This window comes from Actinomycetota bacterium (assembly GCA_019347575.1).
Taxonomy (GTDB): domain Bacteria; phylum Actinomycetota; class Nitriliruptoria; order Nitriliruptorales; family Nitriliruptoraceae; genus JAHWKY01.
Window position 1 is genome coordinate 57672 of sequence record JAHWKY010000016.1, and the last position, 44996, is coordinate 102667.

Below are 44996 nucleotides of genomic sequence, written 5' to 3' on the forward strand. Positions count from 1 at the left end.
GGGGCTGGTTGCCTGGCGGGGTGCTGGGCATGACGACGCGGTCCCCCGGCGCCATGACGTCCGGATGCCACAGACCGAGCCGGTCGCCCTCGAAGTGGTAGTGGCCGTCGGCGTCTGGTCCGGAGGCGGTGCTGTTGTCGTACGGCAGGCCAAGAGACGAGAAGTCGGCCCGGGCAGGGAGGTTGCTTGTCGCGCCGACCGCGATGGCCCACGGGGAGAGGGCGTGCGTTGAGAGGGTCATCTCAGCGCCGAAGTTGCCGGCGGCGAAGACCACGGCAACCCCTGCATCGTGCAGGGCGCGGTGGGCGATGGTGAAGGGCGAACCAGGGTCGAACCCGTACCCGATCCTGCCGAAGGAGTTGTTCACGACCCGGATGTTGTACTGCTCATGCGTGGCCAGGATGTCGTCGTACGCCACGATGATCTCGCTGCTGAACACGAACACGACCGCACTCCCGAGCCCGTACGAGACGAGATCCGCGCCGGGAGCCACGCCGAGAAGCTCCGGGTGGGCCGACCCGTCGGCGACGGCGGTGCCGGCAACACCCGTCCCGTGCCCGTTACTGTCGGTCGTGTCGTGGGGCAGCGCGTCAACCGCCACCAGGAACGCAGGCTCCTCCGTCGCCGGTGCCGGCGAGACGACCTTGACGTTGCGCACGACCCGGTCGTCGAGATCCGGGTGGGCGCCGTCGACACCGGTGTCCACAACGGCGACACCGATCCCCTCACCGGTGAAGCCGAGGTCGTGGGCGGCGAACCCTCCCATCGCGCCGACGGAATCGGCCGACTGGAGCGCGTGGGTCCTGTCCGGGTACACGTCCTCGACCAGCCCCTGTGCGACGGCTCGCACGTAGTCCGGGACGGTGCCCTCGGCGATCGCCAGCGGCAGTTGCTTCATGGGCTGAGCTGCGACGCCGACCGCGCTCAGCGCGGCGACGTCATCCGCGGTGGGGATCGCCTGGAACCGCAGGATCGCGCGCACGGGTTCCTGAGACTCCCCGGCCGCGGCGAGCAGCGCCGGCAATCCTTGCCGTGGTGCGGCCGGGTGCTGCCCGTTCCCGGGCGCAGCGGCTGCGCTGCCCCAGCCGAGCGCGGCAACGAGCATCAGAACCGCCAGGAGCGGGCGGGCTATGGGTCTCATGACTGGCCCCCTCATTGCAGAGAACTCTTGAGCCTCACGAGAGAAGTCTCTGCTCGAACTCTCCTCTGAACATCCCCCAAGTTGGTGATGTTCTCGGCAGCTGTCCGTCCACGATGGGGGATGTGCTCGCCGAACAGTCGTTCTGGGGCTGCTCTAGCTGAGTGGTCGTGACCCTCAGTCGGCGGTCGAGGCCCCGAGCCGTGCCAGCAGCGCGGCGCTGCGATCCCACCGCTCGAGCACCGCGACGTGATCGGTCGCCGGGAAGCGCATCGGCCGCAGCGGTATCCCCAAGCTGTCGGCCTCGTGCTCGACGATCGCGAACGCCAGACCCAGCATCCCGTCGTGCTCGAGCAGCTCCACCACCTCGAGCTTCAGCTCGTGCGCGGTCGTGCCCTCCACCGCGATCAGTCCGGCACGTCGATCGCGACGCAGGTTGCGCCCCGTCGTCACGGCGGCGACAGCCGCGAGCAGCCGCGCTCCCGCGCCGTCGACATCGAGCTCCGCGCGGGACAGCAGCGCCACGTGCGGGAACCCCGCGGCGTCGACCGTGAGCAGGGGGAAGACCTGCTCGTCGCCGCCGACCTGAGGCTGGCCGCGGACGAGCTCCGCCACGGCCTCGGGCACGATCACGCGCCGCTCCACCGCTGGAACAGCTCGTGGCTGATCGCGAACTGGTCGAGCACCTTCCCGCAGGTGTGCAACAGCAGATCCTCGATGGTCTCGGGGCGGTGGTAGAAACCCGGGACCGGAGGCAGGATGGTCCCGCCCGCCAGGGTGACCGTCTCCATGTTGCGGATGTGGATCAGGTTCAACGGCGTCTCTCTCGTGACGAGCACGAGGCGGCGACGCTCCTTCAGCGTCACATCGGCTGCACGCGTGAGCAGGTTCGCGGTGTTGCCGTTCGCCACCGCCGCGAGCGTTCGCATCGAACACGGGATGACGACCATGCCAGCGGTCAGGAACGAGCCCGACGAGATCGCTGCTCCGAGATCGCGGGGGTCGTACACGACGTCGCCGAGCGCCTCGATCTCGGCGGGGTCGATCCCCATCTCCAGCTCGATGCTGGCGCGCGCGCCGTTGGACAGCACGAGGTGGGTCTGCACCACGTCGATGTCGCGCAGCACGCGCAGCAGGGTCGCGCCGAAGTGGGGGGCGCTCGACCCCGCCATGCCCACGACCAGACGCATGGGGTCTGCCACGTGCTCCCCTCCTGTCGTGCGCCAGCGTGCCGCGGCGGGTACGCTGGCCGTAGACATCCTACCATTCGGCTCGATTAGTCGGGGTGGACGTGAGCGCAGCGACGGACGCCGGCGTGCCGGGTCGCAGCTCCGCCCGACTGTCGGCCCTGGTCGTGGACCAGTTCCTGACGCTCGTCGCGGACGGCAACCTCGAGCCGGGGCAACGGCTGCCTCCCGAGCGCGCGCTCGCCGAGCGCTTCGAGGTCGGCCGCAACTCGGTTCGTGAAGCGCTGCGGGTGCTCGAGCTGCTCGGGATCGTCGAGAGCCGCCAGGGCGACGGCACCTACGTCCGCGAGCCCACCGCGACCGCGCTCATGGCGCCGTTCCGGCTCGCGCTGGGCCTGTCCGGTGCGGACGCGGCGCTGGAGGAGGTGTTGGCCTTCCGACGCATCCTGGAGCCGGGTTCGGCCGCGCTCGCGGCCCGTAACCTCGACGAGGAGGGCCGGGAACGGCTGGAGAGCAGCCTGCGCACGTTCGACCGCGCCCTCGCGGAGGATGCCGACGCCCCGCCCGGCCTCGCCGCCGACACCGACTTCCACCTCGCGATCGCGGTCGCGAGCGGGAACCCGCTCGTGATCGGCGTCCAACGGGCCCTACTCGACGTGCTGACGCGCTTCCGCGCGCAGCTGGCCCCGTCGAGCTACGACCCCGCCCCGCAACGCATCACGCGTGGGCACCACGCGGTGTTCGGCGCGATCGTGGCGCGTGACCCGGACGCGGCGCACGACGCGATGGCCCGCCACCTCGACGACGTGGCCGCGGCCCTGCCCGCGTCGCCTTGACGAGCGGACCACCAGATTGGTAGGACGTATCCGAGCGATCGATCCAGTGACCGACGAGGGCGACCGTGACGGGTGAGGCAGCAGCTGGCGGCGTCGGTGCCCGCGTGCGCCGCAACGAGGACCGCCGCCACCTGCGCGGTGAAGGCGAGTTCGTCGCGGACATCAAGCTGCCCCGCATGCGCGACGTCGCGTTCGTGCGCAGCCCCATCGCCCACGGTCGCATCCGTGGCATCGACCCGCCCCCCGGGGCCCCCGTCGGCAGCATCTGGACCGCTGCCGACCTGCGAGGGCTCACCTCGCCCATCGTCGCGGTCTCGGGCCGACCCGGGTTCCGGCCGTCGGAGTACCCGATCCTGTCGGGCGACAAGGTCCGGTTCGTCGGCGAGACCGTCGCCCTCGCCATCGCCGACGACCGTGCCGCCGCCGAGGATCTCGCCGAGCAGGTCTTCGTCGACCTCGAGGAGCTCCCCGCGGTCGTCGACTGGCGCACCGCCCTGGCCGACGGCGCCCCGCGACTGCACGAGGACTGGCCCGACAACCGCTTCATCGCGTACGAGGTCGACCTCGGGGACATCGAGTCGGCACGTCGTGACGCGCACGTGACGATCACGCGCGAGTACTCGATGGGACGCATGTCGGGGGTGCCGCTGGAGTGCCGGGGCGTGGTCGCCTACCACGACACGCGTGCCGACCAGCTCGTGGTGTACAGCTCGACCCAGTGGCCTCACGTGCTGCGCACCAAGCTCGCCGAGTTGCTCGGGATCGAGGAACGTCGTCTGCGCGTGATCGCGCCCGACGTCGGCGGCGGCTTCGGGATCAAGAACAACGTCTACCCCGAGGAGGTCGCGCTGGGCGCGTTGGCGTTGCGGCTGGGTCACCCCGTTCGCTGGATCGAGGACCGCTGGGAGCACCTGGTCGGCAGCGCGCAGGCACGCGACCACCACTACGTCATCACGGCACACGCGGCCGCCGACGGCACGCTGCTGGGGCTCGAGGCGGCGATCACCGTGAACGCCGGTGCGTACTCGGTGTGGCCATGGACCGCCGCGATGGAGGCTGGCATGGCGTCGGGGATCATCCCCGGGCCCTACCAGCTGCGCAACTACCGCTTCAGCGCCACCACGGTCGCGACCAACACCACCCCCCTCGGGCCGTACCGGGGCGTCGCCCGGCCGGGCGCGTGCTTCGCGATCGAGCGCACCATCGACGAGGTCGCCCACGAGCTCGGGCTCGAGCCCCGCGACGTCCGTCTGCGCAACGTCGTCCCCCCCGACCGGTTCCCGTACGAGTCGGTCACCGGGATGATCTACGACAGCGGCGACTACCCCGGCATGGTCACCGCCGCGGCTGCCGCCATCGATCACGACCGTGTGCGCGAGGAGCAGCGCAGCGCGGCCGTCACCACGCGCCGCATCGGCCTGGGCTACGCGTCCTACACGGAGCAGACCGCCCACGGCGTCGAGGAGTGGGACAAGCGCGGGCTGCCGGTCGTGTTCGGCTTCGAGGCAGCACGCGTCGCGCTCGACCCCAGCGGCAGCCTCACGGTCGACGTGGGCATCCAGTCCCACGGCCAGGGCCTCGAGACCACGCTGGCGCAGGTGGCCAACGAGGTGCTCGGGATCCCACCCCAGCAGGTCACCGTCCGCCACGGCGACACGGCCGTCTCGCCCTACGGCATGGGCACGTTCGCGTCCCGCTCGATGGTCATGGCGGGCGGCGCCACCTACCGGGCGTGCGAACAGCTCGCGAGCAAGATCGCCACGATCGGGGCGGCGCTGCTCGGGTGCGACCCCACCGACGTCCGCTTCGCCGATGGCCAGGTCACCGGCCCCGATGGCGCCGTGACCCTCGCCGAGATCGCCGACGCCGCGTACCTACACGTCGGCCGCATCCCGCCCGAGATCGAGCCCGGCCTCGAGGTGACCTACCGCTACCGCCCCGAGGTCGGCACCGGCACCTTCTCCAGCTCCACCCACGTCGCCAAGGTGGAGGTCGACACCGAGACCGGCGACATCCGCATCCTCGACTACCTCGTCGTCGAGGACTGCGGCAAGGTCGTCAACCCGATGATCGTCGACGGGCAGGTCCACGGAGGCGTCGCTCAGGGCATCGGCCAGGCGCTGTACGAGGAGTCGCGCTACGACCCCGAGGGGCAACCGCGCTGCACGACGTTCATGGACTACCTGCTGCCGGGCAGCACCGAGGTGCCTGACATCCGCATCGAGCACCGCGAGACGCTGTCGCCTTTCACCGTCCTCGGCATGAAGGGCATGGGCGAGGGCGGGGCGATCGCGCCCCCCGCCGCGATCGCCAACGCCGTCACCGACGCACTGCGCCCACTCGGTGTGTCGATCGGGTGGACACCCATCACGCCGGCCTCCGTCTGGCTGGCCATCCAGGACGCGGCCGAAGCGTCCGAGACCGTGGAGGGCCGTGGGTGAAGCCGCCACCGTTCGAGTACCTACGCCCCGACAGCGAGGACGAGGCCGTGGCGGCGCTCGCCGAGCACGGGGACGCGGCGAAGATCCTCGGTGGCGGACAGAGTCTCGTCCCGTTGCTGAACCTGCGCCTGACCTACCCCGAGGTACTCATCGACGTGGGCGCCGTGGCATCGCTACGCGCGAGCAGTGATGACGGCGGCCCCGTCCGTCTCGGTGCGACGACCACGCACGCCACCATCGAGGACCGCGCCATCCCGGACCCGACCGACGGCCTGCTGGGTCGCGTCGCCCGCGGCATCGGCTACCGCGCCATCCGCACGCGCGGCACGCTCGCCGGCAGCCTCGTGCACGCCGACCCGTCGGCGGAGTGGCCCGTGGTGATGGCGGCGCTCGGCGCCAGCGTCGAGGTGCGTTCCGCCAGAGGCCGCCGGTCGGTGCCCGTGAGGGAGCTGTACGCGGGCTACTTCGTCACGACCCTCGAGGCCGACGAGCTCGTGATCGGCGTCGACATCCCGCGGCTCGAGCCGGGTACGCGCTGGGGGTTCCGCAAGCAGGCGCGCAAGTTCGGCGAGTTCGCGGATGCGCTCGCGGTTGTGCTCGTGGACGTCGATCCCGATGGGGGCGTTCGGGGCGCGCGGCTGTGGCTCGGGGCGGCGGCCGAGGTGCCCCTCCACGTCGACGCCGCCGGGGACGCGTTGGTGGGGGCCGCCTGGGACGAGGACACGCGGGGCGCGCTGTACGCAGCCGTGCTCGATGTCCTCGGTCCACCGGACGACCGTGAACAGCGTTACGAACGCCACCTGCACGCTGTGACCGCGTGCCGGGCCGTCGACGACGCCATGGGAGCTGCCGCTTGAACACCGTGACCATCGACCTGCAGGTGAACGGGACCGTCCACCAGATCACCGTCGCCGCGCGCACGACCCTGGCCGACCTCGTGCGCGACCACCTCGACCTGACCGGCACCCACCTCGGGTGCGAGCACGGGGTCTGCGGGGCCTGCACCGTGCTCGTCGATGGCGCCCCGACGCGTGCGTGCATCACCCTCGCCGCGTCCGTCGACGGTGGCGAGGTCACCACCGTCGAGGGACTCGACGGCCCGGTGATCGATGCGCTGCGCGACGCGTTCTCCGCCGAGCACGGTCTGCAGTGCGGCTTCTGCACACCCGGGATGCTGGTGTCGTGCTGCGACATCGTGCGGCGCCGCCCCGGTGCATCACGCCAGGACATCCGCGAGGAGCTCGCGGGCAACATCTGCCGCTGCACTGGGTACGTCGGCATCGTCGACGCCGTGCAGCGGGCCATGGCCGAACTCGACCAGGAGGTGGCGCGGTGACAGCGCAGCGAGGCGGCATCGTGGGCGGCGCGGCGGTACCGCACGCCCCGCAGTTCTTCACCCTCCCCGACACGGAGGACCACGACCAGGTGGCGCGGGTCGAGGAGGTGATGGGCCGCATCGGGGCGGGCCTGCGCGACCTCGCGCCGGACGTTGTGGTCATCGTCGCCAACGACCACCTCGAGAACTTCGCGCTGTCCGCGGTGCCCTCGTTCACCGTCCACGTGGGACCGCAGGTGACGGGATCGTTCGCCGGACGTGACTTCGCCTGGCCCGTCGCGAGCGACCTTGGTGCGGCGGTCGTGCGTGAGCTGCAGGACCAAAGGTTCGATCCCGCGTTCACGCTCAACGCCTCGATCGGCTACGAGTTCGGCATCCCCCTGACGTTCTGCGGCTTCGACGCCGACACGTTGCTGCTGCCGGTCTACGTCAACACCTACGTCGCTCCGCAACCCCGGGCAGAGCGCTGCTACGCCTTCGGTCAGGCCCTGCACCGCGCCCTACTCGCCACCGCCACCACCGGCGTCATCATCGCCAGTGGCGGGCTGTCCCACTTCCCGGGAACGCCCCGCTACAGCCAGCCCGACGTCGACACCGACCGGAGCCTGTTCGACCAGCTCGCGGCCGGCAACCTCAGGCAGCTGCTCGCCTTCGACCAGGAACGGATGGACCACACCGGCAACGTCGAGGTCCGATCGTGGCAGATCCTGGCGGGGGCGCTGGGTGAACGGCGCCCCGACCTCACCGCCTTCGAACCGTCCTGGCACCACACGTACGCCGTCCTGGGCTGGACCTCCCCTGACGAGCAACCCCCGACCGATCTGCATTACCCGCCGATCCGTGCCGACCTGCTGCCGCTGACCGAGGCGCTCTACGGGCTGCGCATGCGGGCCGACGTCCGCGCCGCGTTCCTCGAGGACGCGGACGGGTACGCGGACGGCTTCGACCTACCCGCGCCCCAGCGCGACGCCCTCGTCGCCCTCGACGAGGACACCCTCCGTGAGATCGGCGTGCACCCCCTGCTCGCCTTCCTGGCGCGGCTGCAGGTCGACCTCGAACGACGACACGCTCAGAGCTGAGGAGACGTGATGCGCACGCTCGCGGACACCGACCGCTGGGGTCCCTGGATCGACGGGGCCGACGTCACCGACGGTTCCCGGCACGTCGCCAGCGTCGACGCACCCTACGACGCCCGCCACCTCGCCGACGTCGAGCAGGCCGGGCCCGACGATCTCGAGCGCGCCGTCACCGTGGCCACCGCCGCCTACCAGGAGCACCGGGACACGCCCGCGCACGTCCGTGCCGGGTGGCTGCAGGCGGCGGCCGACGTGGTCTCGGCTGATGCCGATGCCCTCGCCGGCACCATGGTCGACGTGCTCGGCAAGCCCGTCCGGATGTGTCGCGGGGAGGTGGGCCGGGGCGTGGCTCTGCTGCGGCTGTGCGCCGAGGAGCTCGCCCGATTTGGCGGCGAGACGCTCCCGCTCGACGCCGTGCCCGGGGGTGAGGGGCACTGGGGCTTCACCCGCCGGGAGCCGTTCGGCGTCATCGGCGCCATCACGCCGTTCAACGCCCCGGTCAACCTGCTGCTGCAGAAGGTCGCTCCGGCACTGGCGGTCGGCAACGCCGTCGTCGTCAAGCCCGCGCCCGAGGGAGCCATCACCGCACTGCAGCTCGCGGAGCTGCTCGACACGGCGGTGCCTCCGGGCCTGCTCGCGGTGCTCAACGGCGACGCAGCGCTCGCTCAGACCCTCGCCGGGCACCGCGGCATCGCCGCGGTCAGCCTCACGGGGGGCGTGGCGGCGGGTGAGTCGATCGTGGCTGCCGCGGGCCTCAAGCCGGTGATGCTCGAGCTGGGCTCCAACTCGCCCAACATCGTGTGCGCCGACGCCGACCTCGACGACGCCGCGAAGCGGATCGCGGGTGCGGCGTTCGGTGCGTCCGGTCAGCAGTGCATCTCGGCGCAACGGATCATCGTCGAGCGACCCGTGTTCGACGACTTCACCGACCGGTTCGTCGAGGCCGCCCGCGGACTACGCCTCGGCGACCCCGCCGATCCCTCGACCGACATCGGTCCGCTCGTCAGCGACCGTCGGCGCGAGCACGTCCTGCGGTTCCTGGCCGACGCTGAGGAGCGGGGCGCGAAGGTCGTGCTCGACGGTCGCGCGGACGATCTGCTGTTCGGGCCCTCGATCGTGCGCGACGTGCCGGCGGACGCGCTGCTCGTCTGCGAGGAGGTGTTCGGACCGGTCGCGGTCCTCATGCCGGCCAACGACCTTGGCGACGCGATCGCGCAAGCGAACGACTCCGATCTCGGCCTCCAAGCGTCCTGTTTCACCCGCAGCCTCGCCAACGCCTTGCACGCGGCCGAGCGCCTGCAGGCCGGGACGGTGCACATCAACGAACCGTCCCGCTTCCGCCTCGACACCTACCCGTTCGGTGGTTACAAGCGCAGCGGTCTCGGCCGCGAAGGGGTGCGTTACGCGATGGAGGCGTTGAGCCAGCTCAAGTTCGTCAGCTTCCGGGCCGTCTGAAGGGACCACCGTGGCCAAGGGTCTGTCCGACTTCATCCGCCAGCTCGACGCCGAGGGCGGCGGTGATCTCGTCCGCGTGAAACGACAGGTCGACCCCGCCAACTTCGACTGCACCGCGCTGCTCGAGCACCTCGCCAAGCGCGGTCAACACCCGATGGTCGTGTTCGAGGACGCCCTCAACCTCAAGGGCGAGCCCTCGGGCATCCCCGTGGTGATGAACGTGTTCGCCACGCGCGAGCGCTGTGCGGCGGCGCTGGAGTTCCCGCGCCATCAGGCGAAGCTGCCGCTGGCGCTGGAGTTCTCCCGGCGAGAGCGGGAGCGGATCGACGCCGTGGTGATCGCTCGCGATGAGGCCCCGGTCAAGCAGGTCGTGCAGGTCGCCGACGAGGTCGACACCCGCGACCTGCCGATCGTGATGCACTCCGAGGGCGACTACGGGCCGTGCCTGACGATGACGCTGGCGATCAAGGATCCTGAGTCGGGCGCCTACAACGCCGCTTTCATCAAGGCGTTCTACGACTTCGAGGATCACCGCCGCTTGCGTATCACGATCCACTCCACCGACAGCGAGCGTGCTCTCGAGTACTACGAATCGCGCGGCATCGAGATGCCGATCGTCGCCATCCTCGGCCACCACCCCGCCTTCTATCTCGGCACGATGGGCCTCACGCCCTACGACTCCGACGACTGGACCACGATCGGGGGGTTCCTGGCCGAGCCCGTACGGCTGGCCCCGTCGGAGACGTGGGGGGAGGACTTCCTGGTGCCGGCAGATGCCGAGATCCTGATCGAGGGCGTCGTGCCGCCTGGCGAGCGCATGATCGCCGACCCGTTCGGCGACATCACCCGCCAGTACCAGGCGCAGACGCTGCGCCCGATCATGAACGTGACGGCGATCACGCGCCGCCGTGACGCCATGCTGCAGGACGTGTTCGCGGGTCACCGCGACCACATGACCGCGGGGCAGATCCCGAAGGAGGGGACGCTGTACAACACCCTGCGCAAGCGCTTCGGCGACATCATCCACGCGGTCCACATGCCCTACTCCGGCAGCGGACGGCTCGCCTGCTACATCTCGATCGACAAGAAGCGCGAGGGACAGGGCAAGGCGGTCGCGCTCGCCGCGATCCAGGAGTCGTGGACGTTCCAGTACGCGGTCGTCGTCGACTCGAGCATCGACGTGTTCGACGAGGAGGAGGTCCTGTGGGCGGTCATGGTCTACACCGACCCGTCCCGTGATGTGGACCTGATCCAGAACATCCCGACCGTGTTCACCACCGCGATGGGCTACCGCAAGGTGCTCATCGACGCCACGCGGCCGCTCGACCGCGCGATGCCGGACCAGAACCGCATCCCGCAGGAGGCTCTGGACCGGATCGATCCCGCTGTCTACCTGGAGGGCTGAACCGTGCAGCGCATCTTCTGGGCCACCTGTCCGCAGTGCGAGCAGGCGTTCACGGTGGACTACGGCATCCGTTTCGAGGACGTGCAGCTCGAGTGCCCGTTCTGTCGCCACAAGTTCAAGGCCGACGACGCGAAGGCGCTCGACGAGCGCTGGGCGTGATGGAGGATCCATGCTGATCGAGAACTCGTTCCACGTCGCGCTGCCGATCGACGAGGCGTGGGCCGTGCTGTCCGACCTCCCGCGCATCGCCCCGTGCATGCCGGGGGCGGAGCTGACCGAGGTCGACGGCGATGACCACCACGGCATCGTCAAGGTCAAGGTGGGGTCGATCAACACCCAGTACCGCGGGACCGCGACGATCCAGCAGGCGGACGCCGCGGCGCACCGGTTGGTGGTCGAGGCGAGGGGTCACGAGACCCGCGGACAAGGGCGGGCGAACGCGACCATCACCGCGGAGCTGACGCCCGAGGGCGATGGCACGACGGTTGCGGTCGTCACGGAGCTGCAGATCAGCGGGCGTGTGGCCCAGTTCGGGCGGGGCGTGCTGCAGGACGTCTCGTCCAAGCTTGTCGAGCAGTTCGTCGACGAGCTGCAGCAGGAGGTCGCGGGGGCACCGCAGGCCGCTCCGTCCGACACCGCCACGACGGAGGAGCCCGCGGATGCGACGGCCGACTCCACGCCGATCTCGCGGTCACCGGCGCCGATCCCCGCCCGCGCCCCGGCTGAGCCGGTTGACCTGCTGGCGCTCGGCGGCTCGTCGGTCGTACGACGCGCCGCCCCGTTGGTCGCGGGCCTCGCGGCGCTCATCGCGGTGATCGTGCTGCTGCGCCGGCGCGGCAACCAGTGATCGCTGCCATCGTGCTCGCCGCAGGCAGGTCCTCGCGGCTCGGCCGACCGAAGCAGCTGCTACCCCTGGGAACCCGACCTCTGCTCCAGCACGTCATCGACACGGCAGCCACCAGCGTCGTGGACACGACCGTCGTCGTGCTCGGGGCCGCCTACGAGGACGTCACGGCGGCCATCACCCTCCCTGCCGCCACCGCTGTGGTGCTCAACCGCCGCTACGAGCAGGGCCTGTCGACCTCGCTACGTCGTGGGCTGTCCGCCCTGGGGCCCGACGTCGGCGCGGCCGTGATGCTGCTGGGCGATCAGCCCACGGTCTCGGCCGGTGTGGTGGATGCGCTCGTCACCGCGCACCGACGGACCCGGCGCCAGATCGTGCGCGCCACCTACGACGGCGAACCCGGCCATCCGGTCCTGCTCGCGCGGGGCGTGTGGGCGGCTGCCTGCCGGGTGCGCGGCGACCGCGGAGCTCGCGCACTTCTCCATCGCCCCGACGTACTGCACGTGGACGTCGCCGGCCCCGCCCCATCCGACGTGGACACCTGGGAGGACTACCACCGCCTCCTCCTGCGGTGACGGGAGCACCCACTCCCAGGCTCCCGGGATCAGCGCTCGCCTCGAGCTCGGAGGGCTGCGGGGCGGGCGGCGATGCCGTGGATGGGGCCCGCGCGGTCGCGCAGTGAGCCGCCGCATCGACCCCGCTGCCACGCCAGGAGCTCGGTGACGATCGACCACGCGATCTCGACCGGGCCCTCGGCGCCGAGATCGAGTCCCACGGGCCCATGCAGCTTCAGCTCGTCCGCGAGCGACAGGGCGATGCCCTCACGCGCGAGGTCCGCCACCATGCGGTCACGGCGACGCCGCGGGCCGAGCACACCGAGGTAGGACACGTCGGTGCGGAGGAAGCTGCGCAGGTACTCCACGTCACGCAGGTAGTGGTGGCTCATGACGATCACGTGCGTGCGCGGGTCGGGGTGGACCTCCCCGGCCGCGACACCGGGACGGTCCACCGCGACGAGCCCGTCGGCGTACGGGAAGCGGGCCGCGGTGAGCAGGTGGGGCCGGTCGTCGACGACGATGGTGCGCCACCCGAGGGTGCTCGCTGCGGCGACGACCGGTGCGGCGTCGTGCCCCGCCCCGCACACGACCAGGCGGGGCGGGGGCAACACCACGTCGACGAAGATGCGGTGCTGACCCGAGGAGGTCGTTACCCAGGTCGTGCCCGCCACCTCGGCTTCGAGCGCCTGCCGACACGCCTCCACCACGGCGTCGTCGAGCGCCGCCGGGGGCGCGTCGGGGTCGACGACGTGCCACGTCCGCGTCGTCGGCTCGGGTTCGTCGAGCACGCGCACCAGGGCCACGGCCCGACCGTCACCTTCGGCGGCGCCGATCGCGGCGAGGGCAGGGCGGGCGCGATCCGCCGGTTCGACGAGCACCTCGATGGCCCCGTTGCAGCCCAGTCCCCAGCCCCACACGGCCTCGTCGTCGGTCGTGAGGTCGAAGCTCAGCAGCTCGGCGGACCCTCCTGCGGCGACGCGCCCGGCGGCCGCGACGACGTCGGCTTCCAGGCAGCCGCCGCTGATGTTGCCGACCGTTGCCCCCTCCGGCAGGACGACGAGGCGAGCCCCCTCGCGCCGGTAGACCGATCCACGTGTGTGCACGACGGTGGCGACGGCCAGGGCGCGGTCAGCGGCCTCGACGAGTCGGGCGCGTTCGGCGCATGTTCGGGTGGTCATCGCGCCGTTCCTCCGGTTCCGTAGCGTCGCGGTTCTTCGCCAAGGTCGGCGTACCTGGTCAGTGCGACCGCGACCAGCGAGGTCACGACCGCAGCCGCCAGGACGGCGACGAACGCGCGACCGAGCGCGCTGTCGCTGGCGGCCTCGAGGTCACCGGTGCCCGACACCACCTCCACGAGCACCGCGAACAGGGTGGCACCGGCCACACCGGCCAGGAAGCGCAGCGTGTGGAACGCCCCGGTCGAGGCGCCCCGCCCGACCCGACCGACCGCCTCGCTGACGGCGACGGCGGCGGTCGCCTGGACGGCGGCGACCCCCACGCCGACGGCCAGCATCGCCACGATGACGAGGACGAGCAGCCGGGTCGCCGCCCCGAACGCCAGCAGGCCGCTGCCTCCCGCGAGCAGGAACGTGCCCATGACGAGGACAGCGCGACGACCGAACCGATCGGCGGCGTGACCCACGAGCGGCGAGGTCAACGTCCAGCTACCTGGCAACACGAACACGAGCGCCCCCGCGATCCCCAACGAGTATCCGAACAGGTGGACGAACATGAGTGGCGTGATGAGGAGGATGCCGAACAGGACGAGCGCTTGCAGCGCCGCGATCGCGGCTGGGGTCGCGTACGCACGTCGCCGCAGGATGGTCACGTCCAGGAACGGATCGTCGGTGCGACGGAACCGCCGGACCGCCGCGACCAGCGCGGCCACGCCACCTGCCAGCAGTGTCGAGGTGGACAGCGACGTCCAGCCCCAGGCCTCGGCTCGTGACAGCGACACCATCACCCCGACGAGACCGACGCTGACGAGCGCCGCACCGACGGCATCGAAGCGTCCGCGGCTGCGACTGGGCGGCACGTCGGGGAACAGCGCGACGCTCGCGATCAGCGCCAGCACCGTGAGCACGACGTTCAACCAGAACACCGCGCGCCAGGAGGCCGTCTCGGTCAACCACCCCGCGATGAGCGGGCTCACCGCGAACGACGCACCGTTGACCGCCACCCACGTGCCCATGGCCTTGCCGCGGGCACCGGGTTCGAACGCCGCCACGACCGTCACCATGATGGTCGGCAGGACCGGTGCGTTGCACACGCCCTGGCCGACGCGTGCCGCGATGACCCAGCCGTATCCGGGAGCGGCGGCGAGCAGCACCGAGACGACGAGGAACGCGGTCAGGCCCACCAGGGACACCTTGCGGCTGCCGTAGGTGTCGACGAGGCGTCCAGCGACCGGCAGGGCTACCGCCAGGGCGAGCACGTACGAGGTCACGAACCAGGCCCCGACACTGACCGGCACCCCGAACTCGTCCAGCACGTCGGGGAGGGCGACGTTGGCCACGCCGTTGTTGAACGTGCCGAGCACGGTGCCGAGGAGCACGATGGCCAGGCCGAGCCACGCCGAGCCACGGCGGAGGGCGACCGAACCGGGTGCGGCGGTCACCGCAGACAAGGGGCGCCGGGCAGCGCCACACCGCCCTGCCTCAAGGTGCGGCCCTCCCGGCGTCTCCGGCTGTACATCGTATACTGTAGACGACCTAGGGGCGCCGGAGGGCACGGCCGGCGCCCCCGCGTGCGAGCGGATCCGACCGTGCCTCCGCGAGGAGCAACCCGTGGGCGTCGAGGGCATCCGGCCGGTCGGTCGCCGACACCAGCCCCTGCGCGAGACCGTCGCCGACGAGATCCGGGGGGCCATCCTCGCCGGTCGCCTCGCACCGGGCGACCGACTCGTCGAGGATCGTCTCGCGGACGAGCTGGGGGTGTCACGCAACCCCGTGCGCGAGGCGTTGCGCATGCTGCAGTCCGAGGGGTACGTCGAGATCGTGCCCCGACGCGGCGCGTCGGTGGCACAGCTGACGGCTGAGGAGGGTCACGATCTCCTCGAGGTCCGTGGGCCGCTCGAGGCGCTGGCCGCTCGACTCGCCGCGCGGCGCATCACCGCTGACGGGATCGAGGCGCTGCGTGACGTCCACCGGCGCGGCACCGCCGCGGCGGCTCAGGGACAGCTCGACGATCTGCCGCCGCTCAACACCGAGTTCCACGCCGGCATCGTCGCCGCAGCGGGCAACGTCTACCTCGCCGATTTCATCCGCTCCCTGCGCGACAAGATCCAGTGGGTCTACGCCGCAGACGTCAAGGCGCGGGCGGCGGAGTCGTGGAAGGAGCACGGCGAGCTGCTCGAGGCGATCGCCCAGGGGGACGAGGACTACGCCGCCGACCTCGCGTCGGCGCACATCTTCCACGCTCAGAGGGCCTTCACCGGCGTCGATCGCGCCGACGGGGCGGCATGACGAGCGCCGTCCCTCGACGTTCCGAGGTCAGCGACAGCCCCAACCCCCACTGGATCGGGTTCTCGCTCGTCACCCTCGCCTACCTCGCGGTCACGGTGTGCGAGTCGATCCTCGCACCGCTGTTCCCGGTCGTGGCCGACGAGCTCGATCTCGACCTGGCTATCGCCGGGTTCGCCTTCGGACTGCTCACGGGGGCTATCGCTGTGGGCAACTTCGCCGGCGGCTACGTGCTGGCGCGGCTCGGACCACGCACCGGGATCCTCGCCAGCCTGGCACTCGCAGCCGCGGGCTGTGCCCTGGCTGGGACCGCCAACGCCCGAACCACCTTCCTCGCCGCACAGGCGCTCATCGGGCTCGGGGCGGGGATCTTCTTCGCGCCGGGACTGAACGCGGTCGGGCGCCTGGCCGGCGCGCAGCGCCGCGGTCTGGCGATGGGCATCTTCGGCGTCGCGTTCTCGGGCGGGCTCACGATCGCGGCGCTTCTCGCCGCTGCCGGAGACGCGGGTAACTGGCGGGTCGCCTTCTGGGTCGCGACGGCGACGTGCGCGGTCGCGGCCCTCGTGATCGCGGTCACCCCCCTGCCCGCGCGTCTCCATGGGCCACCCGAAGGGCGTCGACGACGGCTCCGCGAGGCGCTCGGCGTCGCGGTCATCGTCGGGGGGGTCGGGGCGGTGCTCCAGTACGGCACGGTCGCGTTCCTGCCCGTCTTCGCGGTCGCCTCGTGGCGCCTCTCCCCCGCCGCCGCCGCGTTGCTCCTGGCCGCCGCCCGGATCGTGTCGGTCCCGGCGAAGCTCGCCGCCGGGGCGGCGGCCGACCGCTGGGGCAGCCACCGCGCGGTGTGGGGACTATCGATCGTGCTCGTGCTGACCGGAGCGTGGTGGACCACGATCGGCGACGCCACCACATCGGGCTGGGCGGCGGTCGTCTTCGCGGCCACCGTGAGCGCGCTGTTCCCGATCGCCAACCTCCTCGCGGTCGAGGGCTTCGGTGAGCGAGGGCCGCTGCTCGGCACCTACCGCTCGGTCCAGATCGGCATCGGGGCGGCCGGCGCCTACCTCATCGGCGTGTTCGCCGATGCTGTCGGACTGGCGCCGACGTTGGCCGTCTCGGTGCTGCTCCCCGTCGGGCTGTTCGCGCTCCGGCGCCCGACGCTCGAGACCACCGAGGTCGTCCCCCCTTGAGGTACCTCGACGACGCCCTCGTGCGTCGACTGGTCCCCCTCGACGCCGCGGTCGAGGCGATCGAGGACGCGTTCCGCGGGCTCGCGGACGGGACCGCAGCGCTCCAGGCCCGTGTGCGGACCAGCGCGAGCGGGACGAAGCTATCGACGATGGGCGCGGTGTGGGACAGCGGGGGCGTCGTCGGCGCCAAGGTGTACACGACGACGCCACGCGGACGGTTCCGCTTCGTCGTCGTGCTGTTCGACAGCGACGACGGCACGCCGATCGCGCTGCTCGACGCCGACGGCCTGACCGCGATCCGCACCGCGGCGACCTCGGTCGTCGCAGCACGCCACCTCGCACGCCCGGAAGCGGCCGTCCTGACGATCTTCGGTGCCGGCATCCAGGCGGACGCCCACCTCGACGCGTTCCACGCATCGCGCCACCTCGAGGACGTCCGCATTGTCAACCACCGACCGGTCGAGAGGTTCGTCGCAGACGCCAGCGAACGCACCGGCCTGCCGGTCCGCCAGGTGACCGACGCCGCCGACGCCTTGCGCGATGCTGGACTGATCGTCACCACGACGCGAGCGACGACACCCCTCTTCGACGGCCGTGACGTCGACGACGGGGCGCACGTCACCGCCGTTGGGGCAACCCGCCCCGGTGTCCGCGAACTCGACGACACGCTGCTCGCGCGGGCCGGCACGGTCGTCGTGGAGTGGCTCCCGCAGGCCCAGCAGGAGGCCGGTGATCTGATCGGCGCGGTCGCGGCAGGCGCCTTCTCGTGGGACCGCGCGGTCGAGCTGGCGGAGGTGGTTTCGGGGCGGGTGACGGGGCGGACCACAGCCACCGCGATCACCGTCTTCGAGTCGGTCGGCGTGGGACTCGAGGACGTCGCCGTCGCGGCGACAGTGCTCCGCGCCGCGGAGGCCGACGGCCTGGGTCGCGAGCTGCCGTGACGGCGACACCGACCGTGGGCGTGCTGCGCACCATCAGCGTGCCGACGGCCATGCCGCCGTAGGGTCAGTGGCGAACTGAGGAGACGGCGTGGGAGGAAGCTTCCAGGGGACGTTGCCGGTGGCGGCGGAGCAGGCCACCGGCCGGGGGGTACGCGGCGTCGTCGCAGCGGCCGCGCCACATGCCGCCGCCCTCGGGGCGGAGGTGCTCAGGGCCGGCGGCAACGCGTTCGACGCCGTGGTGACGGCGGGGCTGGCCGAGACCGTGCTGCTTCCACCCAAGTGTGGGCTCGCCGGGGACCTGATCGCGCTGCGGCTCGAACCGGGACAGGACGCGCCGACGGCGCTACTGGCGATCGGCGGCGCCCCGGCCGGACTCGTGGATGCGGTCGCGCGACAGGGGTGGGGCGCGACGGGCCCATCCGCGGTCGGTGTCCCGGGTGCACCCGCCGGCTACGCCGCCCTCGCGGAGCTCGGTACCCGTAGCCTGGTCGAGCTCGCTGCACCCGCGGCTCGTCTGGCACGGGACGGGTTCGTCTGGGCCCCGATCTGCACCGTCCTCGCCGAGGAGTCGCACGACCTCGTGGCCCGCTGGAACCCCGAGGGGACGCGCTATTTCCCAAGAGGGGCTGCGATAGCGCCGGGGTCGGTCGTGCGACTGCCCGGACTCGCCGCCGTGCTCGACGAGTTCGCCGCCCGCGGCGCGGGTCTGTTCGAAGGGCCGGTCGGTGACGCGGCCGTCGCCAAGGTGCGCCAGCTGGGCGGTGTGGTGACGATGGAAGACCTGAGCCGGTTCGGAGCGGCCGATTGGTGCGAGCCGGCGCGAGGCGAGGTGGCAGGCCACGAGGTGTGGGCGACACCAGCACCGACCCACGGCCCGTCGCTGCTGGCCGCCGTCGCGGCAGCCCAGCCCGGCGACGATCCGGGCGTGGTCTGGCAGCGGGTGCAGACGGCCATCGCCGAGCGGCGGGGAACGCTCGCCGATCCGCGCGAGGGGACCTCGATGGTGAGCGCCGCCGACGCGGACGGCAACGCCGTGGTGGTGATCCACTCCAACTCGTACCCACGCTTCGGCAGCGGCCTCGTCGTTGCCGACTACGACCTGATCCTGGCGAACCGGGCAGGGCGCGGGTTCACGGGTGAGCCGGGTCACCCGAACTTCCCGGCCCCGGGCAGGCGCCCCGCGACGACGCTGCACGCGTGGGCCTGGGGCGGCGACGGCCGTGCCACGCTCCTGGGCGCAACACCGGGGGGAGCCAACCAGATGCCCTGGAACGCCCAGCTCATCCAGCAGCTCGTCGATGACGAACGACCGCTGGGGATGCTCGTGGTCGCCCCGAGGTGGGAGTGGCTGCAGCCGGACTCCGATGGCGAAGACGGCCCCGCCCAGGGTCACGGCATCCGCGTGGAGGCGGGCTTCGCGGCCGCCGACGTGGACAGGTTGCGGGCCGTGGCCGACCACCTCGAGGAGGTGGCTCGGTGGGGGCTGCGTTCGGCGCAACAGGTGCTCGCGCGCCCCGAACCCGGCGCGGCACTGACCGCCGCGGTCGACCCTCGAACCGGCGGGACCGTCGTCCCAGCCTAGGTCAGTCCGCCGCGAGACCCCGGATGTACTCGAGCAACCGGATGTGCTTGTTGGTGTCGAGCTCCATCGTCTCGATCAGCACCGTCCACCAGCGCGTGTCGTCCACGTCCGCGACCTGCTCCTTCAGCTCCGCGAGTTCGCGAGCGTCCTCGCGCTCGATCTGGAGCAGCTCGTCGGTCTTGGCGACCAACCCCGGGTCGTCGAGGATCGCCCGGGCGCTGGGAACCGTCGGGCCGATCGGGTTGCGCGACTCCGACTCCGCGCGCAACCACGCGATCATCTCGCTGAACAGACGATGGTGGCGGACCTCGTCGTCGAGGATCAGGTTGATCAGGTAGCGGACGTGATCGTTCGTGGACTCCTCCGCGAGGTGGCCGTAGCTGCGCAGCACCTCACGTTCGGTGTCCATGTGTTCCTGGAGGTGGCCGGCGAGCTGCCGCGCCCAGGCGTCGATGTCCAGCACGTGCATGCCTCTCGTCAGCGCTGCGGGGCGCGGTCAGTCGAGCGATTCCACCTTGTCGAGTATCTGCTGCATCTCGCCGCGGTCGAGCGCTCGCATCGCAGCCGCCCGCACGTTGCCACGTCGAGACAGCTTCAGCGACACCGCCTGCGCCGTCGCCTGGTCGGGGCACTCCGCCACGAGCAGGATGTCGAAGGGCCCGATCGTCCAGTAGGTCTCGAAGATCTTCACCCCCAGGCGCTCCATGGTGTCGACCGCCTCGTTGGTCCGCACGATCGATCCGCGCGTGTCCTGCAGGCCCTGTTCGGTCCAGGTCAAGGTGAACACGTACGTCTCCATCCCGGCTCTCCTCCTCGGCGTGGGGCACGCCGGTCATCTTCAGTAGGCGCGCACGGATCCACCGTCCACGCGGATCAGCGCCCCGGTCACGTAGCTGGCTCTGGCGCTGGACAGGAACACGACGACGTCCGCGAGCTCCTCGGCTCGACCGAGACGCTGCAGCGGTATGGCCTCGATGTGCCGGCGCCGCACCTCCTCCGGGGGGAGGCCCTCGTGCGCGGCCATCCAGGTCTCGGCGCGATCGAGAGCTGGGGTGTCGAACTGGCCCGGCACGACGACGTTGACGAGCACGCCGTCGTCGGCCAGCTCCTCGGCCAGCGACCGGGCCGCCGCCATCACCCCGGACCGGAAGACGGCGGACAGCGCGAGCTCGGGCGTGGCCTGCACGACCGATCGCGCGGTGAGGAACAGCATCCGGCCTTGGTCCGAACTGGCGAGCAGCGGCGCAGCCTCACGGGCCGCGTGCAGCGCGGGCTGCAGCATCGAGCGGAAGGCCGCGTCCTCCGCGTCCTGGTCTACCCCGAGCAACCCTCCCGGCTGCCCCCCGCCCGTGTTCACGATGAGGATGTCGAGTCCTCCGAGCGCCCCGGCCGCCTGCTGGACCAGTCGCTCCGGAACACCACGCTCACGCAGGTCACCCTCGAGCGCGACCGCGCCATCCAGCTCGTCGGCGACCCGCTGCGCACGTTCCCGTTCGCGACTGACGGTCGCAACCCGCACCCCTTCGGCGGCGAGGCCCTCAGCGACGGCGCGACCCAGACCGGACGAGGATCCGAACACCAGCGCCTTGCGATCGGTCAGGCCGAGGTCCACGTCAAGCCCCCAGGAAGACGGTGCGGGTCTGGGTGTAGAAGTCCATCACGGTGGGCCCGAGCTGCTCCTTGTGCGTGGCAGTTCCTGACCGCTTGATACCGCCGAACGGGGCGTTGAACGACGCTCCGACCGTCGGCCGGTTGACCTTGACCATGCCCGCCTGGATCTCACGCACGAACCGCTGCGCGCTGCGCAGGTCGGTTGTGCAGACCGACGCGGTCAGCCCGTACTCGCTGGCGTTGCCGCGCTCGATGGCCTCGTCGAGCGACCCGACGCGCTCGAACCCGACCACGGGGCCGAACACCTCGTTGCACGCCACGTACATCGAGGGGTCGACGTCGACGAGGATGGTCGCGGGGAAGAACCAGCCATGGTCGAGCCCGTCCCCGGTGGCTCGCTGTCCTCCCGTCACGACGCGTGCTCCTGCATCGACCGACGCCTCCACGGCCTGCACCATCGACTCGAGGGCCCGCTCGTCCACCAGCGGGCCCATCGTGACGCCGTCGTCGAGCCCGCTCCCGAGGACGTGCGCCTCGGCCAGCGCGGTGACGCGCTCGAGCAGCTCGTCATGCACCGCGCCGTCGACGAGTATCCGCCCCGCACCCGTGCAGGCCTGCCCCGTGAGGGAGAAGCTCGAGCGCGCGACCACCTCGGCCGCCGCGTCGAGATCGGCGTCGGCGAGCACGACGACAGGGTTGTTGCCGCCCAGCTCGAGCTGTGCCCTGCGGCCCAGGCCGATCGCCGCGTGGATGCGTGCGCCGGTCGCGGTCGACCCGGTGAAAGTGATGGCGGCTACACGTTCGTCCTCGACGAGGAAGCGCCCCGCGTCGAAGCCATGGACGACGTTGACCACGCCCGGCGGGAACCCGGCCTCGTCGAAAGCCGCCCCGAGGCGCTCACCCATCAAAGGGGTCATGGGCGAGGGCTTGAACACGACCGTGTTGCCAGCAGCCAGCGCGGGACCGATCTTGCGGCTGGCGAGGTTGAGCGGGAAGTTCCACGGGGTGATGACGCCGACCACACCCACCGGGTCACGAACGGTGTACACGGTCGCGTCGGGGTCGTCCGCCGGGAAAGTCGCGCCGGCCAGTCGGTACGCCTCGCCGGCGTACAGGCGCAGGTTGTCGGGCGTGCGCGATGCCTCGTTGCTGGCCGGTCCGAGCGGTTTGCCTTCCTCGCGGACCATGTCACGGGCGTTGTCGGCAGCCTGCTCGTCGAGGATGGCAGCGGCGCGCTCGAGCAGCGCCGCCCGCTCCCCCGGCCCGGTTCCGCGCCACGCTCCGAACGCCTTGCTGGCGGCGTCGACGGCGGCAGTCACGTCGTCGCGCGTCGACTCCGGCGCGCTCGAGACAACCTCGCGATCGTCTGCCGGGTTGCGACGCTCGAACGTGGCATCGCCCGACGCCGGCCGGGTCTGCCCTCCGATGCGGTTGTGCACGACCTCCACGGCTACCTCCCCGGTGCGCGCGTCACTCCCACTTCGAGTAGTCCGCCGTCCGCCCGAGGGTCTCGAAGAGGGCATCGATCGCGGCCTTGCAGCAGGCGATGTCCTGCTCGCCGTTCCCGCCGCTCGCCGAGATGGCCCCGACCACCTCGCCGTCGACCTCGACCGGCCAACCGCCGACGAAGATCGTGAACCGACCCTCGTGCTGGGTCATGATCCCGAACGCCTCCTCGCCCGGGACGGCGTTGGTGTACCGATGCGTCGGCTTGCGGTGCGCCGCCGCCGTGAACGCCTTGTTCATCGCGATCGCGACGCTGCTGACCTTGCCCCCCTCGAGCCGTCGCAGCGCGATCGGGTAGCCCGCGTTGTCGGCGACGCACAGCACCTCGGGCACGCCCAGCTCCTCGGCCTTGGCCTGGGCTGCGTCGAGCATCAGGTTGGCCTCCTCGAGCGTCAGCGTGGTCACCTGCTTCACGGCTTGCCTCCTCGTGGCGGTCGATGTCGGTACGCGGCGCCTCACCGTCGGGTCACCGCGCGGGCGCCGGATGGGGCGCTCGGACGAGAACGTATACTGTATACGACAGCGCGTGACAAGCACCGTGTGGGCCGCGTCGCGGCGTCGGCCCCTCTAGCGGGGCCGGGCGTGCACCACGGCGTCGATCTCGATCGGGGCACCCCGTGGCAGCGCGCGGACCTCGACCATCGTGCGGGCGGGGCGAGGGGGCGAGAAGGCGGCGAACCAGGCCGCGTTGACCGTGTCGCGCCACCCGAGGTCGGTCACGTACACGGTCGTGCGCACGACGTCAGCCAGGCCGAGTCCGGCCTGAGCCAGACGTTCCTCGAGCAGCGCCAGGACGCGCGCCACGGCACGATCGGGTCCGGTGGCCAGCGAGCCGTCCGGCTCGTAGGGCAACACTCCCGATACGTAACCGCATCCGTCGGGCAGCAACCGCACCAACGCGTAGGGGTGTTCGGGGGTCTCCTCACCCGCACCCCGCACGACGGACGGCACGCCACGGTCCACCGCCGCCTCCCGCGATCAAGGGGTTGACCCCCGTTTCGTATACAGTATACTGCGCTTCCTCACCTGCCGCTGGAGGTACGCCATGGCCGAACTGCTGTCGAGGGAAGAGTTCCGCCAGGAGCTGGAGAACGCCATCAAGGGCCGCGAGGCCAAGGACGCATCGTTCAGCGTCGCTTGGGCCGAGGGCAAGCTCGAGCGCCACCACTTCGCCCGCTGGGCCGAGAACCACTACCACTACGTGGGACCGTTCGCGGACTACCTCGCCTACATCTACGCCAACTGCCCGGACGACTGGACCGAGGCCAAGGACTTCCTCCTGCAGAACATGTACGAGGAGGAGATCGCCGACATCCGCCACACCGATCTGCTGATCCGCTTCGCCGAGGCGTGCGGGTCCACCCGCGAGCGCGTCGAGGATCCCGACAACATGAACCCGGTGACGCGGGGACTGCAGGCGTGGTGCTACGCGGTCGCGTTCCGCGAGCACCCCGTGGTCGCGACGGCCGCGTTGGTGGTCGGGCTCGAGTCGCAGGTACCCAGCATCTACAAGAAGCAGATCAAGCCGCTGCGGGACCCCGACGTGTACGGCTTCACCGAGGACGAGATCGAGTTCTTCGACCTGCACATCACCTCGGACGAGATCCACGGTGAGCGCGGCTACCAGATCGTGCTCGACCACGCTGACACGCCGGAACTACAGCAGCGCAGCATCGACATCGTCCGCGTCGGCGCCGACATGCGGTACAGCTACACGCGCGCGCTGTACGACTGGTACGTCCGCCCCGACCTCGGCGACGTGCTCGCCGAGACGACCGACGACGAGGTGCGCCAGGACCCCGCGCTCGCGGGTGCCGGGTCCGCCTGACCGTGCCGACGATCCACTACAGGACCACCGATCGGAAGGTCGACTTCCCCGAGGGCGAGGACGTCAACCTCCTGCGCGTCGCGATCCGCAACGACGTGGGGATCCCGTACAAGTGCGCGAGCGGCAACTGCGGCACCGATCGCGTCCTCATCGAGTCCGGCGCCGAGCACTGCAGTCGCATCCGCGCCAAGGAGCACGAGCGGCTCGGCCCCGACATCGAGGAGGGCTACCGCCTGGCGTGCCAGACCTACGTCGAGGGCGATGTGGTCGTGACGTGGGATCCGGAGCGTACGCCCAGCGTCGCCAAGGAGCACGAGGAGCGCTGGCGACGACACCAGGAGAAGCTGAAGGACAAGTGGCTGTCGGAGCCTGACACGGCCTGACGGGCCGAGCGAGTGGCGAACAGGACGCCGCGGCGGACAGGGGCCAGCGTGGACCGCGAGTGGGTCGAGGTCGCGGATCTCAAGGATCTCGAGCGGCGGCGCAAGCTACTCGTCGAGATCGACGACACGCCGATCGCACTCTTCCTCGTCGACGGCGACGTCCGAGCCTTCCACAACGTCTGCATCCACAAGCAGCGCCAGCTGATCAAGGGCACCATCCTCAAGGGACGGGTCATCTGCCCTGGCCACCAGTGGGCGTTCGACCTGAACACCGGCTGGGAGGAGGGCCAGGGACAGTGCCAGCCGGTCTTCGCCGCGAAGGTGGAGGGCGACAAGGTGCTGGTCGACCCCAGCCCCCGCGTGCTCGATACGGCACCAGGTGATGCCGAGCGATGGTCAGGAGCGTGAACGGCGCCGACCTCGCGGTCGTTGGCGGCGGGGTCATCGGGCTCTGCGTCGCGTGGCGGGCGGCGCAGTCGGATCTGCGCGTCGTCGTCCTCGACCCCCTCCCGGGCGAGGGTGCGACCGCGGCGGCCGCCGGGGTGCTCGCGCCGTTGACCGGGCCGCACGACGACGGCCCCGTGCTGGCGCTGTCCCGAGCGAGCGCCGCTGCCTACCCCGGTTTCGTCGCCGAGTTGGAGTCCGCTGCCGGGTTCGCGGTCGGCTTCCGACGCACCGGCACACTCGCCGTCGCTCGCACCGAGCACGCACAGGTCCTTCACGATCTCCACCAACGTGCCGAAGCTGCCGGCATCGACGCCGCGATGCTCGACAGGGACTCCGCGCGTCGGCTCGAGCCGCGGCTCCACACGGACGTTGACCTCGCTCTGCGCTTCGCCGACGACGCTCACGTGGATCCACGGCGCCTGGCGACGGCCTTGCGGACCGCCTGCCGGCGGGCGGGCGTGTCCCTCATCCCGCGCTCGGTCGAGGCCGTGGTCACGGCGCATGGCCACGCCACCGGGGTCGTGCTCGACGACGGCTCGCACATCCGTGCCGACGCCGTGGTGCTGGCCACGGGAGCGGCGACGTCATCGGTCTCGGTGCCGCCCGGGGCGGTCCCGCCGGTCACGGCCGTACAGGGCGAGGTCGTGACCCTGCGGGGACGCGAGGGTCTCTGCCGTCACGTCGTGCGACACGTGACCGCCACCCGATCGACCTGGATCGTCCCCCGCGACGAAGGTCGCTACGTCGTGGGCGCGACCGTCCGCGACGGCATCGCGGACCCCGGCGTCCGTGCCGAGGGAGTCCGCGGTCTGCTCGCCGAGGCGGCCATGGCCCTCCCCGACGTCGACGATCTCGTCTTCGAGGCCGCCATCGCGGGCTCGAGGTCGCGCGCCCCGGACGGTCTGCCCGTCATCGGCTGGTCACCGGTCCCCCGGCTACTGCTCGCGCTGGGCCACCTCCGCAAGGGCGTGCTCGAGGCCCCGGCCACGGCGAGCGCGTGCGTGGAGCTCCTGAGCGGCCGGCCGACGCCCTTCCCGCAGTTCACGCCCGATCGGCTCCTCGAGACTGTGGCGCGACCGTGATCGAGGACAGGGGACAGCGATGAGGGTGGTGATCGTGGGCGCCAGCCAGGCGGGAACGGCTGCGGCTCGGACCTTGCGCGACGAGGGCTTCGACGGGGTGGTCACCCTGGTCGGTGCCGAACCGCACCTGCCCTACGAGCGTCCACCGCTGTCGAAGGAGTACCTGCGTGGTGAGGACGACGTCGACGACACCTTGATCCTGTCTGAGGGTTGGTACGTCGACAACAGCGTGGAGCTGCGCCTCGGGACGTCGGTGCGTCGGCTCGTGGCGACAGACGCCGCGGTCGAGTTGATGGACGGCACGTTGCTCGAGGCCGACACGGTGCTCCTCACCACCGGCGGCCGACCACGGCGGCTTCCCGGTCTGGAGCCAGGCGATCACGTCCTGGAGCTGCGGACGCGCGACGATGCCGACCGCCTCCGTCCGTACCTCGTCCCGGGGGCGCGCGTGGTCGTGGTCGGGGCCGGGTTCATCGGGTCGGAGGTCGCCGCCTCCGCTCACGGATCCGGGGCAGACGTGACCGTCCTGGAGGCGGTGCAGGTGCCACTCGGACGCGTCCTCGGCGACGAGGTGGGCGCCCACCTCGGCGCGATGCACCGCGACCAGGGCATCGACCTGCGGACGGGCGTGGCCGTCGACAACGTCGAGGATCACGACAGCGGGGCGCGTGTGACGATCAGTGACGGCACCACGGTCGACGGCGACGTGGTCGTCGTCGGGGTCGGGATGATCCCCAACGACGATCTCGCCCTCGACGCGGGCCTCGAGGTCGATGGCGGTGTGATCGTGGACGAGCTGTGCCGCAGCAGCACGCCACAGGTCCTGGCCGCCGGCGACGTCGCGCGGCACTGGCACCCCCTCTACGGGTCCAGGGTGCGTGTGGAGCACTTCGACAACGCCAACAAGCAGGGTGCCGCCGCGGCTCGGAGCATCCTCGGACGCGGCGCGCCCTACACCGAGCCGCATTGGTTCTGGTCGGACCAGTACGACTTCAACCTCCAGTACGTGGGGCACGCGACGAGCTGGGACCGCATCGTGATCCGCGGATGGCCGGAGGACAACGAGTTCTCGGCGTGGTACCTCGACCAAGGCGTGCTGCGGGCCGTGTTCGCGCTCGATGCGGGCGGCGACATCCTCGCGGCGAAGGAACTCATCGCCGCGGGCGCATCACCCGACCCCGACGCGCTCGCGGACCTCGACACCGACCTGTTCGAACTCGCAGGGCTGGGCTAGCTCAGACGGCGGCGAGCTGCGCTACCTGGTAGCCGTACCGGTCAGCCAGGCCGAGGTCACGTAGCAGCCGCAGGCCGGTCTCGAGCGCCTCGCCTTCCAGCGCCCGCAGCGGCTTGCGCAGCGGTCCGGCTGGCATCCCGATGGCCGCCATCAGCGACTTCACGGCGACGGGGTTCACCGCCGAGTACGCGTAGCGGAAGACCGGCAGCATCTCGAGGTAGGTGCGGCGGAAACGCTCGGGCTGCTCGGGGTCGGAGGCGAACGGTGAGGAGATCGTGGCGAGCTCCGCGGGGATGAGGTTTCCCGTCACGTTGGCGGTGCCGTGGCCGCCGAGCGCCATCGTCGGTGGGATGAGGCCGAGGTCAGGGGAGCAGCAACACATCACGCTGATGCCAGGGGCGGCGGCCAGGACCTGCGCCACCTGGATGACGCGGGCTGTGGACTCCTTGAGGATCACCACGTTGGGGTGGTTCGCCAGTTGCAACACCTCGTTGGCGTGCAGATCCGTCTTCACCCGCGGCGGGTTGTTGTAGATCCCGATGGGGATCGGCGACGCCTCAGCGACGTCGAGGAAGTAGGCCAAGCCGTCGTCGCGCCCGAGGCTGACGTACGGCGGGGCGGCGACGACGGCACCGTCGGCCCCGGCCGCTGCTGCATGGCGGCAGTAGTCGATCGTCGCCTCCGTGGTTGCGCCCGTGCAGCCGTACCACTGCGGGACGACCCCGTCGCGGTGCGTGACGGTCTCCTCGACGATCTGGTGGCGCTCCTGCCGTGTGAGCATCGACACCTCGCCGGAGGATCCCATGATGAGCAGCGCGCTCGTGCCGTGCTCGCGCTGGAACTCGATGAGGTGGCGGAACCCCTCGTGGTCGATGCTGCCGTCGCCGTTCATGGGCGTGATCAGCGCGACGAACGATCCCGTGAGCGGCTGCGTCATGACGTTGCTCCCTTCGGTTGAGCCCATGCTCGCAGATATCGCTCGAGGGAACACGGGTCGTCGTGCTCGGAGGACATCCGGCCCGACCCGCCGGCCGTAGGAACCCCGATCATGGGGAGGGGCGGAGTCCGGTGAGGGTGACCTCGACCAGCCGTCTGACGGCGGCGTTCGACGGCAGGGCGCCGGCTGCGCCGATCGCGTGCAGGCAGTAGGTCGTCAGCTCGGCTGCCGAGACGTCGGAGCGGATCTGCCCCGCGTCCGCTGCAGCGGCCACCAGGCCGTGGACGAGGGCCCGCAGCCGATGCTCGGCGGCGGCGAGCTGGTGGTCGCCGTGGAGGAAGGTGGCCAGGTCGCCGACGTGCGGGGCGCCGTCGGGATCTGTGCGCTGGCGTTGGAGATCCGCGTAGGTGAGCAGGACCGATCCGAGCAGCTCGAGCGGCGGTGCGTCACGATCCGCGACGTCGCTCAGGCGGTCGAGGTGGTCGTTGATCTGCCGCTGGTGCCAGGCCTGGAGTACCGCTTCGACGCTGTCGAAGTACTTGTAGAGGGTGGCCCGACCGATCCCGGTTGCCTGGGCGATCTGCGTCATCGTGACGTTCAGCGGACCTTGCTCGCCGGCCAGGCGCGCAGCGGCGTCCATGATCGCGTCGCGCACCTCGCGACGGTGCGCCTCGATCGTCTCGCTCCACAGCTTCGGCACGCCCTGAGAGTACGTGCTGACGTCCGCGCCGACGACCCGTCTTGACAGAGACACTCTGTATCGCAAAACTCTTCAGCCCGAGGCGTGGAGGGACCAGCGTGGGTCAGCCCGAGGACCTCGACTCGCAGCCCCCCGACGACCGCGCCCAGGACCAGGACGACCATCGGATGCCCACGTGGGTCAAGGTCTTCCTCGCTGCGAGCCTCATCGCCGTGGTCCTCGTCGTCGTCCTGCTGGCGCTGGCAGGCGGTGACCACGGTCCCGGCCGCCACCTACCCGGAGGCGAGGCCGAGATCGAGACGCCGGCCGGCCACACACCCCCGTTCGATCACGGATGACCCTGTCCCCGGGCGTGCGCAAGACGCTGCTCGCGGTGCACCTGACGGCATCGATCGGGTGGATCGGCGGCATCATCGCCTACATCGTGCTCGGCACCACCGCGATCAACGCGACCGACGCGAAGATCATCCTCAGTGCCTGGATCGCGATGGAGGTCATCGGTTGGATCGCGATCGTGCCCCTCGCCGGGGCTTCATGGGTCACGGGAGTGGCGATGGCCCTCGGCACCCGCTGGGGGCTGTTCCGCCACTACTGGGTGATCATCTCGCTGGCCATCACCAGCGTCGCGCTGGTCGTGCTGCTGTTGCACATGCCCGACGTCACCACGACGGTCGAGTTCGCACGCACCGCCTCCGCCCCCGAACTCGCGACCCTCGGCGGCGACCTCGTCCACCCCACCCTCGGCCTGATCCTGCTCCTCGTGGTGCAGGTCCTCAACATCTACAAGCCGCGCGGGCTGACCCGCTACGGCCGTCGACGCCAGCGCCCATCCGGGTCGTCGGGTTAGGACTCGATGTCGTTGCGCTGCTGGAGGTACTCGTCGCGCGTCAGCTGCCCTTCGGCGTAGCGGCGATCGAGCACTTCCCGTGGGGACGGAGTGGAGTCCCCTCCCCGACGCGAACTCCAGCCTCGCGTCAGCGCGAGCACCGCCACGAGGGCCACGACCACGATCAGAACCGGGACGAGCCACATCCATCCGCCCATCATCCCGTCCATCATCCCGCCTTGCGAATCGGGGCCGAAGTTGCGCGGGCCTGGGGGGAGCCCGTCGAGGTAAGCGATGACCTGCTCCACCTCAGGGTCAGTCAGCCGTCCGTCGAACGCTGGCATGGGAGGTGTGGTATCTCGGCCGTTGCGGATGGTGACCTCGACCCCTTCGCGAGTCAGCCGATCGACTGCCCCACGGAGCGAGGGGTGCATGCCCATCATGCCGCTGGCGTCGCTGCCGTGGCACATGGCGCAATGGGCGCTGAAGACCTCCCGTCCGCTCTCGGCGTCAGCTGAGAAGCCGGCGCCACCAGCAGCTGACGCAGCCAACACGGCCACGATGGCGACCGTCAGGACCGCCCCGCGGAGCGATCGGTCAGGCACGGGCCACCTCCTCCAGCGCCCCGTCCGACCCAGAGCTGCGGTAGAGCACCCGAGGCTCCTCGGTCAGCACCCACCAGGTGCCATCAGGTCCGATCGCCACAGCGAACGGCTGACCCTCCAGCTCCTCGACGGGGGCCGCGTTCTGCCACGTGATGCCCCCATCGTCGGAGACATCCACACCGCGGTAGGTCGCTGCCAGGACGGTTCCCTCGTCCGCGAAGGCCAGACCGAGCGTGCCCCAGTCACCGGTCTGAGCGAAGCTCGACCCGCCATCGGTCGAGCGGAGGACGCCCTGCGATCCGCTCCCCACGAGCACGGTCTCCGGCGAGCTTGGGTCGACCGCCATCGCCGCCAGATCAGGTGGGAGCTGCTCCCCCACCGGGGCGGCGGCCATCCACGTGTCACCGGCATCGGTGCTGCGGTAGATGCCATGACCCACTACGTAGGCGTAGACGATCTTCGGATCGCTCGGCGCCTGGGCCAGTGCGTGGATGTCGAGCGATGGCAGATCCGCCGGCGACAGCATCTCGAACGCCCGACCGCCATCGTCGGACCGCGCGAGTACATCGTGTCCCCCGACGAGCAAGGGCTCGCCCTCGACCGCGACCCCGAGCGCCATCGCATCCTGCCCCTCCAGACCCAGCTGCTCCCAGCTCTTGCCGTCGGAGCTCCGCCACAACGCCCCGTGCAGCCCCAGCAGAAGCGCGCCGTCGTCCGTGGCCCGGAGCGCGTGGACGTGGTCGCTACCGGGCAGACGCCCCGCGTCGTCCGCAGCGATGTCGGTCGTCGTGGACGAACATCCGGCGAACACCGTTGCGAGGATGCCGAGGATGAAGGCTCGGGCTCTCACGTTCTGCCTCGCGTCGCCGGAAGACCTGACGAGTTCTCGTGTGGCCTCCGAGACCATAGGGGCCGAGCAGGAGTAGTGTCCGCGAGTGTCGAACATCGTACGAAGACGGGTCGCCAAGAGGGCAGGCCGTAGCGGGGGGATGGCATGGCGCGAACCAAGCTGACGGTTCCGATCGGCCTGATGGTGATCAGCCTCGCGACCGTTGGCGCCGACGCACCCGTGCCCGATGAACCGCCACCGTCTTGGTCCGCACCTGTGACGAGCCAGCTGGTACCGGGGCGCGTGCTCCCGGTCGACGTCGTGCAGCTCGACGAGCAACGGCCGACCGTGGCGACCCCCTCGCCTCGACTCGAGCAGGTGCTCACCCAGGTCGCCGATCCACGCGATCCGGTCACCTACCCCGATGCGGTACGTGTCCTGCTCGAGGACGCCTGGGGCGTCGCGCTGCTCGACGTGCGCGCGGAGCCCACCCCGTCGGACACGGCCGACACGGAGGAGGAAGCGGAACCCTCAGGGGTGCTCGCCCGCGCGTACCGAGGCGGTGATCTCGACGGTGACGACCTCGAGGATGTCCTCGTCGTCGCCTTCGACCCCCAGACCGAGGCTGCGGAGGTCCGCGCCCTGCGCGGCACCGACGGTGCGGAGCTGTGGCGTCTGCACCGCGACGAGACGGTCGTCGACGAGTTCGTCTGGCCGGTCGGCGACCTGGACGGGGACCGGATCGGTGATCTGTACGACCTGGTCTTCCGGATCGACTCCTACGACTACACCGACGAGTGCGACGCGTCCGGCTGCACCTTCGAGGCCCAGGCCACGTTCACCTGGGATCTGGTGGCCCGCAACGGCCGTGACGGCTCGCTGCTGTGGCACCGCCACTACCCGGGGTCGTACTTCGAGCGCTACCACTACCAGGACACGACCTTCGGCTCCACCGAGCAGTGGGACGTCGAGATCACCGACCTCGCGACGCTGCCCCTCCCCGGCGACGACCACGACGGCGACGGCGGACCCGATGTGCTGGTCAACGAGATCGACCTCACCGTCCACTACCGCGACACCCGCGACGATGAGCCTGTCGGAGCACGTGACGGCGAGTTCCAGCTGCGGAGCCGAACGGACGCGGCGGTGCTGCGCGGTGCCGACGCCACCGTGCTGTCGACACTGGTGAACGAGGGCCCGTCGATCGCGACGCTGCGAACGGCAGGCAACGCCGTCGGCGACGACACCCTCGACCTGCTGTGGGAGCGCACGACGGCCGAGGACGACATCTGGTCGTGCATCGTCGGTCCCTTCGTGGAGTACTGCGCCGACGAGGAGGAGGTCGCGGTCACCTACGAGCTCGAGCTCTACGACGGCTCGGATCTCGCCACCTCCGCATGGACGATGCAACCCCAGGACGTCTCCTACCCGATCGCGGTGCCGCTCCGGCACGATGTCGACGGCGATGGCTACGACGACGTCTTGCTCGACGACCTGACCTTCGACGACGGCTACCGCAGCCTGTGGTCGGCGATATCCGGCCGTACGGGGACCGTCACGTGGCAGACCGAAGGACCTTTCGCGGGGCTGCACACCGTCGCGGAGATGGGCGGGACGGCCGGGAACGATCTGCTGCTGACGGCGATGCACTACAGGTTCCACAGTGGCTGCGTCGACCCGCTTGGACTCGTCTGCCCCGAGGAGGGGCGGCTGGAGGTCAGCTTCGTGCTCTACCGGCTCGATGGCTCGACCGGCGAGCAGCTCGACGACACCAGTCGCCGGTTCACCCTCCCCTACCACAACTACCTGTGGTTCACGTTCCCGGCCTACGGAGACCACGATGGCGATGCCGTGGTCGATCCCTCGTTCGCAACCGGGACCGTCGGAGCTCCGGGCGGGGACCGCTCGGTCGGGTTGGTCCAGTCAGCCAGGACCGGCGAGGACCTGTACGTGATCGACGAGGACGGCTTCGCGTTGGCGGGATCTCTCGGCGCCGACCTCGACGGCAACGCGACCACCGAGCTGCTGCGGATCGACGCGCCCACGGTGTTCGACCCAGGCGAGGCCACCGCCCTCGCGATGCCCGAGGCGCAGGCCGTGTGGACCGTGCCCGACGAGCAACTGTGGGAGCTCGCGGCGGGTGGCGACCAGGACGGGCAGCCGGGAGACGAGCTGACACGCGCGTGGTCGGCGCTGGACGACACCGGCGTGCACCGCTCGTTCGTCGACAGTCTCGTCGGGGCGACCCTCGTCCCGCGCTGGACCCGCGAGGTCGCGGCACCCCGACCCTGAGCACGGCTTGTCGTGATGCCACGTCGCAGGCCACGTGGGTAGCGGGGTCGATCGTGCTCGTCGATGATCGCCGCGGGCGCTTGCTCGACATCACCGACCGCGGTGATACTGCCAGAACTAGAACGTGTTCTCACAGAGCGGCGTGATGTGTACGACTTCGAAGGCGAGCACGCGGACGGAGCGGAGCAGCACGGCGGCCCCTCGCGCCTGCTGACGTTCCTCGAGCTCCCGAGGAGCATCGGCGAGTACGTCGCATCGCGCACGTGGGACCTGATCAGCTCGCCCTCCGACGAAGGCGAGGGAAGGCCCGTCCTGGTGCTGCCGGGCTTCGCGGCCCCCGACGCCGCGAGCGGACGGTTGCGCGATCACCTGCACCGACGCGGCTTCCGCACCCACGGCTGGGGCCAGGGCCGCAACATCGGCCTCACCGACCCGCTCATCGACGGGTTGACACGCCGCTTCACCGAGCTGCGCGACCGCTACGAGCAACCGCTCAGCATCGTGGGGTGGAGCTTCGGCGGCATGCTCGCTCGCTGGCTGGCCCACGAGTACCCCGACGACACGCGCCAGATCATCTGCCTGGCCTCCCCGTGGCGCTCCGAGGGCGAGCGCACCCGCGCGACCGCCATGTTCGAACGCTCCCGTCGCCGTCACGGACTCTCCGATCGCGCCCGCGACATCGTCGAGCAGGCACGTCAACCGGTGCCCGTCCCGTGCACCGCGGTGTGGTCGCGCAGCGACGGCATCGTCCCGTGGCGGGGCTGCCAGGTCGACGAGACCGACCAACCCGCCATCGCCGAGAACGTCGAGGTCACCTCCAGCCACGTCGGGATGGTCGCCAACCCGCTCGTGCTGGCGGCCGTGGTCGATCGGCTCCGGCAGGACCCCGACGACTGGCGGGCGTTCGACTGGCGGACCTGCCTCGGTCACGCCTTCCTCCCCGCGCGGCTCCAGAGGACCGCCGCGTGACCGACGAGGCCCAGCAGCTGCTCGCCGAGCGCGACCCCGCCTACGTCGCCAAGGTGATGCCGCTCGTGCGGCTCGCGATGCGGACGTGGTTCCGCTACGAGGTTCGCGACATGGAACAGATCCCGCCCGGCGGGGCGCTGGTGGTCTCCAACCACTCCGGCGGGCTGCTCGCGATGGACGTCCCCATCTTCGCATCCGCGTTCATCGCCACGTTCGGGACGGAGCGGCCGCTGTACTGCCTCGCGCACGATCTTCTGTTCACCGGCGCGGCCGGACCGGTGATGCGCCGGTGCGGCTTCATCCCGGCGACGCGAGAGAACGCCGCCGCGGTGCTCGAGGCCGGCGCTGTCACGATCGTGTTCCCCGGCGGTGAGTACGACGTGTTCCGACCGAGTACGAAGGCGAACGTCATCGACTTCAACGGACGCACCGGCTACGTCCGTACCGCTCTCGAGGCCGGCGTGCCGATCGTCCCCCTGGTCAGCATCGGCGGCCAGGAGGACCAGCTCCACCTCACCCGGGGCGAGGCGATCGGCCGAGCTCTGCAGTTCGACAAGCTGTTCCGCATGCCGTACTTCCCGATCTCGTTCGGTTTCCCGTTCGGGCTGACCGCAGCGTTCCCGCCGAACCTGCCGCTGCCGACCAAGATCGTCAGCCAGGTGCTCGAACCCATCGACATCGTGGCGGAGTTCGGCGACGATCCGGACGTCGACGAGATCGACGCCGAGGTGCGTGGACGGATGCAGGCAGTGCTAGACGAGCTCGCGCGACAGCGTCGATTCCCGGTCCTCGGCTGACCGTGCTCGACCGACTCCGCCGCCTCGTCGCGCTTGTGCGCCAGCAGCTGTGGATCGGCGCCGTGTTCGTGCGCAGCGGGTTCATCCCTCTGCTGCGTCCCGCCGTCTGGCTCGGGTTCGCACGGGCCTTCCGCGAGCACGGCACGCACCCGACGACCGGCTTCGCGCTGTCAGCGGTCCGGCGCCCCGACGGCACGGCGCTGGTCGACGAGCGCGGGTCGCTGACCTGGGCGCAGCTGGAGCAACGCGCGGACGCCCTCGCCGTCGGGCTCGCCGCGGCGGCCGACGGGCAGGTGACATCGATCGCGATCCTGTGCCGCAACCACCGCGGGATCGTCGAGGCCCTCATCGCCAGCGCCCGGCTGGGCGCCGATGCACTGTTGCTGAACACCGGCTTCTCCGGCCCCCAGCTGGCCGACGTGATGGAGCGCGAGCAGGGTTCGTTGATCGTGTACGACGAGGAGTTCTCGTCGGTCCTGGCCGAGACGCGCGGGCGCGTGTCCGGCCTCGTCGAGGTGCTCGCCTGGACCGACGGCGCCGCGGAGGGCCCCACGGTCGAGCGGTTGATCGACTCCCACCGCGGAGCCTCGCCACCGGCGGTGGACCGCACCGGGCGGGTCGTGCTCCTGACGTCGGGAACGACCGGCACGCCGAAGGGCGCGCGGCGCAGCGGCGGCGGACCCGACGAGCTGGCCGGGATGCTCGAGCGCATCCCGTGGCGGGCCGAGGAGACCGTGGTCGTGGCGGCGCCGATGTTCCACGCGTGGGGCTTCGGGCAGCTGGTGATCGCCGCGATCATGACCTGCACGGTCGTGATGCGTCGTCGGTTCGACCCCGAAGCGACGCTGGGCCTCGTCGACGACCACCGCGCCACCGGGCTGTCGCTGGTCCCGGTGATGCTCGAGCGGATCGTCGAGCTCCCCGAGGAGGTGATGGGCCGCTACTCGCTGTCCACGTTGCGGTTCGTGTCCGCCAGCGGGTCACGCATGCGCCCCGCCGCCGTCACCGCCTTCATGGACCGCTTCGGCGACGTCGTGTACAACAGCTACAACGCGACCGAGGCGGGTCAGATCAGCGTGGCCAGCCCTGCCGACCTCCGGCACGCCCCGGACACGGCGGGGCGACCGGTCCCGGGCACGCGCGTCCAGGTCGTTGACGATGGCTGGCACCCCGTTCCGGTTGGCGAGGTCGGCCGCATCGTGGTCCGCGGCGCGTCACCGTTCGAGGGCTACACCCACGGTGGAGCCAAGGACGCCCGCGACGGGTTCATGGAGTCCGGCGACGTGGGGCGGTTCGACGCGGAGGGTCGCCTGTACGTCGTGGGGCGGGACGACGACATGATCGTCTCGGGAGGCGAGAACGTCTACCCGATCGAGGTCGAGAAGGCCATCGCCGACCTAGACGCCGTGCGCGAGGTGGTGGTGATCGGCGTGGAGGACGAGGACTTCGGGCAGCGGCTGGCGGCGTACGTGGTGGCGGTGCCGGGCGCGGCGCTGTCGCCCGACGACGTGAGGGCCCACGTCAAGGCCACGCTGGCGGGCTACAAGGTGCCGCGCGACGTCGTGCTGCTCGACGAGCTGCCACGCAACGCCGCGGGGAAGGTCGTGGCGCGCGAGCTCCGGGGGGCATCGTGAGCCGACCAGGTGTGACGCGCATGGAGGGGGTCGATGCCGGCTACCTCTACCTCGAGACGCCCTCGATGCACATGCACACCCTGAAGATCGCCATCCTGGAGCCGACCCCGGAGCTGAACCGCGACACGCTGATCACCGGGATGCTCGGGCGTCTGAAGCGGCTACCACCGATGCGGCGTCGCGTGGTGCCGGTGCCGTTCCGACTCAACCACCCGGTCTGGGTCACCCAGCCCCGCATCGACCCCGACCGGCACTTTTTCGTGCACACGGTGCCCGGGGCGGGGTCGGTCCGCGATCTCGAGGTGCTGATCGGCGAGATCGCCAGCACGCCGCTGGACCGCTCGGTGCCGCTGTGGGAGCTGCACCTGTGCGAGGGCCTCGCGGACGGCCACGTCGCCATCGTCGCCAAGATGCACCACTCGCTGGCCGACGGGATGGCCGCCAACGCGCTGCTCGCCAACGTCACCGACGTGCGCACCGCCGACGGGCCGGTCCCTCCACCCGAGCTGGACGAGGTCGGGACCGCTGCGGTCGACCTCCCCTCCGACCGCCAGCTCGTGCTCGACGCACTCCGCGACGCGATCGTGCAGATCGCCCTCCTGCCGGCGCTGCTGCTGCGGACCGTGCGGGGCATCGCAGAGGTGATCCGGTACCGACGCTCCGTGCAGACCGACGTCCCGGTGCCGGTCCTGCACGCTGCGCGGACATCCATCAACGGCCCGCTCACGCCCCGCAGGGCCTTCGCGACCGTCTCCTTGCCGCTGGCCGAGTGCAAGCGGATCAAGGCCCAGCACGACGAGGTCACGCTCAACGACGTGGTCCTCGGGGTGGTGTCCGGGGCCCTGCGCAGGTGGCTGGACACCCACGGCGAACGTCCCGAGCGGTCGCTGATCGCGGGCGTGCCGGTCGGCGTGCCCGCAGAGGACGATCTGCCACGGCTCATCGGCAACCGCGTGTCCACCCTCTTCACGACGCTGGCAACCGACGTCGAGGACCCGACCGAGCGTCTCGCGCGGATCAGCCGGATCGCGCACCACGCCAAGCAGATCCAGCAGCGCCTCGGCCCGACCATGCTCACCGACTGGACCCAGTTCACCCCACCGGCCCCGCTGTCCTGGCTGATGCAGCTGTACTCACGCTGGGGCGCGGCACGTCTGCACCCTCCGCCCTTCAACACGATCGTGTCCAACGTCCCCGGCCCGCGCGAGCCGGTCAGCATCGGCGGCGCCCGCCTGTCGGACCTGTTCAGCGTCGGCCCGCTCATCGACGGGATCGGGCTGAACGTGACCGTGTGGTCGTACGTCGACCGGATGAACTTCTCCCTGCTGGCGTGTCCCGATCTGCTGCCCGACGTCGAGGTGTTGGCGTCGTACTTCCCCGCAGCACTGGCCGAGCTCGACCGCGACGACGATCCCGGCGACACGCTCGACCGCGGCGATGACGACGATGGCGGCGCCTACACGGAGGCGTCCGCGTGAGTCCTCCGTCGCTGCGACCCAACACGCGCCGGACGATCGGGGCGGCCGCACGGATCACGATGGATGTCCTGCGCCGACTGCGCCCCGCCGACCTTCCTCTGACCGAGCGGATCGCGGTACCCCAGGGTCGCGTGCTGGAGCTGCCGGGCCGCGGCGAGACCTTCGTCGTGGACGTCCCCGGCCCGAGCCAGGACGCGCCGACGCTGCTGCTGTTCCACGGTCTCGGCACCACGACCCACCTGACGTGGTTCACGACCATCGGGGCGCTCGCCGAGCGGTACCGGGTCGTCGCGTTCGACCAGCGCTGGCACGGGCGCGGGATCCGCAGCGAGCGCTTCCGGCTCGACGACTGCGCCGACGACGCGGCCGCGCTGCTCGACGTTTTGGAGCTGCCGCAGGTGACGACGGTGGGCTACTCGCTGGGCGGGGCGTTGGCCCAGGTGTTCTGGCGCCGTCACTCGGACCGGGTGTCGGCCATGGTGCTGTGCTCGACCGCGATGCGGTGGACCGGCAACATCGCCGACCGCTCCTTCTTCGCACTGCTCCGCGCGGCCAACCACCTGCTGCGCCCAACGGCACGCGAGCGGGTCCACGGCCTCGCCCGGGGTCTACCGCCGGTGCCCGAGCCACCCCATGGCGGCCTGCGGTCCTGGGCCCGGCAGGAGCTGCTGACCACGAGCCTGTGGTCCCTGCCCGAGATCCTCGCCGAGCTCGGCCGCTACGACTCGTCGCGGTGGATGGGGGACGTGACGGTGCCGACCGCCGTCGTGGTGACCGCCCGCGATCGGGCGATCCCCACCGTCCGCCAGCGAGCACTGGCCGACACGGTCCCCGATGCGCTCGTGTGGGAAGCCCCGGGCGGGCACACCTCCCTGGTCCTCGACACCCGCCGGTGGCTGCCGATCTTCCTCGACGCCGTGGTCGCCGTGACCGAGCGACCGTCTACCGGTCGGGCCGCCATCTGAGTCGAGGCTCGACGGAGCCTCGCCGCTGGGTCATCCCCAGTGCGGTCAGATCACCCGGTAAAGACGCCAGGGTTCGTCGATCCCCTTGAGTTCGTGCTCGCCCCGATCCTCCAGCACCACGCCCGAGCCGGCGATCAGATCTCGAACCGTCCGTGAAATGAGCACCTCCCCGGATCCGGCGGCATCCACGACCCGAGCCGCCAGGTGGACCGCGATGCCGGCGAGGTCGTCACCCTGGTGTTCGACCTCACCCGTGTGCACACCGATCCGCACGTCGAGGCCCACGGGCTCCAGCGCCGCCACGACGTCGCGTCCGAACCGCACCGCCGCAGCCGGACCGGGGAACGTCGCCAGGAACCCGTCACCGAGGGTCTTCCTCTCGACACCGCCCTGTGCATCGAGGTGGCGCCGGACGACCTCGTGGTGACGGTCGAGCAGCTCACGCCACGCCCGGTCCCCCAGCTGCTGGAGCTGCTCGGTCGAGTTCACGATGTCGGTGAAGGCGACCGTGGCGAGCACACGGTCCGCAGCCAAGGCAGGTACGCGTCCCGTGACGAACGCCTCCACCTCCTGTAGGAGCTGAGCCGTGTCGCCGATGTACGGCAAGTGGTCCTGTCCAGGCAGCACGACCAACCGAGCATCGGGCAGGTGCTCTGCGAGGTACTCGCTGGCGTGGACGGTCACGGTCATGTCTCCGCGGCGATGGGTCAGCAGCACCGGCTGATGCACGAGCGGGAGGACGTCGCGCACGTCGATGTCGAGGGCGATGGCGTAGAGCTGTCGGATGGTCTGGGGGCTCGCGGCAGCCTGCGACCGACGGCTCCAGGCTGCCCGCTCTGCGTCCTCCTGGGCGAGGGTCGGCGCCAACGTCTCCATCGTCACCGGCTCGTCCCAGTACGGCACGATGAGCTCCGTCGCCGCTTCGATCAGCGCCTCCGCCGGGGGTGCCCAGGGGTAGTCCGGTGCCTCGGTGCAGCGAGCCATGCCGCCGTGGAGGATCAGCCTCGTGACACGGTCGGGATGCGTGGCGGCGCACAACAGCGCGGTCGGGGCGCCCTCGGAGATGGCGTACAGCGTCGCCCGCGAGGAGCCTGCGGCGTCGAGCACCGCCAGGAGGTCGGCGACCCGTTGCTCGAGCGTTGGCGCTTGCACGCTGCGGTCGGACAGTCCCACACCGCGCTTGTCGAAACGGATCACCCGGGCGAACCTCGCGAGGCGCTCGACCCACGCACGGTGCGGCGCGAACGCCCAGAACTCATCGAGGTGGGAAACGAACCCCTCGATGATGACCACGTCGGTGTCGCCGTCGCCGCAGACCTGGTACGCGATGTGGACGTCGCCGGACGTCGCGTAGCGCGTTTCCGGCCTCTCCACGACCTCTCCTCCCGTGAGCCACTGTCAAGTTCCGGTACCCGTGAGCCACGCAGCACCTTATGACGACCAGCGCTACGCCGACGCCGGCAGCGATCGCACCGGGGCGCGGATCTGAGCGTTCTGGCGCCCGGCTGACGGTCACGCACTCGGTGCCCCAGCACCTCGCAGGTCATCAACGGTAGTACCGTGGTAGTACCGTGTCCGGTACGCTGGCGGCATGACCGTCAAGAAGATCTCCGTCGCACTCGACCCCGACGTGGTCGAGGCCGCCCGTGCTGCTGCTGAAGCCCACGGGCAGAGCCTGAGTTCGTGGCTCAACGATGCGGCCCGCACCCGTCTGGTCCTGGAACGCGGCCGTCAAGCAGTCCAGGACTGGCAGGACGAGCACGGTGTCCTGACCCCGGAGGAGCGCGCTTCCGCGGAAGCGCTCCTCGACGAGTTGCTCGGTACGTCCCGACGTCGTAGCGCGTGATCATCTACGACGCCGGGGCGCTCGTGGCCGCTGAGCGCAACGTGCGGTCGCTGTGGGCGCTGCACGACGCGGCGTTGCGCCGGGATGTCTCTCCGTTGGTGCCGGCCGGGGTGCTCGCGCAGGTGTGGCGCGGCGGAGCGCAGGCGAACCTGTCTCGCCTGCTGGCGGGTTGCACCGTGTCGTCGATGGACGAGACGGTGGCCCGGGCGGCGGGAACGTTGTGCGGCCAGGCCGGGACCAGCGATGTCGTCGATGCGTCGGTGGTCGTGCTCGCACACGTGATGCGAACACCGGTCGTCACCGGCGACGCTGACGACCTACGCACCCTGGCGGACGCGGCGGGATGGCCGATAACGCTCCACGACGTCTGACGAGCCGACGATCGCAAGCGGCAGCTTTGGTCCGTCAGGTCGGGCTGACGACGGCGTCGGGCACGGCGCGTGCCAGTCGGTCGTCCGTCGTCAGCAGACCTCCGTGGCTCTCCATCGTTCTCGGTCGAGGTGCCGGCGCCGCTCCCGCCGAAGAGTCGCCTCGTGGGATCTTGGTGGGCCACCCGGCTCCCTGAAGTGACGTAACGCAGGCACCGGAGCCAAGGTGTCGCGCGGGACCGGGCCTTGATATCAGCCGTCCACGGTGATGTTGGCCGACATCCCGCGGGAGAGGTGGATGCCGCACCAGTAACCGAACGAGCCCGCCTGGGGGAACGAAGCCTCGAACGTCGACGGCAGTGGCTCACCGGTCCACGGGTCGCACGAGTCGTTGCACTCGAGCTTGGGCCCAGCGATGAGGCCGGAGTCGTGCGTCGGCGCCGGTCCGGCGACGATCCCACCCGGGGTCGACAGCGGCTCCTCGTAGGCGCTGGGGCCGTAGACGAACTCCACCAGCTGACCGTCGGGGCATCGCTCATCCATCAGCAGGTACGGCAGGCCGACGGCGACGCCCGGCGCCCCGCCGTCGCGATCTTCGGGGTCGCAGCGGAACTCGAAGTAGGTGAGGAACAGCACGGGGGTGGTTCCGATCGGACCGGCATGGTCGGGGATGAACGTCGCCGTGTGGTAGTCGAGTCCGTCAACGACGAACTCGACCTCGTCCCCTGGTTCGATGGTCAGGTTCACCGGCAGGAAGGAGAGGATCTCGACCCGCCTATCCGGCGTGCGAGCCGCGACCTGGACCTCCCACGCCCGGCGACCGTCCACGACGCGGGGCGGGGCGGCCTCGAACTCGGCGACGATCGCCTCGGCGGCGGCAGTGTCCGCCGCGACCTGGGCCTGTCGGGCCGCGTCGACCTCGGCCGGGGTGGCGATCTCGACCTCGTCGTCGACGACCTCGATCTCTCCGCTCATCTCCGGGTGGAAGGAGCAGAAGTAGGCGTAGCTCCCCGGCGGAAACGAGAACCGGATGCGTGCCGAGAAATCGGGGTTGGCGACCGCCACCCCCGTATTGAGGTACTGATCGGTGCTGTCGATCACACAGGCCGGGAGGTGGTCGCGTCCCTTTCCCATCGCGCAGTCGTCCCGCGACGGCAGGAAGCCCTCGGCGCGCACGTCCCCCGGAAGCTCGTCAGCGACGAACACCGAGTCCTGTCGCACGCCGCCGGGGTGGAAGGTGACGGTGTGGTCGCCCATCGAGGCGAAGCGCACGACGTCGTCACGGTGTATCCGGAGGGTCTCGGGGTAGAACGCGTGGTACTCGAACCGGTCCGCCTTGTCAGGCGGCGACGGCGAGCCCGGGTCGTCGGCGCCCATGACGACGAGATGGTCGGCGCCGCCGAGGCGGCGCTCGAGATCACCGTCGTCCTGGGTGCCGAGATCGGCGACGGCGAGTGCGCCGTGTTGCAACGTGGCGCTGACGAGCACCGCGACCGCGGCGACGAACGAGCGATGTTCTTGACGCATCAGGCGGAGTTGCGGGCCCGGTCCCAGGCCGATAGGGGCAGGGAGCAGTAGTAGCCGAGGTTCGGCTGGCCAGACTCGACCGGGGGGAGCTGCGATGCGCCCCGGAAGCGGGTGCCGGTCTGGAGCAGCGCTGCTCCGGCAGCGGCGGCCTGTTCGAGGGTGTCGATGGAGCCGGCGGGTGGGAGGGGGAAGGTGCCGGGTTCGACCACGTGCAGGAAGGTGAACATGCCCAGGTCGGAGTGGCGTTGGACGTGGCAGTGGATCATCCAGTCGCCGTTGCCGACCGAGGCGCCGGCGACGATCTGGAACCCGAAGCTGGCCGAGGGCCCCAGCGGGATGACGTCGAGCAGCTGGGTGTGCTCGTCGGTGGGCACCAGCACGCCGTTGCGGTTGTCGACCCAGGTGTGGCCGTGGAGGTGGAAGGTGTGGAAGTCGTCGCCGATGCCGAAGATGACGAACTCGACCCGCTCGCCGCGGTAGGCGGCCAGGCAGGTGTCGGAGGGCACCGGGTTGTCGGGGTCGCAGGTGTCGCTGTGGGGGTAGGCGCGCAGGTTGAGACTGGCGTTGTTGCCCATCGCCAGCGCGAAGGTGCGGTCGGGCAGCGGATCGCCGGGGCGGCGCACCACCAGCGCCCCGAACAGTCCCGACGCGAGCCCGCCGGTGCCGTGGTCGGTGCCGGCGACGTGGTCGTGGTACCACCAGTAGCCGGCGGTGCCGTGGGAGATCACGCGCCCGTCAGCGGCGATGGCGCGGGGTTCGGCGTACCACACGTAGGTGCGGGACTGGCCCGGTGGGACCCACGAGCCGGTGTGCATCGTCCCGTCGCTGCTGGTGGTGTACTTGACCCCGTGCACGTGCAGGGACACCCCGAGGGGGAGCGGGTTGGCGGGGTCGGGATCGATCATGCCGACCTCGGGGTCGTCACGCAGCTCCGCCAGGGTCGCGGCCGACACCTGGTTGGTGACGGTGATCGCCAGGCACTCGCCCTCGATCATCTCGATGGTCGGCCCCGGGTAGGACGCCGACTCGGGCGTGACCCCGTAACCGAGCCGGATCTCGCCCTCGACCCGCGGCAGCTCCACCGCGTACAGCGACAGGTGGCGGTTGGGCTCGACACAGCCCACCGGCAGATCCGCCGCCGTCAACCCCGCCATCACCGCCGGACCGATCCCCGTTGTGGTGGGTTCGGGGGCGACCTGGGCCGCGTCCGCAGGTGTGAGCGATGCGGTCGAGCCGGGCCAGATCGGCACGGTCAGCGCGGCGACGACCGCGAGGACCGCGATGGCGCGGCGGCGCAAGGCCGGCGCAAGCGTCGGGAGTGCGTGCATGGTGGCTCCGTTCAGGCGTAGGCGGCCAACAGCAGCGCGGCGTTGACCAGCGGATACGGCACCCCCACCGTGGGCCGATCGCAGGGGTAGAGCTGGGCGAGCAGGGGCGGGGCGGTGGACGCGTCGGGGTCGTGGTCGGCGAAGCAGGTGGTCACGCCGATGCCGTCCCAGGCGAGGTCGTAGATGCCTGAGTTGCGGATGAAGTTCCGCCGGACCCGGTTGTTGATCGGCAGGAACTCGCCTGCCCAACTCTGGGTGATCAAGATGCCGTAGCGTTGGTGGTTGCGCACCTCGTTCTTCTTGACGACGTTGTTCTGGACGCCGGGCGTCCATATGCCGGTCCCGAACGGCAAGATCGGAA

Annotated in this window: 48 protein-coding genes (1 of these 48 only partly in view); 29 read left to right on the top strand and 19 right to left on the bottom strand. The window is 70.8% G+C overall.

Annotated features, from left to right (window positions below; all coding sequences use genetic code 11):
• The 3 genes from KY469_12395 to KY469_12405 all read right to left on the bottom strand — a co-directional run.
• Positions 1–1141 carry the beginning of a S8 family serine peptidase gene (locus KY469_12395; protein MBW3663892.1) on the bottom strand. The gene continues 1262 nt to the left of window position 1, outside the view, so only the first 1141 of its 2403 coding nucleotides appear in the window; it begins with the start codon at positions 1139–1141; the stop codon falls past the left edge of the window.
• Between the two features lie 174 nt (positions 1142–1315).
• Positions 1316–1783, bottom strand: a complete 468-nt coding sequence (locus tag KY469_12400) for a hypothetical protein (GenBank protein ID MBW3663893.1) — start codon at positions 1781–1783, stop codon at positions 1316–1318.
• Positions 1768–2328 (bottom strand): UbiX family flavin prenyltransferase, encoded by a 561-nt coding sequence (locus KY469_12405; protein MBW3663894.1) that lies wholly within the window; start codon positions 2326–2328, stop codon positions 1768–1770. Before KY469_12405 ends, KY469_12400 begins: the two co-directional genes overlap by 16 nt.
• A 101-nt stretch (positions 2329–2429) precedes the next feature.
• On the opposite strand from KY469_12405, the gene KY469_12410 reads away from it, so the two are divergent.
• The 10 genes from KY469_12410 to KY469_12455 all read left to right on the top strand — a co-directional run bounded on the left by KY469_12410 (position 2430) and on the right by KY469_12455 (position 12293).
• Complete coding sequence (locus tag KY469_12410) at positions 2430–3161, top strand: FadR family transcriptional regulator (GenBank protein MBW3663895.1); 732 nt, start codon at positions 2430–2432, stop codon at positions 3159–3161.
• A 131-nt stretch (positions 3162–3292) separates the two neighbouring features.
• Positions 3293–5602, top strand: coding sequence for a xanthine dehydrogenase family protein molybdopterin-binding subunit (locus tag KY469_12415; protein ID MBW3663896.1), 2310 nt, complete (start codon positions 3293–3295; stop codon positions 5600–5602).
• Positions 5599–6459: an FAD binding domain-containing protein gene (locus KY469_12420; GenBank protein ID MBW3663897.1), complete on the top strand. Its 861-nt coding sequence runs from the start codon at positions 5599–5601 to the stop codon at positions 6457–6459. The genes KY469_12415 and KY469_12420 overlap by 4 nt, the downstream gene beginning before the upstream one ends.
• Positions 6456–6938 carry a (2Fe-2S)-binding protein gene (locus tag KY469_12425; protein MBW3663898.1) on the top strand — a complete coding sequence of 161 codons (483 nt, stop codon included), beginning with the start codon at positions 6456–6458 and terminating at the stop codon, positions 6936–6938. Before KY469_12420 ends, KY469_12425 begins: the two co-directional genes overlap by 4 nt.
• Positions 6935–8017, top strand: coding sequence for a hypothetical protein (locus tag KY469_12430; GenBank protein ID MBW3663899.1), 1083 nt, complete (start codon positions 6935–6937; stop codon positions 8015–8017). Before KY469_12425 ends, KY469_12430 begins: the two co-directional genes overlap by 4 nt.
• Before the next feature lie 9 nt (positions 8018–8026).
• Positions 8027–9469: an aldehyde dehydrogenase family protein gene (locus KY469_12435; protein ID MBW3663900.1), complete on the top strand. Its 1443-nt coding sequence runs from the start codon at positions 8027–8029 to the stop codon at positions 9467–9469.
• Between the two features lie 10 nt (positions 9470–9479).
• Positions 9480–10874, top strand: coding sequence for a UbiD family decarboxylase (locus KY469_12440; protein MBW3663901.1), 1395 nt, complete (start codon positions 9480–9482; stop codon positions 10872–10874).
• 3 nt (positions 10875–10877) lie between these two features.
• Entirely contained in the window at positions 10878–11033 is a 156-nt protein-coding gene (locus KY469_12445; protein MBW3663902.1) for a hypothetical protein, read from the top strand.
• Positions 11034–11043: 10 nt separating this feature from the next.
• Positions 11044–11721 carry an SRPBCC family protein gene (locus KY469_12450; GenBank protein ID MBW3663903.1) on the top strand — a complete coding sequence of 226 codons (678 nt, stop codon included), beginning with the start codon at positions 11044–11046 and terminating at the stop codon, positions 11719–11721.
• A complete protein-coding gene (locus tag KY469_12455; protein MBW3663904.1) occupies positions 11718–12293 on the top strand; it encodes a nucleotidyltransferase family protein in 576 nt (191 codons plus the stop codon). Before KY469_12450 ends, KY469_12455 begins: the two co-directional genes overlap by 4 nt.
• Positions 12294–12322: 29 nt before the next feature.
• On the opposite strand, the gene KY469_12460 is transcribed toward KY469_12455, so the two are convergent.
• Together KY469_12460 and KY469_12465 are read right to left on the bottom strand one after the other, a co-directional pair.
• On the bottom strand, positions 12323–13453 hold the full coding sequence (locus KY469_12460) for an XdhC family protein (GenBank protein MBW3663905.1): 1131 nt from the start codon (positions 13451–13453) through the stop codon (positions 12323–12325).
• On the bottom strand, positions 13450–14892 hold the full coding sequence (locus KY469_12465; protein ID MBW3663906.1) for an MFS transporter: 1443 nt from the start codon (positions 14890–14892) through the stop codon (positions 13450–13452). Before KY469_12465 ends, KY469_12460 begins: the two co-directional genes overlap by 4 nt.
• On the opposite strand from KY469_12465, the gene KY469_12470 reads away from it, so the two are divergent.
• The 4 genes from KY469_12470 to KY469_12485 all read left to right on the top strand — a co-directional run bounded on the left by KY469_12470 (position 14831) and on the right by KY469_12485 (position 19443).
• Positions 14831–15739 carry a GntR family transcriptional regulator gene (locus KY469_12470; protein ID MBW3663907.1) on the top strand — a complete coding sequence of 303 codons (909 nt, stop codon included), beginning with the start codon at positions 14831–14833 and terminating at the stop codon, positions 15737–15739. The genes KY469_12465 and KY469_12470 overlap by 62 nt on opposite strands.
• A complete protein-coding gene (locus KY469_12475) occupies positions 15736–16920 on the top strand; it encodes an MFS transporter (protein MBW3663908.1) in 1185 nt (394 codons plus the stop codon). The genes KY469_12470 and KY469_12475 overlap by 4 nt, the downstream gene beginning before the upstream one ends.
• Positions 16917–17861, top strand: a complete 945-nt coding sequence (locus KY469_12480; protein ID MBW3663909.1) for an ornithine cyclodeaminase family protein — start codon at positions 16917–16919, stop codon at positions 17859–17861. The genes KY469_12475 and KY469_12480 overlap by 4 nt, the downstream gene beginning before the upstream one ends.
• Before the next feature lie 88 nt (positions 17862–17949).
• Positions 17950–19443, top strand: a complete 1494-nt coding sequence (locus KY469_12485) for a gamma-glutamyltransferase family protein (protein ID MBW3663910.1) — start codon at positions 17950–17952, stop codon at positions 19441–19443.
• 1 nt (position 19444) lies between these two features.
• Here KY469_12485 and KY469_12490 read toward each other — a convergent pair whose 3' ends face one another.
• The 6 genes from KY469_12490 to KY469_12515 form a co-directional block, all read right to left on the bottom strand.
• Complete coding sequence (locus tag KY469_12490) at positions 19445–19912, bottom strand: hypothetical protein (GenBank protein MBW3663911.1); 468 nt, start codon at positions 19910–19912, stop codon at positions 19445–19447.
• 27 nt (positions 19913–19939) lie between these two features.
• Positions 19940–20242 (bottom strand): GYD domain-containing protein, encoded by a 303-nt coding sequence (locus KY469_12495; protein MBW3663912.1) that lies wholly within the window; start codon positions 20240–20242, stop codon positions 19940–19942.
• Between the two features lie 39 nt (positions 20243–20281).
• Positions 20282–21055, bottom strand: a complete 774-nt coding sequence (locus KY469_12500) for an SDR family oxidoreductase (protein ID MBW3663913.1) — start codon at positions 21053–21055, stop codon at positions 20282–20284.
• Position 21056: 1 nt separating this feature from the next.
• Positions 21057–22577, bottom strand: coding sequence for an aldehyde dehydrogenase family protein (locus KY469_12505; GenBank protein MBW3663914.1), 1521 nt, complete (start codon positions 22575–22577; stop codon positions 21057–21059).
• Complete coding sequence (locus tag KY469_12510) at positions 22525–22974, bottom strand: heme-binding protein (GenBank protein MBW3663915.1); 450 nt, start codon at positions 22972–22974, stop codon at positions 22525–22527. Before KY469_12510 ends, KY469_12505 begins: the two co-directional genes overlap by 53 nt.
• Positions 22975–23127: 153 nt before the next feature.
• Positions 23128–23523 (bottom strand): RidA family protein, encoded by a 396-nt coding sequence (locus KY469_12515; protein MBW3663916.1) that lies wholly within the window; start codon positions 23521–23523, stop codon positions 23128–23130.
• An 82-nt stretch (positions 23524–23605) separates the two neighbouring features.
• Between KY469_12515 and KY469_12520 the strand changes: the two genes are divergently transcribed.
• Genes KY469_12520 through KY469_12540 form a run of 5 tightly spaced genes read left to right on the top strand, consistent with a single transcriptional unit; the run spans position 23606 to position 27534 of the window.
• Entirely contained in the window at positions 23606–24388 is a 783-nt protein-coding gene (locus KY469_12520; protein ID MBW3663917.1) for an iron-containing redox enzyme family protein, read from the top strand.
• Complete coding sequence (locus KY469_12525) at positions 24385–24771, top strand: 2Fe-2S iron-sulfur cluster binding domain-containing protein (GenBank protein MBW3663918.1); 387 nt, start codon at positions 24385–24387, stop codon at positions 24769–24771. Before KY469_12520 ends, KY469_12525 begins: the two co-directional genes overlap by 4 nt.
• Before the next feature lie 48 nt (positions 24772–24819).
• Positions 24820–25179 (top strand): Rieske 2Fe-2S domain-containing protein, encoded by a 360-nt coding sequence (locus KY469_12530; protein ID MBW3663919.1) that lies wholly within the window; start codon positions 24820–24822, stop codon positions 25177–25179.
• Positions 25164–26300: a glycine oxidase ThiO gene (gene thiO, locus KY469_12535; protein ID MBW3663920.1), complete on the top strand. Its 1137-nt coding sequence runs from the start codon at positions 25164–25166 to the stop codon at positions 26298–26300. The genes KY469_12530 and thiO overlap by 16 nt, the downstream gene beginning before the upstream one ends.
• A gap of 19 nt (positions 26301–26319) precedes the next feature.
• Positions 26320–27534: an FAD-dependent oxidoreductase gene (locus KY469_12540; GenBank protein ID MBW3663921.1), complete on the top strand. Its 1215-nt coding sequence runs from the start codon at positions 26320–26322 to the stop codon at positions 27532–27534.
• Position 27535: 1 nt separating this feature from the next.
• On the opposite strand, the gene KY469_12545 is transcribed toward KY469_12540, so the two are convergent.
• Together KY469_12545 and KY469_12550 are read right to left on the bottom strand one after the other, a co-directional pair.
• Entirely contained in the window at positions 27536–28498 is a 963-nt protein-coding gene (locus KY469_12545) for a dihydrodipicolinate synthase family protein (protein ID MBW3663922.1), read from the bottom strand.
• An 82-nt stretch (positions 28499–28580) separates the two neighbouring features.
• On the bottom strand, positions 28581–29171 hold the full coding sequence (locus KY469_12550) for a TetR/AcrR family transcriptional regulator (protein MBW3663923.1): 591 nt from the start codon (positions 29169–29171) through the stop codon (positions 28581–28583).
• Between the two features lie 98 nt (positions 29172–29269).
• Here KY469_12550 and KY469_12555 point away from each other — a divergent pair, with 98 nt between their 5' ends.
• Together KY469_12555 and KY469_12560 are read left to right on the top strand one after the other, a co-directional pair.
• Positions 29270–29509, top strand: a complete 240-nt coding sequence (locus KY469_12555; protein ID MBW3663924.1) for a hypothetical protein — start codon at positions 29270–29272, stop codon at positions 29507–29509.
• On the top strand, positions 29506–30018 hold the full coding sequence (locus KY469_12560) for a DUF2269 domain-containing protein (protein MBW3663925.1): 513 nt from the start codon (positions 29506–29508) through the stop codon (positions 30016–30018). The genes KY469_12555 and KY469_12560 overlap by 4 nt, the downstream gene beginning before the upstream one ends.
• On the opposite strand, the gene KY469_12565 is transcribed toward KY469_12560, so the two are convergent.
• A complete protein-coding gene (locus tag KY469_12565) occupies positions 30015–30602 on the bottom strand; it encodes a c-type cytochrome (GenBank protein MBW3663926.1) in 588 nt (195 codons plus the stop codon). The two genes, KY469_12560 and KY469_12565, sit on opposite strands and share 4 nt — an antisense overlap.
• Positions 30595–31452, bottom strand: coding sequence for a hypothetical protein (locus KY469_12570; protein MBW3663927.1), 858 nt, complete (start codon positions 31450–31452; stop codon positions 30595–30597). The genes KY469_12565 and KY469_12570 overlap by 8 nt, the downstream gene beginning before the upstream one ends.
• Before the next feature lie 144 nt (positions 31453–31596).
• On the opposite strand from KY469_12570, the gene KY469_12575 reads away from it, so the two are divergent.
• From KY469_12575 to KY469_12600, 6 genes are all read left to right on the top strand, one after another.
• A complete protein-coding gene (locus tag KY469_12575; GenBank protein MBW3663928.1) occupies positions 31597–33723 on the top strand; it encodes a hypothetical protein in 2127 nt (708 codons plus the stop codon).
• A 147-nt stretch (positions 33724–33870) separates the two neighbouring features.
• Complete coding sequence (locus KY469_12580; GenBank protein MBW3663929.1) at positions 33871–34692, top strand: alpha/beta hydrolase; 822 nt, start codon at positions 33871–33873, stop codon at positions 34690–34692.
• A gap of 56 nt (positions 34693–34748) precedes the next feature.
• Positions 34749–35489 (top strand): acyltransferase family protein, encoded by a 741-nt coding sequence (locus tag KY469_12585; protein ID MBW3663930.1) that lies wholly within the window; start codon positions 34749–34751, stop codon positions 35487–35489.
• Positions 35490–35524: 35 nt separating this feature from the next.
• Positions 35525–37123, top strand: a complete 1599-nt coding sequence (locus tag KY469_12590) for an AMP-binding protein (GenBank protein ID MBW3663931.1) — start codon at positions 35525–35527, stop codon at positions 37121–37123.
• Between the two features lie 20 nt (positions 37124–37143).
• On the top strand, positions 37144–38601 hold the full coding sequence (locus KY469_12595; GenBank protein MBW3663932.1) for a wax ester/triacylglycerol synthase family O-acyltransferase: 1458 nt from the start codon (positions 37144–37146) through the stop codon (positions 38599–38601).
• Positions 38598–39566 carry an alpha/beta hydrolase gene (locus KY469_12600; GenBank protein ID MBW3663933.1) on the top strand — a complete coding sequence of 323 codons (969 nt, stop codon included), beginning with the start codon at positions 38598–38600 and terminating at the stop codon, positions 39564–39566. Before KY469_12595 ends, KY469_12600 begins: the two co-directional genes overlap by 4 nt.
• Positions 39567–39611: 45 nt before the next feature.
• Here the strand turns inward: KY469_12600 and KY469_12605 are convergent, their stop codons facing one another.
• Complete coding sequence (locus KY469_12605; GenBank protein ID MBW3663934.1) at positions 39612–40940, bottom strand: adenylate/guanylate cyclase domain-containing protein; 1329 nt, start codon at positions 40938–40940, stop codon at positions 39612–39614.
• A 217-nt stretch (positions 40941–41157) separates the two neighbouring features.
• Between KY469_12605 and KY469_12610 the strand changes: the two genes are divergently transcribed.
• Together KY469_12610 and KY469_12615 are read left to right on the top strand one after the other, a co-directional pair.
• The gene (locus KY469_12610; protein MBW3663935.1) at positions 41158–41412 is read left to right on the top strand and encodes a hypothetical protein; all 255 of its coding nucleotides are present in this window, start codon (positions 41158–41160) and stop codon (positions 41410–41412) included.
• Positions 41409–41783 (top strand): twitching motility protein PilT, encoded by a 375-nt coding sequence (locus KY469_12615; GenBank protein MBW3663936.1) that lies wholly within the window; start codon positions 41409–41411, stop codon positions 41781–41783. Before KY469_12610 ends, KY469_12615 begins: the two co-directional genes overlap by 4 nt.
• 249 nt (positions 41784–42032) lie before the next feature.
• On the opposite strand, the gene KY469_12620 is transcribed toward KY469_12615, so the two are convergent.
• The 3 genes from KY469_12620 to KY469_12630 form a co-directional block, all read right to left on the bottom strand.
• Positions 42033–43307, bottom strand: coding sequence for a hypothetical protein (locus KY469_12620; GenBank protein MBW3663937.1), 1275 nt, complete (start codon positions 43305–43307; stop codon positions 42033–42035).
• Positions 43307–44635, bottom strand: coding sequence for a multicopper oxidase domain-containing protein (locus KY469_12625; protein ID MBW3663938.1), 1329 nt, complete (start codon positions 44633–44635; stop codon positions 43307–43309). The genes KY469_12620 and KY469_12625 overlap by 1 nt, the downstream gene beginning before the upstream one ends.
• A gap of 11 nt (positions 44636–44646) precedes the next feature.
• On the bottom strand, positions 44647–44996 hold a 350-nt coding region (locus tag KY469_12630), incomplete at its 5' end, for a hypothetical protein (protein MBW3663939.1).

What these genes read in the sequence shown, in the direction of transcription:
- KY469_12625 (MBW3663938.1), bottom strand. Translation starts at nt 44,635, where the DNA reads ATGCACGCACTCCCGACGCTTGCGCCGGCCTTGCGCCGCCGCGCCATC.
- KY469_12585 (MBW3663930.1), top strand. Translation starts at nt 34,749, where the DNA reads ATGCCGCTCGTGCGGCTCGCGATGCGGACGTGGTTCCGCTACGAGGTT.
- KY469_12620 (MBW3663937.1), bottom strand. Translation starts at nt 43,307, where the DNA reads ATGCGTCAAGAACATCGCTCGTTCGTCGCCGCGGTCGCGGTGCTCGTC.
- KY469_12595 (MBW3663932.1), top strand. Translation starts at nt 37,144, where the DNA reads ATGGAGGGGGTCGATGCCGGCTACCTCTACCTCGAGACGCCCTCGATG.
- KY469_12560 (MBW3663925.1), top strand. Translation starts at nt 29,506, where the DNA reads ATGACCCTGTCCCCGGGCGTGCGCAAGACGCTGCTCGCGGTGCACCTG.
- KY469_12540 (MBW3663921.1), top strand. Translation starts at nt 26,320, where the DNA reads ATGAGGGTGGTGATCGTGGGCGCCAGCCAGGCGGGAACGGCTGCGGCT.
- KY469_12405 (MBW3663894.1), bottom strand. Translation starts at nt 2,328, where the DNA reads ATGCGTCTGGTCGTGGGCATGGCGGGGTCGAGCGCCCCCCACTTCGGC.
- KY469_12470 (MBW3663907.1), top strand. Translation starts at nt 14,831, where the DNA reads ATGGCCAGGCCGAGCCACGCCGAGCCACGGCGGAGGGCGACCGAACCG.
- KY469_12435 (MBW3663900.1), top strand. Translation starts at nt 8,027, where the DNA reads ATGCGCACGCTCGCGGACACCGACCGCTGGGGTCCCTGGATCGACGGG.
- KY469_12460 (MBW3663905.1), bottom strand. Translation starts at nt 13,453, where the DNA reads ATGACCACCCGAACATGCGCCGAACGCGCCCGACTCGTCGAGGCCGCT.
- KY469_12610 (MBW3663935.1), top strand. Translation starts at nt 41,158, where the DNA reads ATGACCGTCAAGAAGATCTCCGTCGCACTCGACCCCGACGTGGTCGAG.
- KY469_12450 (MBW3663903.1), top strand. Translation starts at nt 11,044, where the DNA reads ATGCTGATCGAGAACTCGTTCCACGTCGCGCTGCCGATCGACGAGGCG.
- thiO (MBW3663920.1), top strand. Translation starts at nt 25,164, where the DNA reads ATGGTCAGGAGCGTGAACGGCGCCGACCTCGCGGTCGTTGGCGGCGGG.
- KY469_12505 (MBW3663914.1), bottom strand. Translation starts at nt 22,577, where the DNA reads ATGCCCTCTTCGAGACCCTCGGGCGGACGGCGGACTACTCGAAGTGGG.
- KY469_12545 (MBW3663922.1), bottom strand. Translation starts at nt 28,498, where the DNA reads ATGGGCTCAACCGAAGGGAGCAACGTCATGACGCAGCCGCTCACGGGA.
- KY469_12475 (MBW3663908.1), top strand. Translation starts at nt 15,736, where the DNA reads ATGACGAGCGCCGTCCCTCGACGTTCCGAGGTCAGCGACAGCCCCAAC.
- KY469_12490 (MBW3663911.1), bottom strand. Translation starts at nt 19,912, where the DNA reads ATGCACGTGCTGGACATCGACGCCTGGGCGCGGCAGCTCGCCGGCCAC.
- KY469_12495 (MBW3663912.1), bottom strand. Translation starts at nt 20,242, where the DNA reads ATGGAGACGTACGTGTTCACCTTGACCTGGACCGAACAGGGCCTGCAG.
- KY469_12575 (MBW3663928.1), top strand. Translation starts at nt 31,597, where the DNA reads ATGGCGCGAACCAAGCTGACGGTTCCGATCGGCCTGATGGTGATCAGC.
- KY469_12520 (MBW3663917.1), top strand. Translation starts at nt 23,606, where the DNA reads ATGGCCGAACTGCTGTCGAGGGAAGAGTTCCGCCAGGAGCTGGAGAAC.